This is a genomic window from Anaerophaga thermohalophila str. Valhall, assembly GCF_000250735.1.
In the GTDB taxonomy this organism is placed as follows: domain Bacteria; phylum Bacteroidota; class Bacteroidia; order Bacteroidales; family Marinilabiliaceae; genus Anaerophaga; species Anaerophaga thermohalophila_A.
On the sequence record NZ_AHZV01000364.1, the window covers coordinates 1 to 57,275 of the forward strand.

Annotated in this window: 61 protein-coding genes (1 of these 61 running past the window's edge); 12 read left to right on the top strand and 49 right to left on the bottom strand. The window is 41.3% G+C overall.

Features of this window, described 5'->3' with window-relative positions; all coding sequences use genetic code 11:
- Window positions 1-502 precede the first annotated feature (502 nt).
- Window positions 503-1,639: an AI-2E family transporter gene (locus OQ5_RS0119050; RefSeq protein ID WP_016779015.1), complete on the bottom strand. Its 1,137-nt coding sequence runs from the start codon at window positions 1,637-1,639 to the stop codon at window positions 503-505.
- 1,095 nt (window positions 1,640-2,734) lie between these two features.
- On the opposite strand from OQ5_RS0119050, the gene miaB reads away from it, so the two are divergent.
- Together miaB and mtaB are read left to right on the top strand one after the other, a co-directional pair.
- The gene (gene miaB / locus OQ5_RS0119055; RefSeq protein WP_016779016.1) at window positions 2,735-4,114 is read left to right on the top strand and encodes a tRNA (N6-isopentenyl adenosine(37)-C2)-methylthiotransferase MiaB; all 1,380 of its coding nucleotides are present in this window, start codon (window positions 2,735-2,737) and stop codon (window positions 4,112-4,114) included.
- A gap of 18 nt (window positions 4,115-4,132) precedes the next feature.
- Entirely contained in the window at window positions 4,133-5,518 is a 1,386-nt protein-coding gene (gene mtaB, locus OQ5_RS0119060) for a tRNA (N(6)-L-threonylcarbamoyladenosine(37)-C(2))-methylthiotransferase MtaB (protein ID WP_016779017.1), read from the top strand.
- Here mtaB and OQ5_RS25080 read toward each other — a convergent pair.
- Both OQ5_RS25080 and OQ5_RS21725 read right to left on the bottom strand, forming a co-directional pair.
- Window positions 5,510-5,734: a glycosyl hydrolase family 65 protein gene (locus OQ5_RS25080; RefSeq protein ID WP_369688203.1), complete on the bottom strand. Its 225-nt coding sequence runs from the start codon at window positions 5,732-5,734 to the stop codon at window positions 5,510-5,512. The genes mtaB and OQ5_RS25080 overlap by 9 nt on opposite strands.
- 15 nt (window positions 5,735-5,749) lie before the next feature.
- Window positions 5,750-7,909 (bottom strand): glycoside hydrolase family 65 protein, encoded by a 2,160-nt coding sequence (locus tag OQ5_RS21725; protein WP_016779019.1) that lies wholly within the window; start codon window positions 7,907-7,909, stop codon window positions 5,750-5,752.
- Window positions 7,910-8,154: 245 nt separating this feature from the next.
- On the opposite strand from OQ5_RS21725, the gene OQ5_RS0119070 reads away from it, so the two are divergent.
- The 5 genes from OQ5_RS0119070 (at window position 8,155) to OQ5_RS0119085 (ending at window position 11,837) form a co-directional block, all read left to right on the top strand.
- Window positions 8,155-8,421 (top strand): hypothetical protein, encoded by a 267-nt coding sequence (locus tag OQ5_RS0119070; protein ID WP_255297650.1) that lies wholly within the window; start codon window positions 8,155-8,157, stop codon window positions 8,419-8,421.
- A gap of 128 nt (window positions 8,422-8,549) precedes the next feature.
- Complete coding sequence (locus OQ5_RS25085; RefSeq protein ID WP_016779021.1) at window positions 8,550-8,828, top strand: hypothetical protein; 279 nt, start codon at window positions 8,550-8,552, stop codon at window positions 8,826-8,828.
- A gap of 547 nt (window positions 8,829-9,375) precedes the next feature.
- Window positions 9,376-9,684: a helix-turn-helix domain-containing protein gene (locus tag OQ5_RS25090; protein ID WP_255297651.1), complete on the top strand. Its 309-nt coding sequence runs from the start codon at window positions 9,376-9,378 to the stop codon at window positions 9,682-9,684.
- Between the two features lie 161 nt (window positions 9,685-9,845).
- Entirely contained in the window at window positions 9,846-10,451 is a 606-nt protein-coding gene (locus tag OQ5_RS0119080; protein ID WP_016779023.1) for a DUF6448 family protein, read from the top strand.
- A gap of 81 nt (window positions 10,452-10,532) precedes the next feature.
- Window positions 10,533-11,837 carry an NAD(P)/FAD-dependent oxidoreductase gene (locus OQ5_RS0119085; protein WP_016779024.1) on the top strand — a complete coding sequence of 435 codons (1,305 nt, stop codon included), beginning with the start codon at window positions 10,533-10,535 and terminating at the stop codon, window positions 11,835-11,837.
- On the opposite strand, the gene OQ5_RS21735 is transcribed toward OQ5_RS0119085, so the two are convergent.
- The 3 genes from OQ5_RS21735 to OQ5_RS0119095 are packed head-to-tail and all read right to left on the bottom strand — an operon-like array spanning window position 11,834 to window position 13,031.
- Complete coding sequence (locus OQ5_RS21735) at window positions 11,834-12,304, bottom strand: aspartate/glutamate racemase family protein (protein ID WP_052308321.1); 471 nt, start codon at window positions 12,302-12,304, stop codon at window positions 11,834-11,836. The two genes, OQ5_RS0119085 and OQ5_RS21735, sit on opposite strands and share 4 nt — an antisense overlap.
- A 25-nt stretch (window positions 12,305-12,329) precedes the next feature.
- Window positions 12,330-12,545 (bottom strand): aspartate/glutamate racemase family protein, encoded by a 216-nt coding sequence (locus tag OQ5_RS22140; RefSeq protein ID WP_052308322.1) that lies wholly within the window; start codon window positions 12,543-12,545, stop codon window positions 12,330-12,332.
- A 45-nt stretch (window positions 12,546-12,590) separates the two neighbouring features.
- Window positions 12,591-13,031, bottom strand: coding sequence for a hypothetical protein (locus OQ5_RS0119095; protein WP_100221967.1), 441 nt, complete (start codon window positions 13,029-13,031; stop codon window positions 12,591-12,593).
- A gap of 664 nt (window positions 13,032-13,695) precedes the next feature.
- On the opposite strand from OQ5_RS0119095, the gene ilvD reads away from it, so the two are divergent.
- Window positions 13,696-15,216 carry a dihydroxy-acid dehydratase gene (gene ilvD / locus OQ5_RS21740; RefSeq protein ID WP_255297652.1) on the top strand — a complete coding sequence of 507 codons (1,521 nt, stop codon included), beginning with the start codon at window positions 13,696-13,698 and terminating at the stop codon, window positions 15,214-15,216.
- 48 nt (window positions 15,217-15,264) lie between these two features.
- Here the strand turns inward: ilvD and OQ5_RS0119105 are convergent, their stop codons facing one another.
- On the bottom strand, window positions 15,265-15,627 hold the full coding sequence (locus OQ5_RS0119105; protein WP_016779028.1) for a DUF4870 domain-containing protein: 363 nt from the start codon (window positions 15,625-15,627) through the stop codon (window positions 15,265-15,267).
- 830 nt (window positions 15,628-16,457) lie between these two features.
- Between OQ5_RS0119105 and OQ5_RS0119110 the strand changes: the two genes are divergently transcribed.
- The gene (locus tag OQ5_RS0119110; RefSeq protein WP_016779029.1) at window positions 16,458-17,576 is read left to right on the top strand and encodes an adenylate/guanylate cyclase domain-containing protein; all 1,119 of its coding nucleotides are present in this window, start codon (window positions 16,458-16,460) and stop codon (window positions 17,574-17,576) included.
- 64 nt (window positions 17,577-17,640) lie between these two features.
- Here the strand turns inward: OQ5_RS0119110 and ettA are convergent, their stop codons facing one another.
- Together ettA and OQ5_RS0119120 are read right to left on the bottom strand one after the other, a co-directional pair.
- Window positions 17,641-19,251 carry an energy-dependent translational throttle protein EttA gene (gene ettA, locus OQ5_RS21745; protein WP_044108127.1) on the bottom strand — a complete coding sequence of 537 codons (1,611 nt, stop codon included), beginning with the start codon at window positions 19,249-19,251 and terminating at the stop codon, window positions 17,641-17,643.
- A 139-nt stretch (window positions 19,252-19,390) separates the two neighbouring features.
- Window positions 19,391-20,239: a hypothetical protein gene (locus tag OQ5_RS0119120; protein WP_016779031.1), complete on the bottom strand. Its 849-nt coding sequence runs from the start codon at window positions 20,237-20,239 to the stop codon at window positions 19,391-19,393.
- A gap of 958 nt (window positions 20,240-21,197) precedes the next feature.
- On the opposite strand from OQ5_RS0119120, the gene OQ5_RS0119125 reads away from it, so the two are divergent.
- Window positions 21,198-22,949, top strand: a complete 1,752-nt coding sequence (locus tag OQ5_RS0119125) for a response regulator (RefSeq protein WP_016779032.1) — start codon at window positions 21,198-21,200, stop codon at window positions 22,947-22,949.
- A gap of 31 nt (window positions 22,950-22,980) precedes the next feature.
- On the opposite strand, the gene OQ5_RS21750 is transcribed toward OQ5_RS0119125, so the two are convergent.
- The 36 genes from OQ5_RS21750 to rpsL form a co-directional block, all read right to left on the bottom strand.
- Window positions 22,981-26,328 (bottom strand): ligand-binding sensor domain-containing protein, encoded by a 3,348-nt coding sequence (locus OQ5_RS21750; RefSeq protein ID WP_255297653.1) that lies wholly within the window; start codon window positions 26,326-26,328, stop codon window positions 22,981-22,983.
- 499 nt (window positions 26,329-26,827) lie between these two features.
- A complete protein-coding gene (locus tag OQ5_RS0119145; protein ID WP_016779036.1) occupies window positions 26,828-28,159 on the bottom strand; it encodes a citrate (Si)-synthase in 1,332 nt (443 codons plus the stop codon).
- Between the two features lie 211 nt (window positions 28,160-28,370).
- Entirely contained in the window at window positions 28,371-29,675 is a 1,305-nt protein-coding gene (eno, locus tag OQ5_RS0119150) for a phosphopyruvate hydratase (RefSeq protein ID WP_016779037.1), read from the bottom strand.
- A 176-nt stretch (window positions 29,676-29,851) separates the two neighbouring features.
- Window positions 29,852-30,496, bottom strand: coding sequence for a 50S ribosomal protein L17 (gene rplQ, locus OQ5_RS25440; RefSeq protein ID WP_026055411.1), 645 nt, complete (start codon window positions 30,494-30,496; stop codon window positions 29,852-29,854).
- Between the two features lie 5 nt (window positions 30,497-30,501).
- Window positions 30,502-31,494, bottom strand: a complete 993-nt coding sequence (locus OQ5_RS0119160; RefSeq protein WP_026055412.1) for a DNA-directed RNA polymerase subunit alpha — start codon at window positions 31,492-31,494, stop codon at window positions 30,502-30,504.
- 9 nt (window positions 31,495-31,503) lie between these two features.
- The gene (rpsD, locus tag OQ5_RS0119165; RefSeq protein WP_016779040.1) at window positions 31,504-32,109 is read right to left on the bottom strand and encodes a 30S ribosomal protein S4; all 606 of its coding nucleotides are present in this window, start codon (window positions 32,107-32,109) and stop codon (window positions 31,504-31,506) included.
- 143 nt (window positions 32,110-32,252) lie between these two features.
- Window positions 32,253-32,642 (bottom strand): 30S ribosomal protein S11, encoded by a 390-nt coding sequence (gene rpsK, locus OQ5_RS0119170; protein WP_016779041.1) that lies wholly within the window; start codon window positions 32,640-32,642, stop codon window positions 32,253-32,255.
- A 10-nt stretch (window positions 32,643-32,652) separates the two neighbouring features.
- Window positions 32,653-33,021, bottom strand: a complete 369-nt coding sequence (rpsM, locus tag OQ5_RS0119175; RefSeq protein WP_016779042.1) for a 30S ribosomal protein S13 — start codon at window positions 33,019-33,021, stop codon at window positions 32,653-32,655.
- An 11-nt stretch (window positions 33,022-33,032) separates the two neighbouring features.
- Entirely contained in the window at window positions 33,033-33,149 is a 117-nt protein-coding gene (gene ykgO / locus OQ5_RS22825) for a type B 50S ribosomal protein L36 (RefSeq protein ID WP_010416616.1), read from the bottom strand.
- 16 nt (window positions 33,150-33,165) lie between these two features.
- Window positions 33,166-33,384 carry a translation initiation factor IF-1 gene (gene infA, locus OQ5_RS0119180; protein WP_010416614.1) on the bottom strand — a complete coding sequence of 73 codons (219 nt, stop codon included), beginning with the start codon at window positions 33,382-33,384 and terminating at the stop codon, window positions 33,166-33,168.
- 15 nt (window positions 33,385-33,399) lie between these two features.
- Complete coding sequence (gene map, locus OQ5_RS0119185; RefSeq protein WP_016779043.1) at window positions 33,400-34,185, bottom strand: type I methionyl aminopeptidase; 786 nt, start codon at window positions 34,183-34,185, stop codon at window positions 33,400-33,402.
- Between the two features lie 21 nt (window positions 34,186-34,206).
- Window positions 34,207-35,544 carry a preprotein translocase subunit SecY gene (gene secY, locus OQ5_RS0119190; RefSeq protein ID WP_016779044.1) on the bottom strand — a complete coding sequence of 446 codons (1,338 nt, stop codon included), beginning with the start codon at window positions 35,542-35,544 and terminating at the stop codon, window positions 34,207-34,209.
- A gap of 73 nt (window positions 35,545-35,617) precedes the next feature.
- Window positions 35,618-36,064, bottom strand: coding sequence for a 50S ribosomal protein L15 (rplO, locus tag OQ5_RS0119195; protein WP_016779045.1), 447 nt, complete (start codon window positions 36,062-36,064; stop codon window positions 35,618-35,620).
- A 30-nt stretch (window positions 36,065-36,094) separates the two neighbouring features.
- Window positions 36,095-36,271, bottom strand: coding sequence for a 50S ribosomal protein L30 (rpmD, locus tag OQ5_RS0119200; RefSeq protein WP_016779046.1), 177 nt, complete (start codon window positions 36,269-36,271; stop codon window positions 36,095-36,097).
- Between the two features lie 11 nt (window positions 36,272-36,282).
- Complete coding sequence (gene rpsE / locus OQ5_RS0119205; RefSeq protein WP_010416599.1) at window positions 36,283-36,801, bottom strand: 30S ribosomal protein S5; 519 nt, start codon at window positions 36,799-36,801, stop codon at window positions 36,283-36,285.
- Between the two features lie 5 nt (window positions 36,802-36,806).
- Window positions 36,807-37,163 carry a 50S ribosomal protein L18 gene (gene rplR, locus OQ5_RS0119210; protein WP_016779047.1) on the bottom strand — a complete coding sequence of 119 codons (357 nt, stop codon included), beginning with the start codon at window positions 37,161-37,163 and terminating at the stop codon, window positions 36,807-36,809.
- A 23-nt stretch (window positions 37,164-37,186) separates the two neighbouring features.
- Window positions 37,187-37,738, bottom strand: coding sequence for a 50S ribosomal protein L6 (gene rplF / locus OQ5_RS0119215; protein WP_016779048.1), 552 nt, complete (start codon window positions 37,736-37,738; stop codon window positions 37,187-37,189).
- A gap of 16 nt (window positions 37,739-37,754) precedes the next feature.
- Window positions 37,755-38,150, bottom strand: coding sequence for a 30S ribosomal protein S8 (gene rpsH, locus OQ5_RS0119220; RefSeq protein ID WP_016779049.1), 396 nt, complete (start codon window positions 38,148-38,150; stop codon window positions 37,755-37,757).
- A gap of 55 nt (window positions 38,151-38,205) precedes the next feature.
- The gene (gene rpsN, locus OQ5_RS0119225; protein ID WP_016779050.1) at window positions 38,206-38,475 is read right to left on the bottom strand and encodes a 30S ribosomal protein S14; all 270 of its coding nucleotides are present in this window, start codon (window positions 38,473-38,475) and stop codon (window positions 38,206-38,208) included.
- A gap of 5 nt (window positions 38,476-38,480) precedes the next feature.
- Window positions 38,481-39,038 (bottom strand): 50S ribosomal protein L5, encoded by a 558-nt coding sequence (gene rplE / locus OQ5_RS0119230; RefSeq protein ID WP_016779051.1) that lies wholly within the window; start codon window positions 39,036-39,038, stop codon window positions 38,481-38,483.
- On the bottom strand, window positions 39,038-39,358 hold the full coding sequence (rplX, locus tag OQ5_RS0119235) for a 50S ribosomal protein L24 (RefSeq protein ID WP_016779052.1): 321 nt from the start codon (window positions 39,356-39,358) through the stop codon (window positions 39,038-39,040). The genes rplE and rplX overlap by 1 nt, the downstream gene beginning before the upstream one ends.
- Window positions 39,359-39,379: 21 nt before the next feature.
- Entirely contained in the window at window positions 39,380-39,745 is a 366-nt protein-coding gene (gene rplN / locus OQ5_RS0119240) for a 50S ribosomal protein L14 (protein WP_016779053.1), read from the bottom strand.
- A gap of 2 nt (window positions 39,746-39,747) precedes the next feature.
- Window positions 39,748-40,005 (bottom strand): 30S ribosomal protein S17, encoded by a 258-nt coding sequence (rpsQ, locus tag OQ5_RS0119245; RefSeq protein WP_010416579.1) that lies wholly within the window; start codon window positions 40,003-40,005, stop codon window positions 39,748-39,750.
- A gap of 4 nt (window positions 40,006-40,009) precedes the next feature.
- Complete coding sequence (gene rpmC, locus OQ5_RS0119250) at window positions 40,010-40,210, bottom strand: 50S ribosomal protein L29 (protein ID WP_026055413.1); 201 nt, start codon at window positions 40,208-40,210, stop codon at window positions 40,010-40,012.
- A 5-nt stretch (window positions 40,211-40,215) separates the two neighbouring features.
- Complete coding sequence (rplP, locus tag OQ5_RS0119255) at window positions 40,216-40,647, bottom strand: 50S ribosomal protein L16 (protein WP_026055414.1); 432 nt, start codon at window positions 40,645-40,647, stop codon at window positions 40,216-40,218.
- Window positions 40,648-40,678: 31 nt separating this feature from the next.
- Window positions 40,679-41,386, bottom strand: a complete 708-nt coding sequence (gene rpsC, locus OQ5_RS0119260; protein WP_016779056.1) for a 30S ribosomal protein S3 — start codon at window positions 41,384-41,386, stop codon at window positions 40,679-40,681.
- Window positions 41,387-41,396: 10 nt separating this feature from the next.
- Window positions 41,397-41,807 (bottom strand): 50S ribosomal protein L22, encoded by a 411-nt coding sequence (gene rplV / locus OQ5_RS0119265; protein ID WP_016779057.1) that lies wholly within the window; start codon window positions 41,805-41,807, stop codon window positions 41,397-41,399.
- A gap of 35 nt (window positions 41,808-41,842) precedes the next feature.
- Window positions 41,843-42,112: a 30S ribosomal protein S19 gene (gene rpsS, locus OQ5_RS0119270; RefSeq protein WP_016779058.1), complete on the bottom strand. Its 270-nt coding sequence runs from the start codon at window positions 42,110-42,112 to the stop codon at window positions 41,843-41,845.
- A 21-nt stretch (window positions 42,113-42,133) separates the two neighbouring features.
- The gene (rplB, locus tag OQ5_RS0119275) at window positions 42,134-42,958 is read right to left on the bottom strand and encodes a 50S ribosomal protein L2 (protein ID WP_016779059.1); all 825 of its coding nucleotides are present in this window, start codon (window positions 42,956-42,958) and stop codon (window positions 42,134-42,136) included.
- 5 nt (window positions 42,959-42,963) lie between these two features.
- A complete protein-coding gene (gene rplW, locus OQ5_RS0119280; RefSeq protein WP_016779060.1) occupies window positions 42,964-43,254 on the bottom strand; it encodes a 50S ribosomal protein L23 in 291 nt (96 codons plus the stop codon).
- Window positions 43,255-43,265: 11 nt separating this feature from the next.
- Window positions 43,266-43,895 carry a 50S ribosomal protein L4 gene (gene rplD, locus OQ5_RS0119285; RefSeq protein WP_016779061.1) on the bottom strand — a complete coding sequence of 210 codons (630 nt, stop codon included), beginning with the start codon at window positions 43,893-43,895 and terminating at the stop codon, window positions 43,266-43,268.
- Entirely contained in the window at window positions 43,895-44,512 is a 618-nt protein-coding gene (gene rplC, locus OQ5_RS0119290) for a 50S ribosomal protein L3 (protein ID WP_016779062.1), read from the bottom strand. The genes rplD and rplC overlap by 1 nt, the downstream gene beginning before the upstream one ends.
- 24 nt (window positions 44,513-44,536) lie before the next feature.
- The gene (gene rpsJ / locus OQ5_RS0119295; RefSeq protein WP_010416554.1) at window positions 44,537-44,842 is read right to left on the bottom strand and encodes a 30S ribosomal protein S10; all 306 of its coding nucleotides are present in this window, start codon (window positions 44,840-44,842) and stop codon (window positions 44,537-44,539) included.
- Window positions 44,843-44,863: 21 nt separating this feature from the next.
- Window positions 44,864-46,981, bottom strand: coding sequence for an elongation factor G (gene fusA, locus OQ5_RS0119300; protein WP_016779063.1), 2,118 nt, complete (start codon window positions 46,979-46,981; stop codon window positions 44,864-44,866).
- A 33-nt stretch (window positions 46,982-47,014) separates the two neighbouring features.
- Window positions 47,015-47,491, bottom strand: coding sequence for a 30S ribosomal protein S7 (gene rpsG, locus OQ5_RS0119305; protein ID WP_016779064.1), 477 nt, complete (start codon window positions 47,489-47,491; stop codon window positions 47,015-47,017).
- A 118-nt stretch (window positions 47,492-47,609) separates the two neighbouring features.
- Window positions 47,610-47,984, bottom strand: a complete 375-nt coding sequence (gene rpsL / locus OQ5_RS0119310; protein ID WP_010663223.1) for a 30S ribosomal protein S12 — start codon at window positions 47,982-47,984, stop codon at window positions 47,610-47,612.
- 304 nt (window positions 47,985-48,288) lie between these two features.
- Between rpsL and OQ5_RS0119315 the strand changes: the two genes are divergently transcribed.
- Together OQ5_RS0119315 and fabD are read left to right on the top strand one after the other, a co-directional pair.
- Window positions 48,289-49,869 carry a M28 family metallopeptidase gene (locus OQ5_RS0119315; RefSeq protein WP_016779065.1) on the top strand — a complete coding sequence of 527 codons (1,581 nt, stop codon included), beginning with the start codon at window positions 48,289-48,291 and terminating at the stop codon, window positions 49,867-49,869.
- Window positions 49,870-50,310: 441 nt separating this feature from the next.
- On the top strand, window positions 50,311-51,198 hold the full coding sequence (gene fabD / locus OQ5_RS0119320; protein ID WP_016779066.1) for an ACP S-malonyltransferase: 888 nt from the start codon (window positions 50,311-50,313) through the stop codon (window positions 51,196-51,198).
- Window positions 51,199-51,232: 34 nt separating this feature from the next.
- Here the strand turns inward: fabD and OQ5_RS0119325 are convergent, their stop codons facing one another.
- The 4 genes from OQ5_RS0119325 to OQ5_RS0119340 form a co-directional block, all read right to left on the bottom strand.
- The gene (locus OQ5_RS0119325; protein WP_016779067.1) at window positions 51,233-54,214 is read right to left on the bottom strand and encodes a DUF5752 family protein; all 2,982 of its coding nucleotides are present in this window, start codon (window positions 54,212-54,214) and stop codon (window positions 51,233-51,235) included.
- A 478-nt stretch (window positions 54,215-54,692) separates the two neighbouring features.
- Complete coding sequence (locus OQ5_RS0119330; protein WP_016779068.1) at window positions 54,693-55,538, bottom strand: DUF6599 family protein; 846 nt, start codon at window positions 55,536-55,538, stop codon at window positions 54,693-54,695.
- Window positions 55,539-55,786: 248 nt separating this feature from the next.
- The gene (locus OQ5_RS0119335) at window positions 55,787-56,962 is read right to left on the bottom strand and encodes an aldo/keto reductase (protein ID WP_016779069.1); all 1,176 of its coding nucleotides are present in this window, start codon (window positions 56,960-56,962) and stop codon (window positions 55,787-55,789) included.
- Window positions 56,963-57,136: 174 nt separating this feature from the next.
- On the bottom strand, window positions 57,137-57,275 hold the final stretch of the coding sequence (locus OQ5_RS0119340; RefSeq protein ID WP_016779070.1) for an Rne/Rng family ribonuclease. 1,421 nt of this gene lie beyond the right edge of the window; 139 of the gene's 1,560 nt are visible here — the last part of the coding sequence; the start codon falls outside the window, past its right edge — the gene reads right to left on this strand; the stop codon is at window positions 57,137-57,139.

Below are 57,275 nucleotides of genomic sequence, written 5' to 3' on the forward strand. Positions count from 1 at the left end.
TCGTAATAGATAATTTATGAATAATGCAGGTTATAATCTTTAGGGCTTTTGCGTGGAAAATTTTATCAGCCGGAACAAAGTAGCATAATCCTCTTTATCCCTTTACTCAAACCTCCTTTAAACTTTTACAAATAACTGGTAATTAATTGTTTGTAAAACTAAAGAGCAAACAGCAACTCTCTAATATTAAAAACTTTGTGTCATTGCGTCTCTGCGTTTAGGCTTTTTAACTTCCTATTATTTACAATACTCCTTTAATTTTTTGCAATACACTGTAAACCAATTGTTTGTGTACAAGAATGTTCGTTTATTAAAATGCAGTATATCAATGTTATATGAATCATCTTATATCTAACAAAACCATAAATCGCTTAAAATATGTCATTTATGCACTTTTGTCAGCTTCTGGAATATGTCAGTACCTCTAAAACATTGCTATTGACTATTGACTAAAAACTACTGACTAAATTACTTATATCTATAAATCTAACGATCTATTGAATTACTTTTTCGAATTTAATTTCAGGCGTTTTTTAATATTCTTTATAGAAATGGCGTGCTTAGCCGTTCCCTGATCCCCCAGCAAAAAAGCATAAGGCTTCATAGAATCAATATGTGACAAAACAATCCTTGTAATGGCCAGAAAAGGCACAATAAGCAACATTCCGGGAATACCCCAGACAATACTTGCTGCCACCAGTCCGGTGATGATAAAAAAAGGATTGACCCGAACATTACCCCCTACAATGTTGGGCGTTAAGATATTGTTTTCGATAAACTGAATAATAATAAAAAGAATGACCACTCTGAAAGCCAGCGCCGGATCATTCTCTCCTATCAGTGCAAATAACAAGGGTACAGCACCACCAAGAAGAGTTCCGAAATAAGGAATAAAATTAAACAGAGCCGAAATAATTCCCAATGCGATTGGGTAACGTAGCCCGATTATCATTAGCCCGGATGAATTAATGATACACAAGATAAAAACAACAGCAAGTACACCTGCCATATACCGTGCAAAAACCCTGGATATCTCTCTAAGTATGGTAATTACTTCCTGACGATGCTCCCGCCCAAAAATCATCATCAAAAAATAAGCAAACTTAGTTCGGTAATACAAAAACAGAAAAATATAGACCGGAAGCAGACCGAAATTAACAATCGTACTGGTTGTAGCATTAAAAATGTCCTGAACATACTGACCACCTGATGCCAGCAAATTACCCGCCTGCTCTTTAATCAGGTTTCTTGTCTCCTCCTTGTCGAATCCGAAATGTTCGCTGATTCCGGACACCGAATCGGCAAGATTCCTCAAACCTGCCTCGGCAAGCCTTGGAAAATCTCCGGCAATCGGTGTAATTTTACTGTAAGCCAAAAGAGCTAAACTAATCAGGATACCAAGCCCGGTAATAATGGCAATAAAATTGGCCAGTATTCTTGGAATTTTGTGTTTCTCAAGCCAATTAACAACCGGATAAAACAAATATGACAATAAAAAACCGAAAGCTATAGGCCATAAGAAATCACGTACAGCAATAAGACCATAAACAAAAAGAATAATCGCCAGTAATGAATAACTGACACGCTGTACCATCAAGTATCTTCGTTCCGATCGGTTATATTCTACTCCTGATTTCATCAGTATAAAAGTTAGTCTAAGATATTGGTCTGATGGAACTCGCATGATTGGGTTTATACATGTTCACTTGTAACAAACCTTTGTCATACTTGTTTCATCAACCTGATTGATCTATTTCCGGACAACGAAGTTAGTGAAAGTCTTGAAGGATGTAACTAAAGGTTACATTGTTTTTTTTCAACAAATAATCTCTATCATTTCTTGATCCATAATAGAATCAATAAATCAGCAGGTCTTTAGATATAAGATGTTAGATGATTTTTACAACCTTGATATACTGTATTTTAAGAAACAAGCCTGTTTAGATACAAACAATTGGTTTGCAGGTTATTGCAAAAGTTTAATGAAGTATTGAGAATAGTTGGTTAATTTTTAGGATAAAGGTGACAGACAGAAGTTTAACAGACAGAAGGCAGAAGTAATAAATTTTGCAGAAAAGAATTTTTCAGTTTGTTCCGGAAATTTGCGTGATAAGCAAGCATAGATGAGTGCGGTATAAAAAGCATATTTTTGTCAAAATCAAGGCGTTTTAAATTTTTGTACCGGAGTTAACTCGTTGTTAATGAGGATGCAAAAATTTAAAACAACACAGAGTTTGGCAACAAAGATGCTTTTTAGACCGGGCTCATAGATGTTTTAAGATTACTTTATCTGTTTATCCTTTTTAATTATCTTTGCAGAAACTAACGTAGCTGGTTTTCCACATTAAGAATATGAATAAATGCCTGCATGCGAGTTTTATTCGATCTTAATAAATAAATTTTATACTAATGAAACAAGCATGACAAGGTTTGCCTTAATAGATCATTAGATTTTTAGAGATGTAAGATGAAATGAACATAAATAGTACGTGTCTATAAACTCGCAAAAAAATTTTTACAGTATGTGTGTCTGCTCAGAAAGTGCCGGTTGCAAGGCTTGCGAAGCCGCCAAAACCGCAGTTTACTAATCGTAAATAAGTGTTTTGGCGGCAAGCGTAACACAGCAAATGGGACCTTATGGACAAACACTAAATAGGTTTACCACGATAAGAATACGAATAAATGCTTACATGCGAGTTCCATCAGACCAATAACTTAGACTAATTTTATACTGATGAAATACCATCTGATAACACTGGGATGCCAGATGAATATTGCCGACAGTGAAAGGGTAAGTGCTGTGCTGGAAAAAATGGGCTATGAATGGACCGAAAAAGAAGAAGAGGCCAACCTCCTGGGAATGCTGGCCTGCTCAGTACGTCAGAAACCGATAGATAAGGTCTATAATAAAATAGCCGAATGGAACCGTTGGAAGAACCGGCGCAATCTCATAACATTTATCTCAGGCTGTATATTGCCTGCGGACAAAGAAAAACTACTGAAACAATTCGACATCATATTTGCCATGAGCGAATTGTCACAGTTGCCCGACATGATCCGAAACTACGGTGTGGTCAACGAAGCTTCGGTGCATATTCCCGAACTTCGAACACCAGAAAACAAAAATATTGTAGGTCTTTGGGGAATTAAGCCTAAATATCAGTCTACATTCGAAGCATTTGTTCCAATCCAGAATGGTTGCGACAAATTCTGCACTTTCTGTGCTGTTCCTTATACCCGGGGACGGGAAGTTTCGCGCCCATCGGGCGAAATTATTGATGAAGTGCGCCACCTGGTGAATCAAGGCTATAAATCAATTACTTTGCTGGGACAAAATGTTAACTCCTACGGCCTGGATAAAAAAGGAAAAGAAATAGGGTTTGCCGAATTGCTGCGCAGAATTGGAGAATTTGGCAATAATTCGGGAAAAAAATTCTGGACATACTTCACCTCTCCGCATCCACAAGATATGAACAGGGAAGTAATTGAAGTAATTGCTCAATATCCTTGCCTGGCCAAACAAATTCATCTTCCAATGCAAACCGGAGACGATAAAGTATTGATTAAGATGAACCGCAAACACTCCATGGCAAAATACCGGAAAATAATCAATGACATCCGTGAACTTATTCCACAGGCCACCTTGTTTACTGATATTATCGTCGGTTTTACAGGGGAAGATGAGAAAGCATTTCAAAACACTGTAGCTGCAGTCAATGAATTCAAATTCAATATGGCTTTTATTGCCATGTATTCACCAAGACCGGGAGCTGCCAGCTACAGGTGGGACGACGATGTGCCACAGGAGGTAAAAAAGGAACGTCACCACAAATTGTCAGAAGTCATGAAACATCACACCAGAGCTTACAATGAAAGCCTGATTGGAAAAACACTGAAAGTCCTGGTCAACGGGCAGGATCGCAAAACCGGCTTCAGCAAAGGACTTACCGAAGGCAAAATTACTGTGCGGCTCGATCGTTATGTCCCGGATATTACAGGTAGTATTATAGATGTGAGAATTACTTCAGCTGCTGACATGTCGCTCAGTGGAGAAATTATTAAAAACGTCAGGATTAATCACGAACAACCCGTTGCAAACCCAATGACAGACTAAAACAACAGAAAAGAATCAATGGAAATCATTACAAACAATAAACTTCATCAGAAAATATCCATGCTCCCCGGAACAGGCCGCAGAGTAGCATTCAAGACGCTGGGTTGCAGGCTCAATCAATACGAAACGGATGCACTGGCCACCCAGTTCGATCAGGCCGGTTACCAAATTGTTGATTTCAATGACCAGGCCGATGTAGTGGTTGTCAACACCTGCACTGTAACTAACAAAAGTGATCAGAAATCGCGCAACCTCATCAATCAGGCAGCCCGAAACAACAAAGGTGCAGTGGTGGTTGTTACCGGTTGCATGGCAAACAACCATAAGGAACAACTTGAAAGTGAAAAGAAAATAACCTACGTAGTCGAAAATAACCGAAAAGGCAATATCAGGGAACTGGTAGATGCCCACCTGCGTGGAGAAATCGTTCATCCATCCGGAATAGCGGGCGACGTATTTCATTACAGCAGTGTGGATAAAAGTCTGCATACCCGCAGTGCCATTAAAATACAGGACGGCTGCGATAATTACTGTACCTTTTGTATTATTCCCACTGTTAGAGGCCGTGCCGTCAGCCGGCCATTGCCCCAAATTGTTGAGTATGTTCGTCAAACACTTGACAACGGTTTTAAAGAATTGGTAATAACAGGTGTTAACATAGGCCGGTACCATTGGAAGGACAAAAGATTTGAAGACGTAGTTGAAGCCATCCTGGAAATTCCCGGTGATTTCAGAGTACGTATTTCATCTTTGGAACCCGACGGTTTTGGAGACCGTTTTTACGATCTCTTTAAACACCCTAAACTTGCTCCTCATCTACACCTTTGCCTGCAAAGCGGATCGGACAAAGTGCTGCTTCGTATGCGCCGGATGTATAGTCTGAAACAATTTGCAGACATCCTGGAACGGTTCAGAAGCATTCGCCCCAACTTTAACTTCACTACGGACATGATCGTTGGCTTTCCGGGTGAGACCGATGCCGATTTCAGGGCCAGCCTGGAAGCTGTACAACGCTTTCAATTCAGCCACGTTCATACTTTCAAATATTCGGTACGCCAGGGAACCCGTGCTGAACGTATGGAAAACCAGGTCCCTGAAAAATTGAAGGCCGAACGTTCTGCAATACTCAGAGAATTATCAGAAAAAAATCAAATGAAAATCTATTCGTCGTTCATCGGAAAAACTCAGCGGGTTCTTATTGAAAAAATCGACAGAAACGGTTTTGCAACCGGATATGGTGAACATTACATTCCATTTCGCTTTTATGCCAGGCAACTCGAAAAAAACACCTTTCATAATGTTAGAGCCGTCCGAACAGAAGTTTTCGATGAAAAAGTGAGATTGTTCGGGCAAATTGTTCAGACAAGAAGCAGCAAAGAATTCAAATTAGACCGATTACAATAAAAACTCCTTACAATCGCCTTCACCCAGTTCATAAACTTTATCCACAAAACCAATTTGAATCTGAGGCGAACGCCCCGACTCAAAGGAGACTTCAACACGTCGCTGAGTAAAGTGCAGCCATATCCAATGACCACGATACCTGATACGCATATTGAATCCTTTAATCTCCCTCGGGAGCCTGGGGTTCAGCCAAAGTATGCCGCCCCGGATTTCCAGTCCGGTATAGCAACGCTAAATCATATCTACCGTTCCGGCCATGGCTCCAAGGTGAATGCCCTCAGCCGTTGTTCCGCCCTGAATATCTTCGAAATCGCTTTTGAGCGACTCCTGGAAAATATGATAAGATTCTTCGCGATCGGTACGTGAAAAGACCCAGGAATAAACCAGACGGCTTAAAGTAGAGCCATGTGAGCTTCTTTTAATATAATAGTCCACCATATCAGGAATAGTTTCCCTGTTAAACTGATATCCTATGCGGCGGAACAAAGATTCAAGCTCGTCGGCCGAAAGCAGATAGAACAACATCAACACATCGGCCTGTTTACTGACTTTGTAACGGTTAGGACTATCCCCTTCGGCTTTCAATATTCTGTCGAGACGCTGTATATCGCCATATTTCTTACGATACTTTTCAAAATCCAGTTCTTTAAGCTTTTCATATCCTTCGAACTGGCTGATAATTCCGTTATCCATGAATGGGACAAACATATTTCGACTGATCTCCTCCCAACGTTCAATTTCTTCGTCATCAATCTTAAGGTCGGTAAATAATTCACGTTTGCGGGTATCCGAAAGCAGATCAATGAAGTCCAGAGCAGTACGCAAGACCCAAACCGCCATCACATTGGTGTAGGCATTATTGCTGAGTCCCGGTTTATCAGAATCAGGGTATTGAGTGTGAAATTCATCGGGCCCGACCACTCCATTAATTTCAAATTTTTCCCGTTTTTCGTTGTAGGTTGCCAGGCTCGACCAAAAACGGGCAATCTCGAACATCATTTCAGAACCATAAGCTGTCAGAAATTCAATATCCCGGGTTGCTTCGTAATACTGATAAATATTAAAAGCAATGGCAACACCCACGTGACGCTGAAGGTAGGTGTTATCCGGATCCCACTTCCCGGATTTGGGATTGAGGTGAACCACCTGACTCTCTTCTCTTCCATTGCTCCCGCTCTGCCAGGGATACATAGCCCCTCTGCACCCTGCTTTCCGGGCTGCTCTCCGGGCTGCCGGAAGACGGTGATAACGATACATCAGTAATGAGCGTGCCAACTCTGGCAACTGTAGGTTCAAAAAAGGAAAAACAAACAATTCATCCCAGAAAATATGTCCCCGGTATGCTTCTCCATGCCAGCCACGAGCAGGAATCCCCACATCTAGCCCTATGGTATTATTGGAAGCTGTTTGAAGAATATGAAAAATATGAAGGCGCAAAATCATCTGGGTAGTATCCCCGTCCTTGATATCAATATCGCACCTGTGCCACAATTCGGCCCAGGCATGAGCATGAGATTCCAGTAGTTCTTCGAACATACCCGCATCCGATAATACATTTCGAGCCTCAAGAACCGGCTCCGTGATTGCCCTGTCACGTGAAGAAAAGAAAGAAACAATTTTTTCTATTCTCACTGCTTGCTTTTCATAGCATTGCAAGTCAAAGAGATGAGCTACATAGCCTACTTTTTTGAAATATTGCCGCTCAACAAAAATTTCCTTTTCACCGTGATAAGCTCTTGTTCTTGCAGCCTGAACCACCCTGGTTTTAGACTGATTGGCCTGAACCCTCAAATAAATGCTTTCATCATCAAATTGTCCTATTTCGAGAGGCTGAAGATGCGCTGAACTCAGATCTCTGTATCGCGGTACACCGCTGTTTATGACTGTTCCATCCAATGCAGAACGAATCTGAATCTTTCCTGACCAGTTTTCAGGCGTAATTGTCCACTCAATCCCTGCAAAATGTGGATTATTCATATCAACAAACCTGCGACTAATCAACGATGTTTCCTTCCCATCTTCTTCCCTGAATTTTAATGTACGTTTGATTACGCCACGATATAAATCAAGCTCTTGCCTGAAATGCAATAATTCAACATCATCAATTCTAAACCAGTTGCCATTCTCATGTCTGAAAGTAAGACTCAACCAATTGGGCCAATTCACCAAATCTTCATTCTCAACAATACGGCCCGAAACTTCGGAACGTGCCCTGTTGTATCCGCCGGCCAGATAAGTTCCGGGATAATGACAACCACCTGCATCACATTCTTCGGCTGCCCCGCGTGTAGCGAAATAGCCATTCCCCAAGGTAAACAATGCTTCCCGAAGGGGCTCATGATCGGGAATATAATCCTCGTATATTACTTTCCAAAGGTCGTTTTGATTCATATCATTATATTTTTAAGCAGAAAGAAAATTTCTTAGCCTGATGGTAAAAAAAATGTACCAAACCCCATGAAATTATAACCTTTTTGTCCGATAACGGTTAGTTTTATGTTGTCAAATAAAAAAGGTCATATTTGAAGATTCTTAATTGAGAATATCGAAAAAACGAATCCGATTTTCTTAAAATTAGTAAAAATTGTTAGGATTCCAATAATATCTTTGCACCAAAAGAGTAAATAAAAATGGCAATGAAAGACTACAGAAACCTTAGACGCATACTGGGAGAACAGGAAAAATGGCCACAATTGTATATGTTCAAATTTATTGTTCCCAACCAGCATGGGAAAGTGGACAGAGTAGTGTCAATGCTGCCGAAGAAAGGAGAATTTTCTTTTAACCACACGAAAAGCATGCGTCATGTGGCCGTGACTTGCAAAGCGGTAATGAAACACCCTGATGAAGTAATTAAAATAACAGAGGAAATAACAACAATAGAAGGCGTGATTGACCTGTAGACTCAGGTAGTTTAAAGGAAATTGGCCTTCAACTATGAAACGAGCATGGAAAAGATTGCCATAGCAAGAATATGTATAAGTTCTTGCATGCGAGTTCCATTCGATCATATTAAACAAATTTTATACGAATGAAATACATCTTCATAATAGCTGCTTTTCATGCATTTTTTTTTGCGGCATTGTTATTTCTGAAAAAACCAAAACATCTACACGACAAAACACTGACTTACTGGCTAATATATCTTGGGTTATTTGCAGCTGCTTATGCATGGACTTCAAATACTCTGTTTCTTCAGAACCACTTTTTCTCCGGATTGCTGGTATCATTATTCATGCTTCACGGACCATTTTTGTATATGTATTTATCCGCTTTAGCTTCTAAAAAACACAATCTTAAAAAAACGTGATTATCTGCATTTTCTTCCGTTTGTTCTTTTCGTGATGTATTTGCTCATCTCTTTCAAATTCCCGGAGTATTCCGAGAGAATTAGAATGGATCATGTTTCACATAGCATCAGTCCACCAACATTATTCAGCATTTTTCTTATTCTCACAGCTCTGTCTGGCCCCTTTTATTTTGTATTGTCTGCCAAATTGTTTAAAAAGTTCGACATCAATATTTTCAATAACTTTTCGTTTTCCGAAAATATAGATCTTGACTGGTTAAGAAAGCTCGTATTAATTTTTGGAATAATCTGGTCAGCCTTGATTTTCATTGCTGTCATTCATCATGTGTTTCATCTGTTTTCCATGATTTTTTGCACTGACGGGTTGTTTCTTTCTTTGTCTCTCTTCATAATTCTTGTAGGATTTTTTGGTCTTAGACAGAAAGCCATCTTCATTAATTACTCCGCCGAAAATCAGGATTTTGTAACAAAACCCAAAAAAAGTGTTTCTGGATTGCACCTGAATGAATCGGATATTTCACGGTATACAAAACAAATAAAGAACTATATGAATTCTGAGAAGCCTTACCTTAACCCAAACCTTACACTCCCACAACTATCCAACGAATTAAATATTCCAACACACCATCTTTCTAAAGTAATCAATGAAAACTTTGAAATGAACTTCTTTGAATTCGTAAACCATTATAGAATTGATGAAGTGAAGAAAAAAATGAGCGAACCTGAAACAAACAGCCTTTCATTACTGGGCATCGCTTATGAAAGTGGTTTTAACTCTAAATCTGCTTTCAACAGGGTATTTAAAAATATCACCAACATGACACCGAGTGAATTCAAAAAAACAATAGACGCCTAACACTCAACTCATCAACTACATTCCAAACAACCTTTTTTACAAACAGGCACTAATTATTTCTCACAAAGAGGTCTTACTTTATGAAGTAGGTCGCACAAACTTAAACTCACCTATACTTTTGCTTCACAAGAATTATTAAAACCACTTAAAATTTAATGATTATGAATGCAAAAGTAAGAGTTACTAAAAGCCTAAAAATTAAGAGTTTTCTCCCCTTCTTTGTAATGATTGTTCTGTTAACAGCAGGAACAATACCAGGTTATGCTCATTGCGACTCATTGGATGGACCTGTTATCAAAGATGCAGAAGCAGCACTGAAAACAAACAACGTCAGTCTGGTGTTTAAATGGATTAATGAAGAACAGGAACAGGAGATTACATCACTATTCAAGAAAACATACGATCTACAGGATGGCGATCCTGAAATCTATGAACTGGTGAAAAACCATTTTTTTGAAACACTGGTTAGATGGCACCGGGAAACAGAGAATGCCCCTTATACAGGGCTAAAAGCAGCCGGAACAACAGAAAAAATAATACAGTTGAGTGATAAAGCTATAAAAGATAAAGACATTAACGATCTTATCAACAAGCTTAACAACCACACTGAACAGGTGATAAAAGACAGATTCGAAAAAGTACTGTTGTTGAATGAAATCAAAAATGAATCTGAACAAAAAGGCAGAAAATTTGTCGAAGCCTATGTGGATTACACACATACCATTGAAGCCCTGCATGATGTTTTGGAGCATGGCACATCACATTGAACAACATGTTTATTTACCTGGATGACAGGCTCTTTGCCTTTTATTCGGTGAAGTACCTGTCATCTATACTACAAATAAATTATGCATACAAAAGAAACAATTACAAACTCAGACATCAATCATAACAAAAAGCAAGTCATTGTAGTCGGGGGCGGGTTTGCAGGACTACAGTTGGCAAGAAACCTGGACAAACGATATTTTAATGTGTTGCTGATCGACAAGATCAATCATCATCAGTTTCAGCCCCTTTTTTACCAGGTGGCTACCTCACAAATAGAACCAGCCAGCATTTCTTTTCCTTTCAGGAATATCTTTAAAGGTCAAAAACACATCCAAATCAGAATGGCAGAGCTGTTACGGGTGAAGCCCGACCAACAAACCATAACCACAACAACAGGAGATTTTGAATACGATTACCTGATTATTGCCACTGGATGCAAAACCAACTATTTTGGAAATCCCAACATCCAAAATAATTCATTTTCATTAAAAACAACTTTTGATTCCATTACCATTCGGAATCATATCCTGCTTACCTTCGAAAAAGTGATTGCGGCAAAAAAAGAAGATCGTGAAAGCTTGCTCAATCTCGCCATTGTTGGTGGAGGGCCTACCGGGGTTGAACTTGCAGGCGCTTTCTCGGAAATAAAAAATGAGATTCTCCCAAAAGATTATCATGATGTGGACTTCTCAACATTCACCATACGTCTGATTGAAGGTAGCGACCGCATTCTGGGAAATATGAGTCCGCAATCGGGAAAAGCGGCTGCCCGGTACCTAAAAAAAATGGGAGTAATTCTTCAGACCAACACATTTGTGAAAAATTACGATGGAGAAACCATTACTCTTAGCACGGGAGAAACCATTAAAACAAAAAATGTTATCTGGGCTGCAGGTGTAACAGGAAATCCAATTGAAGGATTGTCAGAAAATGTTTTAGTTCCGGGCAACAGAATAAAAGTTGACCGCCAAAACAAAGTTAATAGATTCAGTAACATTTTCGCGGTTGGAGACATTGCCTACATGGAAACCCCAAAATATCCGAAAGGGCATCCGCAAGTAGCCAATGTAGCCATTAATCAGGCCAGACTATTGGCAAAAAATCTGAAACGAGCATTACTCAACAAACCGTTGAAAGATTATGAATATGTAGACCTGGGTTCCATGGCCACTATTGGGAGAAATAAAGCGGTTGTAGACCTCCCATTTATTAAATTCAAAGGATACCCGGCATGGCTGGTTTGGATGTTCCTGCACCTGATGCTCATTTTGAGCGTCAGAAACCGGCTCATCATTTTTATTAACTGGGCATGGCTTTATATCACCAAGAACACATCGCTTCGGCTGATACTGACCCCCGGCAGAAATACCCGAAACAACCACTAAACTATATCAGACTCTTCCCGACAACACCTTACAATTTCATTTATATGAATTTTTGTAGTATTAAGAACCGGTATGCCGTAATATTCATCATCGGGCAGAATCAATGGCAATTCGGTACAACCCATAATGACACCATCTATTCCATTGGTCTGCTTCATCTCATCTATAATCTGAAGGATTCCGTCCCGTGTTTCGTTTTTGAAGATCCCCAGCTCTATTTCTGAGAAAAGTTTTGTATTTAGATACTTTTTTTGAGTTTCACCGGGAACCGTAATTTCCATCCCCGACTTTTTAAATACATCACTAAAAAATGAGTTATTCATGGTTATACCTGTACCCAACAAGCCGCAATTCTTCAACTTCAAACGTCTGGCTTCGGAAGCAGTGGCATCAACAATACTAAGCATAGGCACATCAACCCTGCTTTGCAACTCGTCAAAAAACAAATGAGGCGTATTGGCTGTCAATGCAATAAAGTCGGGACCAGCTTTTTCAACTTTTTTTGAGTTTTTCCGACAGATAATCTACTGCGCCGCGCTCATCACCGGAATTTACCAATCCTATGAATCTGGAGAGATTGACGCTGTAAATAATGATATCCGGATAGTTTAAATCGTCACTTTCAGCTTTAAACTTATCAATAATCCCCTGATAATATTCCACTGTTGATTCAGGCCCCATTCCACCGATTAATCCAATTTTATTCATAATATTCTATTTTTCAGAAGTGTTATAAAACACAACCACGATAATTCATCTTTGTAACAGCAGACGCCATTTAAAGGCAAGCATTATCAAAGAAAAAACCTTCAACAATTCAAGCAATATGTAGTACAAATGTACTGGTGATTTGGAAACAGAATTGCCATCAATAATAGCCATTGCTCTTTCCGAGAGCACCGGCAATAAAACAAAGGTCTGCAAAATCAGCACAAGAATCACTACCCCTGAGAATAATTTCACTTCTCTGTTCAAATCGCCAAATTGCTGAATAACTATAAGCAAATAACCGAAAACCAGAACCCATTCAAGCAAATTGAGCGCCCGAAAAACTTTCATTCCGATACCAAGCCCTATTGACAGAGTAACCCCAGGAGCCTGGAACTTGAGCCATGCTTCCATAAAACTTATGGAACTAACAGCCCCGGCCCAAAACACCAATATTATTACAGCAAAAAAAGCAGATAATCTCATCAGTATAAAATTCATCTAAGTTATTGGTCTGATGGAACTCGCATGATTGAAGGTTATACATGTTCTTTAGTGACAAACCTTGCCATGCTCGTTTCATTTAGAAATACTTTTTATTTCAGCACAAAAATAAAAAGACCATTAATAAAGGACAATTTTATCCTTTATTTTTTACTATTTGTTTTTCATATTTGTTTTTCACACCCTCCTCTAAATCAATACACCGTTAACCTTTTACAGATGTATGGTGATTAATTGTTTACGCAATTAATGACACAAGCCGCAACTCTCTCATAATAAAAATTTTGCGTCATTATATCTCTGTGTTTAGGCTTTTTTTAACTGACTATTGCTAAATTTAAAGAAATCGAAAAAGCAGGGGTCATTTCAAGAAGTGTTATCCAACAATTTACAAAACCAAGTTGTTATGATGGAATAAAAGATGGTTCTATATTCAGAAGATAGATGCCAGACTATTGATGCCAATTTCACCAAATAAAAAATAAACTATGAGCAACCAACTGAACAAATACAGCCGTCTAATAACGCAGGACGAAAGTCTGCCGGCAGCTCAGGCGATGCTTTATGCCATCGGAATGAATGAAGATGACCGAAAAAAGCCCAGGTAGGCATCGTGAGTACCGGCTTCCAGGGAAACCCCTGTAACATGCATTTGAACGATATTGCCGCATTAGTAAAGAAAGAAGTCGACCGGCAGAAAAATCTTTACGGTCTCATTTTTCACACCATAGGGGTAAGCGATGGCATTACCAACGGAACTGAAGGCATGAAGTATTCACTTCCGTCGAGAGAGCTTATTGCAGACTCCATCGAAACCGTAGTCAGTGCCCAATTCTATGATGCTGTCATCCCCATTGTGGGTTGCGACAAAAACATGCCCGGGGCCATGATTGCGCTGGGCAGGCTCAATCGTCCAGCCATTCTAATGTATGGCGGAACAGTAAAGAAAGGACACTGGAAAAATAAAGACCTGAACATTGTATCGGCCTTTGAAGCCTATGGAGAAAAGCTGCGTGGAAACATTTCCGAATTCGACTATAAAGGTATTATTAAACACAGCATCCCCGGTGCCGGCGCTTGCGGAGGAATGTACACCGCCAACTCAATGGCCGCTGCAATAGAATGCATGGGAATGAGCCTGCCATTTACATCATCCAACCCGGCCGTTAGTCAACAAAAAAGAGATGAAGCCCACACCATCGCTTCAGCTATAAAAACAGTGCTTGAGAAAGACATCAAACCACGGGACATAATGACGAGCAAAGCTTTCGAAAACGCTATCACCCTCATTATGGCACTCGGTGGTTCTACCAATGCAGTGATGCATCTTATCGCCATGGCTAAATCGGTAGATGTCCCCCTTACTATAGACGATTTCCAGAAAATCAGCAATAAAACACCATACCTTGCTGATCTTAAACCAAGCGGCACCTTTCTCATGGAAGACTTGCATAACATTGGCGGTATTCCTTCGGTTATGAAATTTTTGCTCAAAGAAGGTTTTTTAGACGGCAACCCTATGACAGTTACCGGCAAAACAGTCGGAGAAAATCTTGAAGGTGTTCCAGATTTGAAAAAGGGACAGAAAATTATTTTTCCGGTCAGCAAACCCATCAAAACAAGCGGACATATTCAAATTCTTTATGGCAATCTGGCCACCGAAGGAGCCGTTGCCAAGATCACCGGTAAAGAAGGCGATTACTTCAATGGTCCTGCCCGTGTATTTGAGGATGAAAAATCGGCCATTGAAGGGATTCGCTCCGAGGTAAAGCCTGGCGAAGTCATCGTTATCCGCAACAGTGGCCCCAAAGGTGCACCGGGAATGCCCGAGATGCTCAAGCCGACAGGAGCCGTCATGGGAGCAGGTCTGGGAAAAGATGTGGCACTCATCACCGATGGTCGCTTTTCTGGTGGCTCGCATGGATTTGTGGTCGGACACATCACCCCCGAAGCCTATAGCGGCGGACTAATAGGCTTGCTTAAAAACGGAGACATCATTACCATTGACATCAATAAAAATTTGATTGAAGCCAAGCTGAGTAAAGAAGAAATTGAGATGCGTAAAAAATCATGGAACGGCCCAGTCCAAAACCCTGCAACAGGTATTCTCAAAAAATTCAGAGAACAGGTATCATCTGCTTCCGAAGGTTGCGTAACCGATGGTTAAAAATATAATCAAACACCAACATTATCATTAATTAGTGTCTGTCCATAATTACTTGATTAGCCTGAGGTTGAACGGGTACCGGTAGGAACGCCCTTCATTGGTTTCCATAATAGCCTTTATCACAAAAATGATGGTCAGAATTACAATTGCAATTAAAAGCGGAATACCAATTAAAACGACGCTCAGTAGTCCGGCAATCATGGCAGCAATCGCCACAGTGATCTGGAAATTCAGAGATTCTTTTCCTTCCTGATCAACAAAAGGATACTCATCTTTCTTTATTGCCCAGATGATCAGTGGTCCAATTACATTCCCAAACGGGATTATTAACCCGGCAAATGCTGCCAGATGGCAATACATCCCCCAGTTTTTTTCATCTGGAGTCATGGTTGGATAAATTTCATTTTGCATAATCGATTCACTTTATCATCTTATTAAATCTGTTTTAGACGGCAGCTCATTTTATGGGATATTCCAAATCCCCCTGTAAAATTATTATCTTTTTCTGACAAGTAAATAATAATTACGTCAGATTATTAGATTTTTAAATATAAGTAGTGTTTGTCCATATAGTACCATCTGCTGTGTTACGCTTGCCGCCAAAATACTCATTTACGAAAAGTAAACTGCGTTTTTGGCGACTTCGCAAGCCTTGCAACCGGCACTTTCTGAACAGACACAAATATTGTGAAAATTTTTGCGAGTTTATAGACGAGCACTAAGTAGTGCCTGTCTGTAAAGTAGGAAAGGTTTCCTGCTTATCATGTGTAAGGAAAATATTGTAAGCCCCCCTTTCTGTCCCATAAAAAATTAATTACCAGTAACGTGCAAAAGTTTAACGAACTATTATAATAATCAATAAATTTTAAAGAAAAACACTAACTTTGTTTTAACCTGCATTATTCATAAATTATCTATTACGATGCTCAACTATCGGTAAAACACAAGCGTCCTCATCAAATTTGATTTGAAAATAGTTCACTATTTCCTGCATCAAATTTGTCTGCGGTTGCTTGCGGTTTTTGATATTTGAACATCTCATGACGAAAACTTATGAATAAAGCAGGTTAAAGAAACGAGAATATCAAAAATTACCATAAAGATTATCAGATTTTTAGATACAAGATTTAAGATGTAGTGAAACGAACCCCGATTACTCCCCTATAAATCGGGGCAGGCAGGGACAAATTTCATTTTACCAATAAATTAGACATATTTCATACTGCTGAAAACCCAAATTAATGCATCCAACCAAACTAACCATACTGATTGCCGATGACATGGACAGTATTGCCGAATTTATTAAGGCGCAGCTGACCACGTTGAACGATAATATCGAGTTTTTGCGTGCTAAAGACGGCTATGAGACCTATCGTATTGCTCTTGAGTCGGCCCCCGACCTGATCTTACTTGATTGGGAAATGCCGGAAATTTCAGGGATGGATGCATTGAAAAACCTAAAGCTCAATTGTGAAACACAAGATATCCCGGTTATTATTATATCAAGCTTTTCGAGTTCAGACAAAGTTAAAGAAGCACTTGAGACCGGGGCCATAGATTATGTTCGCAAACCCATAGAAACCGATGAACTCATTGCGCGTGCCCGTTCGGCAATGACGCTTGCCAATACGCTTAAAGAACTCAAATATCAGAAACAGCAATTGGAAGCAGAACAGAAAAAAACCCACCGGATTCTGAAGAATATTCTTCCAGCCGAAGTAGTAAAATCGTTGAAAAGCGGTGAGGTCATTCAACCCAGACCCTACAGAAATGTCACCATACTCATAGCCGATCTGGTCAACTTCACAGAAAAGGCAACACGTATGTCTCCCAGAAAGCTACTGGACGAATTGCGTATTATATTCACCAAATTCGACGAAATATCTCAAAAGCATAATTGCGTGAGAATAAAAACAATAGGGGATGCCTATATGGCTGTGAGCGGAATGTTTAGCAACTCAAAAGAGCATGCACTGCGGGCAGCTAAAGCCGCCAATGAGATGCGCGATTTCATAGTGGAACGTAACCGGAAAAACGGCGTGCAATGGGAAGTCAGAATCGGCCTTAATTCAGGGGAAATTATTGCCGGTTTCATCAGCGAACACAATCTTTCTTACGACATTTTTGGCGATAATGTTAACATTGCTGCCAGAATGCAAACATATAGCGGTCCCATGCAGATCAATATTTCCGAAACGACCAAAAAACTGCTGGAACCTCATTATACATTTGTACGCCGGGTTCCACAAAAAGTAAAGGGTAAAGGCATGATAGAAATGTATTATCTTCACAAACCCAAAATGCCTGAGGGGACGAATGGTAAAAAGCAAAACCCTGAATCAACGCCTAAAGTTATTTAATCAGATTTTCAGGATGTAAGATTCATCTTAGTTCTTATATCTAAATATCTTTGATAAAATAACATCATCCTTTCTTCTGAAGCGGCCTGTATTTTATCCGATGTGGCGTATCATCTCCAATACGACGTTTCTTGTTTTCCTCGTAATCGGAATAACCTCCCTCGAAAAAGTATACGTTTGAATTTCCTTCGAATGCCAGAATATGAGTTGCTACCCGGTCGAGGAACCAGCGATCGTGAGACACAATAACGGCACATCCTGCAAAATCATCAAGCCCTTCTTCAAGTGCCCGTAAAGTATTCACATCAATATCGTTGGTGGGCTCATCGAGCAAAAGGACATTGGCCTCTTCCTTCAGAGTCATAGCCAGATGCAGCCGATTGCGCTCACCGCCAGAAAGCATTCCGCACTTCTTTTGCTGATCCACTCCCGAAAAATTGAATCTTGCAATATAGGCTCTGGCATTGATTTCGCGTCCCCCCATTCTCAGTGTTTCATGGCCTTCCGATATTACTTCATAGACCGTTTTCTCCGGGTCAATATCCGTATGCGATTGATCAACATACCCTGTTTTCACAGTGTCGCCTATTTCGAAAACACCGCTGTCAACAGTCTCCTGTCCCATAATCATGCGGAAAAGCGTAGTTTTTCCTGCTCCATTGGGACCAATAACCCCGACAATTCCGTTGCGTGGCAATTTAAAATTAAGATTATCAAACAACAACCGGTCACCATAAGCTTTGGCAACATTATGTGCTTCGATGACCTTTTCGCCCAGTCGGGGTCCGTTGGGTATAAAAATCTCCAGTTTTTCCTCCTTTTGCTTAACATCTTCCTGCATCAAACTTTCATACGCAGAGAGGCGGGCTTTAGACTTGGCCTGACGGGCTTTGGGGGCCATGCGCACCCATTCAAGCTCTCTTTCGAGCGTTTTTCTCCTTTTCGAGGCATGCTTCTCTTCCATTTCAAGCCTTTTGGCTTTCTGTTCAAGCCATCCTGAATAATTACCTTTCCATGGAATACCTTCTCCGCGGTCGAGTTCCAGTATCCAGCCGGCAACGTTATCCAGAAAATAACGGTCGTGAGTAATGGCAATAACAGTTCCTTTATATTGCTGCAAATAGTATTCGAGCCATTGCACCGATTCAGCATCCAGATGGTTGGTAGGCTCATCAAGCAATAGAATATCGGGTTCCTGAAGTAACAACCGGCACAAAGCAACACGACGGCGTTCCCCACCCGACAACTCGCTAACCGGCTGATCTTCGGGTGGACAGCGCAATGCATCCATCGCTCTCTCGAGGCGGGTATCAAGATTCCAGGCGTCGTACTGATCGATTTTCTCCTGCAGTTTAGCCTGCTCATCCATAAGGGACTGCATTTTATCGGGATTTTCCAGCACCTCAGGATCACCAAATTTCAGGTTTACTTCCTCGTAGGCATTAAGGATGTCAACAATATCCCTGACCCCTTCCTCTACAACCTGTTTTACAGTCTTTGAATCATCAAGAACCGGTTCCTGCTCAAGAAATCCAACCGAATAGCCGGGAGAAAAAACCACCTCTCCCTGATATTCTTTCTCCACTCCGGCAATTATCCTGAGCAACGTGGATTTTCCTGACCCGTTAAGCCCGATAATACCGATTTTGGCCCCATAAAAAAAGGAGAGGTATATATTATTTAATACTTTTTTTGCGGGGGGAAAATTTTGCTCACCCCCACCATGCTGAAAATTACTTTCTTATCTTCTGACATAAAAATTCAAGAGTTTATCAAACAGTCACGAAACATCAAAAAATTCCTGCAAATGACCATTACCGTATCTTTTTCAGATCTTTTTCCTGAAAAGCGTCATCTGCTGCTTTTTTGGCCATTTCGTAATCGAAGTAGTAAATAGTGGGCTCTCCGGCTCCCACAAGCATTTTGTAGACTCTTGCTCTGATGCGGGTATGCTCAGGTCCTACTTTATGTAAAAATACAACATCTTCACGTCTGTCCTTTATCGCTTGTGCCACTTCCTCACGCGTAACAATTTCGAATTCATGAGGATAAATATCTTTGATCTCGGCTTCTGTATCGATCTCTTTTGCCAGTTCATCTTTCACCAGATAAAGCGTTTTGCTCTGCAACTCATCTTTTTTCTTCCGGTTGTAAAAATTAAACGGATCGCTTCCAATCAAAGAAGGATCCTCAAGCATCAATTTAACATGGTTTTGCATAAACCTGAGAAATGCTTCGAGCTTATAACTGTAAGTGTCGTCTTCTACATCGACATATCCCAGCGGAAGTGAACACAAATCGGGCATGTTGCCGACACTTTTGGCCCTTTCGGCCATGAGCAGGCTAAGAAACTTATAGCGTGCTTTTGTCCTGTCTTTTTCAAACGAGGCTATGGTAATCATCAAAAAAGAATAATCGGAATTGTTGCGATAAGCTTCAAATTCGGCATCATCAATAAATTCATAAGGCGTAATGGTCCATGTATTCTCCATTATGTTCCTGATGACCAGATTGAAGTCACTCATCGGATTTTTCTCAAGTAAAACGAGCGTTTTACTTTTCATAAAATTCTGATAATCTTCCAGTTCAGGAACATGCTCCTGAGCAGGAGAGTATGCCTGAAAAGCTATCAGCATCAATAAAAGTAAGGACAGCTGCTTCATGTTATTTCTTTTTTATCAGTTTAAAATTAATCGAATTCAATGCTCTGTTAAACTTTCACGAATGTCTGAAATTAATTATTTGCACAATCAATGACACAAATCACAACTCTCTCATAATAAAAACTTTGTGCCTTTGCGTCTTTGCGTTTAGGCTTTTTTTAACTGACTATTGAATTCAATCAGTCGCCAAAATAAACAAAAAAATTGCGATATTTAAGTTCTGATTGCAACATTTGATCATTTAGACAGGAATGCATCTGATTATATAGTGTCTGTCCATAAAGTGCCATTTACGGTGTTACGCTCGTCCGAAAATTACTCATTTACGATGAGTAAACTCCGTATTTTCGGACTTCGCAAGCCTTGTAAATAACACTTTCTGAACAGACACATGATAAGTAGGAAATTTTTCCTACTTTATAGACATGCACTATATATAGTGTCTGTCCATAAAGAACATTTGCTGTGTTACGCTTGCCGCCAAAATACTCATTTACGAGTAGTAAATTCCGTTTTTGGAGGCTTCGTAAGCCCTGCAACCGGCACTTTCTGAACAGACACACATATTGAAAAAATTTATGCGAATTTATACAACAGTCCGTTAAACTTTTACAATACGTTGCAAACCAATTGTTTGTGATTAATAGGTTATATTAATTAAAATGCAGTATATCAAGATTATATGAATCGTCTTATATCTTATATCTAAAAATCTAACGATCTATTGTTATAGATACGCAGTATATAAAGAGGTATTTTTGTCAAAGCTATGTTGTTAAGGGTATGTAATAAACTTGTATGGATTTTTTCGCTTTCGAATCGCCACGTATTACACACCCGGATTTTTGAACACAGATTGCCACATTATTAATGAGCGGTAATAATTCTCGTTAACACTGAGATTGAAAAAGAATTTTTTAGGTGAAAATCAGGAGTAATTTAATTAATAACCAGGACCATGCTCACAAATTTTTTAAACAGAATTGTCAGCTTGTTTATACCGGAAAGAGAAGACAATGCCGACATGGATTCCAAGACCAAGACCTTACTTATTAATATCACCAACTTTCTTTTCTTCTTCATCGTACTGGTTGAGGGTATTATTTCTCTCATTGATGAAAACCTTGTATTAGCAGCGCCGCTGTTGTTTATTGTTTTAACATTTGCCCTTAATTATTATTTCAGCTCACGCGACGAACAGGACGTAAATTTCCAGAACTTTTATCTGCTTCTTCTTTTCCTGACTTTTCTGATTTTCACCCTCACCGGCGGAAATTCAGGTTTCGATGGTTACTGGTCTGTTTTTTTCCCTTTACTTTCGATTACTATTGCCGGCAGAAAAAGAGGCGGAGTTTGGGCGCTCTCACTGCTTGCCGCCATGCTGCTGTTTTTTGTGATCCCGATTAAAACTATTTCATGGATAACGGAGTACTCAACCGGACAAAAAATTTTTCTAACCGGCTCTTACATTATCGCCTTTGTTATAGGCTATACTTTTCAGTTTATTCGCTCTGAAGTATCTCTTGAAAAAGACCGGCAAATTCTCGAATCGGAAAACCAAAACCGTGCACAGGAAAGTTTAATCAATAAATTATCGTATCAAATCAGAACCCCGTTGAACAACATTACCGGCATCCTTGAGTTGCTCGATAACTCGGTAATGAACGATAAGCAACGCGACTACATTAATACCATTCAGGCTTCAACCAATAATCTGGTAGATGTTGTCAATAATCTTGTTTTTTCATCAAAGACCGTCTCTCATGAGCCGGAGAATATTACCAGTTTTAATCTGTATACGGTACTAAACAATACCATCAGACTTTTTTCTGGCAAACCCGGTATGGACAGAACAAGATTTAATCTTTCTCTCTCTGCGGGTATCCCGACATCTATTACCGGAAACAGCGTGAAGATCAAACAAATTTTTCTGAATATTATAAACAGTATTCTAAAAAATAATGACATGCCAAACCGGTTTGTCACTATAGAAGTCAACCGAATGGACGGGATGCCCGGAAAAGTGGAGTTGTTGTTTCGCATTATTACCAATATGACGATTCGGGCAGAGAACTCAGGACTTTCAGATGAAGGATTTTATAATTCAAAAGACATTGACAGGATCAATAACAGCCGTCTTATTGATTATCTGGATCTGGGTATAACTATGAAAATTATTGAATCGGAAGGCAAGTCGTTTTCCATCTTCACCGAAGAAAACAAAACCATTTTCGAATTTAGCTCCACCCTCTCGGAAAAAATCGACACTGAAGACACCATTAGCGACAAACACAAAAATTACCTGAACGAAGAAACACAAAAGCCTGGTATTGATTTAAAAGATGCAAATATTCTTCTTGCTGAAGATAACCTTAGTAACCAGCAAATAATCATTCTGTACATCAAAAATGCTGTAAAAAAGGTTGATGTTGCCCTTAACGGTAAAGAAGCCCTGGAAAAGTTCGGGCGAACTAAATACGACCTGGTGCTCATGGACATTCAAATGCCTGTGATGGACGGCATTAAGGCCACTCAGAAAATAAGGGAAATTGAACAAAGTACCAGCTCACATACACCAATCATCACCGTAACAGCCAACGCTTTTCCCGAGGACAAAGAACGATGTCTTGCTGCGGGAATGGATGATTACATCAGCAAACCTTTCCAGCCCGATGAATTATTGCAGATGATAAAAAAACATCTGCAGTAGAGACGCATGATTGTGCGTCTCTACTGCAGACTCACGACTCATGCGTCTCTACATATTTTTTTATTTTCAATGGCTTAAAACCAATAACCAGCATGTCATCGACCTGTTCATTTTCTCCATTCATCCATTCTTCAATTTTTTGATGCAGAATAGACTTCTGATCTGAAAAAGAAAGACGATGAATATTCAGCAGCAGTAATCGGAATCTCCTGTATTTGAATTTTTTATGATCGGGACCTCCAAACTGATCAGGCAAACCGTCGGAAAAGAGATAAATAACATCGTCTTCTTTCAGCATTATTTCTTTCTCTGTAAAAACGGGTGATTCGCCGTCTTTTAAATATCCGACGGGGAATCGGTCACCTTTGTAACTGTGAATTTCATTATCTCTGATTAAATAGAACCCGTTATATGCACCTGAGAACTCTAATTTTTTATTTTTCCGGTCAATCACGATCAGAGCCATATCCATGCCGTCGCTGATATTAACTTCAAAAGATTCGGAAGGTTGTTCCCGGTGAAGCGTACGAATGAGTTCACTATTCATGGTTTTCAGAATCCCGGAAGGTGACTCAACGCCCTGAATTTCTACAATATTTTTCAGCAGGTCTATACCTATAATCGACATAAAAGCCCCGGATACACCATGTCCTGTACAATCGACAGCGGTTACAAAAATTTTCTCATCTTTCTCAAGAAACCAGAAGAAATCGCCGCTTACAATATCTCTTGCTCTTAAATAAACAAATGACTCGGGGAAAACATACTGAAAAGATGTCTCGAAAGGAAGCATTGCCCTCTGGATTCGACGTGCATAATTAATACTGTCTGTCAAACTGCGATTTATCCTGGTAAGTACCTCCCGCTGAGCTTCAATTTGCTTTTTATTTAACTGTTTTTTCCTGAAGTTCCTTGTTTGCCTTCCGATAATGCCGAATACGGTAATTAATGAAAAGATGGATGCAAAAATGAGAGCAAAGACATAGAATGCAATAGCATAATTTGACATCCAAAGAGGAGGATTCACGATAATCTCCATTTCGAGAGGATCGTTATTCCAGGTAAAATCATTGTTCGAAGCAATAATTTTCAGGGTATAATCCCCCGGCAGTAAGTTGGAAAAAGAAACTTTATTTTCGGAAGTGACGGGTCTCCAGTCAGGATCATATCCCTCCAAAAATACTTTATATCTGTTTTTTGAAGGCTGAGTGAATTCAAGGCCTGAGTACTCAATTTCAACACTTGTAAAAGGTCTGTATTTGATTTCCAATTGTTTGCAATTGGGCCAATAAACATCTGTATCATCCCCTCGTTGGGTAACCATTATATTCGTCAGAGCAATTAATGGTTTGGTGAGATTGTAGTCAATCGAGTCGGGATGAAATCTGCATAAACCATCGGTGCTTCCAAAGAACAAAGTTCCCGCGCGATTCTTAAAAACACTGTTATTATTGAAGACGTACCCTGGTAAGCCGTCAACAATATCAAAATTATAAACCGTTCCATCCGGATTTAGACAGGATATTCCTTTATTTGTTGATACCCACGTACGATTGGTATTGTCTGATATTACAGCTTTTATCATGTCGTTATCCAGTGCCGAATTGCCTTGTATGAGTTGTGGATAAAACTCAGGAGATACAACCTCCCAAACACCCGATCTGGTGCCCACCAATATCTTTCCATGATAGGACAAACTGATTGACAAAACCGAGGTTCTTAACCTGATGTCATTTCCTCCGATAAACGGCAAACTTCTTATTCTTTTGCTGTCACGCTCCAGATAGTTTAATCCATCTGAAGTACCAATCCATAAATTTCCTTCCTCGTCAAGGCAAAGAGCATTAATATGGTCACTTAATAAACCTGTTGAATCTCTTCTGTCAGAAAAATAGCTGAACACATTTCTGCCATCAAACCGGTATAGACCAAAACGGGTTCCAATCCACAAATTACCATCAAAATCGTTTTGAAGCGCATAGATGTGATTTTTTTGAAGAAGGTTTTCAACGCCAAAGTCAAGTCCGTTCTCAAACTCTACAAACTTGTCGCCAACAGCTTTGTAATAATACAATCCGCAATTGGTACCCGCCCACAGTCTTCCCGAATTGTCTTTATACAATTCGTATACAGCAAAAGGCCCGGCATGGGCGTCATTTTCACACTGGATAAAATAGTTCTTCACCCTTTTGCTTTTAGGATAATACCTTAAAATGCCGGAATCGATGGTCCCGAGCCAAAGACTTCCATCCTCCTCCTGATAGACACTTTGAAAATTGCAGGAGTTTAAATCATTCTGAACAAGCGTACTGTTGCATGGAATGGAGTGAAACTTTGGTGGCGACAGATTAATTTTAAACACTCCGTTAAAACGACTCCCGGCCCATATAATACCCGACCTGTCTTTAATAACGGTTGTGATGTGGTTATTTATTTTCCTTCCCCGCGGATCAGGAAAGTCCATTCTGCGTCCTGTTTTTGGATTTATTACTTCTATACCCCGATTGGATGCAGCAAAAACAGAACCATCCTCAATATGAAGCAATTCATTTATTGTTAATTCCTCGCTACCGGGTGAAAAAGAAAAATTCTGGTCAAACAAAACACTATCCCCAATTTGCAGCAATTTCAACCCTGTTGACGAGGCCACCAAATACTTGTCTGAATCTGACGGGCAACGCAATATATCGTATATAGCCGCCTGACACGAAAACCCGTCATCGGAACGGTCCGAAAAGCGTGTAAAATGCCTGTTCAGGATGTTAAATCTGTTCAGGCCATCCTTGGTTCCAACCAGTAAGGAAGTATCGGATTCCTGAATCAGTGGTGACCTCGATATTTCAGTTACATTAAATACATTGCTGAAATGTCCGTAATTCTCAAAACCAGCTGCTTTTCCCTTATATAAAGAAAGATAAGTTTGTGTCTTTACCCATATCCGTCCTTGATTATCAACCAGTAATCCAAAAACTGTATTTTCGGGGAGAGAATTTATCGAATCGGGATCTGCAAGAAAACAGGAAAATTCTCCGGTCGAATAGTCAAGCTTGTTGAGACCACTGTTTCTGGTACCTATCCATAAGTCATTATTCTTATCCTGAGTGATGGCAAGAATGTGATTTCCGGAAATTGAATTCTCGTCCGAAGGATCATGCCTGAATGTTTTAAATTCATATCCGTCATAACGGTTCAGGCCATCTTCCGTTCCGATCCACAGAAAACCGAAACTATCCTGAAATACCACAGTTACAGAATTATTTGAAAGGCCTTCCCTGATTGTAAAATTAGGGATATCTCCTTTACTCGTGGCAAAAGCAGTGATAAAGTGAAATGTCACCAACAACAATAACAGAATGGAGTATGTAGACACTTTTCTCACAGAATAATGGTTTGGTATTAACAACTATGCAATATAGCCAATATATCACTACTACAGATTAATTCGTGTATCTTATTCATGAGTCCACTCCTAAAAGCCTCTTTTTGCCAATCTCATTGTTGCAGAAATATTTTACACCCTCATTAACAACCAGTAAACTCCGATTCAAAAATTTCCTACGCCTCAACCTCAATAAAAACATCTTTTTGGGAAGCAGAATCATTCATGAGCCCGGTCTAAAAAGCATCTTTGTTGCCAAACTCTGTGTTGTTTTAAGTTTTTGCATCCTCATTAACAATAAGTTAACTCCGGAACAAAAATTTAAAACGCCTTAATTTTGACAAAAATATGCTTTTTATACCGCACTCATTCATACAGAAGGCATCACGAAAATATAAAAAAACTAAATTAAAAAATCCGGTAATGCTCATTAAAAAAGCACCACCGGATTTTGACCAATTTAACCTGCTTCATTCTTAAAGCAGGTTTAGATGTCTGGTTATTTCGCTTCAGCGGCCGGGCTATTAAAACCAACCTTATCCATAAACCATTCAAGGTTCTGCGATTTGGGCCGTTCAATAGGCAGACCGTACAACCTGTCCCATATAAGCTGGGTGAGTACTCCCAATGCCCTGGAAACTCCAAAAAGCATTGTATACACAGGATACTCTGTAATACCATAGCTCGATAACAAACTTCCGGATATAGCATCGACATTAGGCCATGGATTTTTTACTTTCCCTGTCCGCCCCAAAATATCCGGAACAACCTCATAAACCTGCTTGACCAGCTTAATCAAAGGTGCTTCGGGAATATACTTATTGGCAAAATCGAGCTGAACAGCAAAACGGGGATCGGTTTTACGCAAAACAGCGTGGCCATACCCGGGTATTACCCTGCCCGAATCAAGAGTTTTTTGGGCATACTCCCGAACCTGATCCGTTGTGGGGGCGTCAGTGCCCAACTCATCAATCATCCGCTGGAGCCAGTGCATAACATTCTGGTTGGCCATACCGTGAAGCGGGCCTGCAAGACCGTTCATACCGGCAGAAAAGCTGTAATAAGGATTGGATAGTGCCGAGCCCACCAGATGTGTGGTATGTGCCGAAACATTACCGCCTTCATGATCCGCATGGATTACCATATACAACCGCATCAGACGCTTTACCTCCTCGCTGTCGAACCCCATCATATGGGCAAGATTCCCTGCCCAGTCAATCGAAGGATCGATATCTATATACTGCTCATCGTGAAAAACCCGCCTGTAAATATAGGCTGCAATCACCGGCAGGCGGCTGATCAAATCCATTACACCTTCATACATAGGGTCCCAGTAATCCTTTTTATCCATTCCTGCAAGATAGGCGCGCCTAAAGTGAGATTCGGTGCTCATAGCCAAAATAGCAGCATTAAACTGAATCATTGGATGAGCACTTTTGGGCAATGCATTAATGACATCAAATGCATGCGGCGGTATGTTTTGAGCTCTTTGGGCCCAGGATTCACTAAGAAACTTCACATCATCATCTGTGGGAAGCTCTCCAAGCAACATCAGATAAAATAATCCTTCGGGTAATGGTTCTCCACCTTCATTGATTTTGGGAAGTTTTTCACGTAATTCGGGAATTGAATACCCTCTGAAACGGATTCCTTCGTCAGGATCGAGTTTTGAGGTACAGGTAAGTAATGAAACCACACCTTTCATCCCGGAAAACACTTGATCGAGGGTAACTTCCTGAATAACCTTGTCGCCATGTTCCTTCTGGATTTTTTTTACCAATTCGGCCTGAGGCCGTCCAATGGTGATGAGTTTTTCTTTAATATAATCCATATTCTAAAAAATTATAATTAGTTAAATTGGTTGATTCGGCAATAAAGAAATAAGAAGTCAAAACCTGCTAATCAAACAAAAAAAAATTAAAATTGTTCTGCCTCCCCCGGGTGAGACAAAAAAGCCGGACAGGGAAATTCCGCTGTCCGGCCTCTTTGTGTTAGATGTGGGATAGTTATTAAAACTACCTTACAGATGTCAAACAAAAAAATTATTTTCTTACAATTTTCTTGTATCCATAAACGGCTGCATCGCCAAGTTCTTCTTCAATGCGAAGCAGTTGATTGTATTTAGCCATACGATCCGAACGGCTCAGAGAACCGGTCTTAATCTGTCCGCTGTTAGTAGCAACAGCAATGTCGGCAATGGTTGCATCTTCTGTTTCACCAGAGCGATGGGAAGTCACAGAAGTATATCCGGCACGGTGAGCCATTTCAATAGCATTAAGGGTTTCTGTAAGCGTACCAATCTGGTTAACTTTAATAAGTATTGAATTGGCTGCTCCCATCTCGATGCCTTTTTGAAGGTATTCAACATTCGTTACAAAAAGGTCGTCACCAACAAGCTGGCACTTATCGCCAATTTTCTTATTTAAATTGACCCAACCATCCCAGTCGCCTTCATCGCAACCATCTTCAATAGAATCAATAGGATATTTTCCGATCAGTTCAGCAAGATAATCGGCCTGTTCTGTAGAATTACGCTTGGCTCCGTTCGGCCCTTCAAACTTGGTATAATCGTAAACCCCGTTCTCAAAGAACTCTGAAGCAGCGCAGTCAAGAGCAATCGAAACCTGACCGCCTTCCTCGAGGCGTCCGGGCTTATACCCGGCATTTTCGATAGCCTTAATAATGCAATTCAAAGCATCTTCGGTACCTTCCAGTTCAGGAGCAAAACCACCCTCATCACCAACGGCAGTACTAAGTCCGCGGTCTTTAAGGACTTTCTTCAACGCATGGAAAACTTCTGCTCCCATACGGAGACCTTCGCGGAAACTCTTAGCACCAACAGGACGGATCATGAACTCCTGGAAAGCGATAGGAGCATCGGAGTGTGAACCTCCGTTAATAATATTCATCATAGGAACAGGAAGCGTTACAGCATTGGTTCCGCCGATATAACGATAAAGAGGCAGATCAAGATATTCTGCAGCAGCTTTGGCTGTTGCAAGAGAGACCCCGAGGATTGCATTGGCACCAAGCTTGCTTTTTGTTTTGGTGCCGTCCATCTCCAGCATTTTATTATCAATTCCTACCTGGTCAAGCGAGTTCATTCCAACCAAAGCAGGTGCGATTACATTATTGACATTTTCAACAGCTTTCAGAACTCCTTTTCCAAGGTAACGGTTCTTATCACCGTCACGCAATTCAAGAGCTTCATTCTCGCCGGTCGACGCTCCGGAAGGAACGGCAGCCCGGCCGATAATACCGCAGTCGAGAGTTACTTCCACTTCAACGGTAGGGTTACCTCGTGAATCAAGAATCTCACGGGCGTGAACATTCGCAATTTGTCCCATAACTTTTTTGTTTTATATCAGTTAATTATCAATTTTCCGAATGAAATAGAATATCCGGTTTTTCCGGCATTCAAATATCATAACATCCTGGCAATTTGTCAAAAAAAAAGGATAAAGCTATAACCCTTTATCCCCTTTTTAAGAATTTTTAAATCAAAAAACCTTAAACCGGTTTATTATTCTTTCTTTTCTTCTTGTTCGCTATCGGAAGCCTGCTCTTTCGAGGTTTCTGCAGATTCATTTTTTACCTCCTCAGTATTTTCCTCTGATGCTTTGGAAGATGAATTTTCTGCAGCAACTCCGGCAGAAGCAGTTTCAGTCGAAGTTTCAGAAGGTGTATCGGCAGATGAATCAACCTTAGTTTCAGCTACTGGCTGAGCACCTGACTTTTTAGCCCCACCACGACGACCTCTTCTGGTGCGTTTTTTCTCGGCACCATCGGATTTGGCCGACAACATGTTTTCGTTATAGTCAACAAGTTCTATATAACAAATTTCTGCAGCATCACCCTGGCGATTCCCAAGCTTCAGAATCCTTGTGTATCCACCGGGACGATTGGCCACCTTCTCTGATACATCACGAAACAATTCGGATACAGCTTCTTTGTTCTGCAAATGGCTGAATACAACCCTGCGTGAATGGGTGTTGTCGGTTTTGGACTTATTGATCAGAGGCTCCACATACATGCGCAAGGCTTTTGCTTTGGCAACCGTAGTTTTTATTCTCTTATGAATGATAAGAGAACTCGCCATATTGGAGAGCATGGCCTTACGATGAGCACTCGTGCGGCTTAAGTGATTAAATTTCTTTCTATGTCTCATTTCAATTATTCCTTGTCTAATTTATACTTCGAAATATCCATACCGAAATTCAGACCCATGTTATCCAGAAGGTCATCCAGTTCGGTAAGCGACTTTTTCCCGAAATTGCGGAATTTCAGCAAGTCGTTCCGGTTATATTGAACCAACTCACCAAGTGTTTCAACATCTGCAGCCTTAAGACAGTTAAGGGCACGTACAGAAAGATCCAGATCCACAAGTTTGGTCTTCAGCATCTGACGCATATGAAGTACTTCCTCGTCGAACTCATCACCACTGGTCTTTTCTTCAGAATCCAAGGTAATTTTTTCGTCCGAGAACAACATAAAGTGCTGAATCAATATTTTGGAAGCTTCTTTCAGTGCATCCTTCGGATGGATAGATCCATCGGTCTGGATTTCCAGAATTAGTTTTTCGTAGTCGGTTTTCTGCTCTACCCTGAAGTTCTCGACATCGTATTTCACATTACGTATTGGCGTATAGATAGAGTCAATGGCAATAGTACCAAGCTCCTGGTCGGCGTTCGCATTTTCGCTGGCCGGAACATACCCTCTTCCTTTGCCGATGGTAAGTGTCATTTGAATCTTAACATCAGGGTCCATGTGAGCAATCTCGAGTTCGGGATTAAGCACTTTAAACCCGTTAAGAAATTGCTCGAAATCACCAGCTTTCAGAACTTCCTTACCGGTTATATTAACGGTAATTTTTTCCTGATCGTGGTCTTCTACAGATTGCTTAAACCTGACCTGCTTAAGATTCAGAATAATTTCGGTAACATCATCCACAACCCCCGGAATGCTGGAGAACTCATGGTCAACACCCTCAATCTTCACAGTTGTTATCGCATATCCCTCGAGTGAGGACAACAAGATTCTTCTTAAGGCATTTCCAATAGTAATACCATATCCCGGCTCAAGAGGACGAAATTCGAATCGCCCGAATTTATCGTCAGCCTCGAGCATAATGACTTTGTCAGGTTTTTGGAACGCTAATATTGCCATAAGAATATATTATTTAGAGTACAATTCAACGATCAACTGTTCTTTAATATTTTCGGGTATTTCAGACCTTTCAGGCACATTAAGAAATTTACCCTGCATGGAACTTTCGTCCCACTCCAGCCAGGAATATTTCTGAACACTTGAATTACTTAACGAAGTATTAATCACTTCGAGCGATTTTGATTTTTCACGAACTCCGACAATCTGGTCGGGTTTAAGTGTATAAGAAGGAATATTAACAACATTCCCGTCTACTGTGATATGGCGATGCAAGACCAACTGCCGTGCAGCAGCACGTGTAGGTGCTAACCCCATACGATAAACCACATTATCGAGTCGTGATTCAAGCAATCCGAGTAAAACTTCACCGGTAATTCCCTTTTTACTGGTAGCCTTTTTAAATAAATTGCGGAACTGCTTTTCCAGCAAACCATAAGTATACTTAGCCTTTTGTTTTTCCTTCAGCTGTACACCATATTCGCTGGTTTTCCGGCGACGTGAATTTCCATGTTGTCCGGGAGGATAATTTTTCCTTTCGAAATACTTATCAGGTCCGTAAATGGACTCCCCAAATTTACGGGCGATTTTGGTTTTTGGACCAATATATCTAGCCATTCTACTAAATTTTTGATTTTAAATTTTTGATTTCAAATGATGAATATGACAGCCGCAAGATTATAGAGAGGAGGTTAATAATATAACCCACCATAATTCAAAACTCAAAATCAAAAACTTATGGTTAACAACTAGTTAAACAATTAAACTCTTCTTCTTTTGGGAGGACGGCATCCGTTATGTGGAAGCGGAGTTACATCAACAATTTCTGTAACATCGATGCCACTGGAATGAATCGCACGAATAGCTGATTCACGACCATTACCGGGGCCTTTAACAAATACTTTAACTTTTCTCAGTCCAAGGTCGTGTGCCACTTTTGCACAATCGCTGGCGGCAATCTGTGCAGCATACGGTGTGTTCTTTTTAGAACCACGGAAACCCATTTTACCGGCACTGGACCACGAAATCACCTGACCGTTGTTATTGGTCAGTGAGACAATGATATTGTTAAAGGAAGAATGAATGTGGGCCTGTCCCACGGCTTCCACTTTAACAACTTTTTTTCTTTGACTTCCCGTCTTTTTTGCCATAACTCACTAATTATTTCTTCTTGTTAGCAACAGTTTTCTTCTTGCCTTTACGTGTACGGGCATTGTTTTTTGTCGACTGACCATTTACCGGAAGGCCGATACGGTGGCGAATACCACGGTAACATCCAATATCCATCAATCGTTTGATGTTAAGCTGAACCTGAGACCTCAGTTCTCCTTCGGTAGTAACACTTGAACTAATAATCTCACGAATCTTTGTCAACTGTTCATCGGACCAGTCCTTGACTTTGGTATCACGGCTAACACCGGCCTTATCAAGCACCTTTCCGGCAGTGCTCCGTCCGATACCATAAATGTAGGTCAGAGCAACTTCTCCTCTTTTATGGGTAGGAATATCTACACCTGCAATTCTTGCCATATTCGAAAATTTTATCCTTGACGTTGTTTAAACTTCGGGTTTTTCTTATTAATCACATATAAGCGTCCCTTGCGCCGAACTATTTTGCAGTCGGAGCTACGCTTCTTAACGGATGCTTTAACTTTCATGTCAATATTTCTTTGATTATTTGTACCTGTAACTAATTCTCCCTTTGGTCAGGTCGTAAGGCGACATTTCCACCTTAACCCTGTCGCCCGGCAAAATTTTAATATAATGCATTCTCATTTTGCCGGATATATGGGCTGTAATGATATGCCCGTTTTCCAATTCCACGCGGAACATGGCATTGGACAGTGCTTCGATAATTGTACCGTCTTGTTCTATAGAAGCTTGTTTGGCCATAAGCTGTGTATCTTTTTATTTTTCAGACTGCAAATGTAATACTTCTTCTACAAATTTAAAACTGGATAATATATCAGCTTCATTTTTCCCTACTGCAACAGTATGCTCAAAATGAGCAGAAACCTTACGGTCTTTTGTACGAATAGTCCAACCATCGGCTTCCTGTACAATGTGTCTCTTGCCAAAATTGATCATTGGTTCAATGGCAATTACCATTCCTTCTTTAAGTTTCACGCCATTGCCTCTTCGGCCGTAATTTGGAACCTCGGGCGATTCATGAAGGTTTTTACCGACACCGTGACCAACCATTTCTCTGACAACAGAGAAACCGTATTTTTCGGCATACGACTGAACAGCATATCCAATATCACCTACTCTTTTCCCTTCTACTGCCTGTTCAATCCCTTTGTACAAAGATGTTTTTGTTACATCAAGGAGCGTCCGGATTTCTTCATCAACATTGCCAACGCAAAAGGTATAGGCAGAATCTCCATAGAAACCGTTAAGTAAAACACCACAATCAACAGAAACAATATCTCCATCCTTTAACGGTGTATCGTTCGGAATGCCATGAACAACCTGATCATTGACCGACGTACACAGAGAATTGGGAAACCCCTGATAATTCAGAAAAGCAGGAACACCTCCATGATCTCTGATAAACTCTTCTGCAACTTTATCCAGCTTTAACGTGGTAACACCTGGTTCTATCATTCTGGCAATTTCGCCATGTGTTTTAGCTACCAGCATGTTACTTTCACGAAGCAACTCTATCTCTTCTTTCGTCTTCAAATAGATCATTCCAAATAACCAACCCTTCTGTTAATACATTGCAGCACCTCCGCCGGTACGTCCTTTAATTCTTCCCGATTTCATTAATCCATCATAATGTCTCATCAGCAAATGGCTTTCAATTTGCTGAAGTGTATCTAAAACCACACCAACGAGAATCAGGAGTGATGTACCTCCATAAAACTGCGCAAATGTCTGATCTACACCTGCCAACATAGCAAAAGCAGGAAGAATAGCTACAATGGCCAGAAAAATTGACCCTGGCAGTGTAATTTTTGACATCACCGAATCAAGAAATTCCATTGTTTTTTTCCCCGGTTTCACTCCCGGTATAAATCCGCCGTTACGTTTCATATCCTCAGCCATTTGCTGCGGATTAATTGTTATAGCGGTATAGAAATAAGTAAAAAGGATAATCAATAAAGCAAACGTGAAATTGTACCAAAACCCGGTGAAATCGGCAAAGGTAGCAGCAAAGCCGGTTGCAGCCTCACTTTCGGCAAAACCGGCTATGGTAATAGGGATAAACATAATAGCCTGAGCAAAGATAATAGGCATTACTCCCGCTGCATTAACCTTGAGTGGAATATATTGTCTCACACCACCATATTGTTTATTGCCAACAATCCGTTTAGCATACTGAACCGGCACACGCCGGGTTCCCTGTACCAAAAGTATAGTGCCTGCAAAAACAAAGAACAAAACGACCAACTCAATAAGCAACATTACAAGACCTCCGCCTTCTTCAAGACGTGAAACGAATTCGGCAATTACAGCAAAAGGCAAACGGGCTATAATACCAATCATAATAATCAGTGAAATACCGTTACCAATACCCTTATCTGTAATTCGCTCTCCCAGCCACATAACAAACATTGAACCGGCTGTGAGAATAATAGTAGAAGTTACTGTAAAGCCCCATCCTGAGGTGGCAAAAGCTGTATCGGGCAATTGTGCATGCAGGTTGGCAATATAACCGGGCGCCTGGAACAATAGTATAATAACCGTCAGATAGCGGGTTATCTGATTGATCCTGCGACGTCCGCTCTCACCTTCCCGCTGCAAGCGTTGAAAATATGGTATAGCAATTCCCAGCAACTGAACAACAATAGAGGCAGAGATATAAGGCATAATCCCCAACGCAAAAATCGAAGCATTGGAAAATGCACCTCCGGAAAACATGTTCAATAGTCCGAGAACACCACTGCTGGTTTGGGCCTCCAGATTGGCCAATTGATTTGGATCAATACCCGGAATAACAACAAACGACCCCAAACGGTAGATAAGAATAAAACCAAGTGTGGTCAAAATACGGGACTTTAAGTCCTCTATCTTCCAGATATTTCGGATGGTTTCTAAAAACTTCATGAGTATAATTTTCTATATTAACAGACAAACAAGGGCCCTCACGCATAAAAAACGAGTAAGGGCCTGGCTCTGTCTATAATTCTTCGGCAGTTCCCTGAGCAGCTTCAATGGCTTCCTTAGCTTTCTTTGAAAAGGCATGTGCTTTAACATTCACCTTTGCTTTGAGTTCGCCATCACCTAAAACTTTTACCAGATCATGTTTACCAACAAGACCTGCGTTGTAAAGTACTTCAGGTGTAAAATCCGTTACATTCAGTTTATCAACAAGATATTGAATCGTACGTACATTAATAGATTTATACTCTTTACGGTTAATATTTTTAAACCCGTATTTCGGTACTCTTCTCTGCAAAGGCATTTGGCCACCTTCGAAACCAAGTTTCTTGGAATATCCCGAACGTGATTTGGCCCCTTTATGACCACGGGTAGAGGTACCTCCCAGTCCGGAACCCGGCCCGCGTCCAAGGCGTCTCCTGTAGTGGGTGGAGCCTTTTGCTGGTTTAAGATTATGTAATTCCATGATTTATAGCGATAAAACGTTCAACCAAAATTATCTTTCAACACTCACCAGGTGTTTTACTTTTTCTATCATCCCGAGGATATTAGGAGTGTCCTCATGTTCCACGGTACCGTTCAGTTTCTTCAGGCCAAGTGCATCGAGTGTGCGTTTTTGCTGTTTGTTGCACCTGATGCGACTTTTAACCTGGGTCACTTTTATTTTAGCCATTTTAAAGTATTTTATCCGTTAAAAACTTTATCCAGGGTCACTCCGCGTTGTTGTGCAACAGTGCGGGCATCACGCATTTCACATAATGCGTTAATAGTAGCCTTCACGAGGTTGTGAGGGTTGGCCGAACCTTGAGATTTAGCCAATACATCAGTAACACCTGCACTTTCAAGAACTGCACGCATAGCACCTCCGGCCACAAGACCGGTACCATGCGATGCAGGTTTCATAAAAATTTGTGCACCACCATATTTTGTGACCTGCTCATGGGGAATGGTTCCGTTAAGAACCGGAACGCGCACTAGATTTTTCTTAGCCGCTTCCACGCCTTTGGCAATAGCGGTAGTAACCTCATTGGCTTTCCCGAGGCCCCAGCCTACGATACCATCTTCGTTACCAACCACGACAATAGCAGAAAAGCTGAATGTGCGTCCACCTTTCGTCACTTTGGTAACACGATTAATAGCTACCAGGCGGTCTTTAAGTTCGATATCGTTATTATTCCTAACTTTTTTAGTATTTCCAGCCATAATGTTTAGAATTTAAGACCGGCCTCTCTTGCAGCATCGGCCAATTGTTTAACTCTACCATGATACAAATACCCGTTCCGGTCGAAAACAACATTTTCGATTCCGGCTTTAAGGGCTCTTTCGGCAATCAATTTACCAACCATGGCAGCCTTTTCACTTTTATTTCCACTTTGTGAAGCAATATCCTTAACAAGGGAAGATGCTGCCACCAGTGTATTCCCCGATTTGTCGTCAATCAGTTGAACAGAAATTTGTTTGTTGCTGCGGTAAACCGACATCCGGGGTTTTTCGGCGGTACCGGAAATATTTTTCCGAACACGCTTTTTGATTTTCAGTCTTCTATTTAGTTTTGAAAAAGCCATATCAAATAACTTATTTACTCAGATTAAACCTTAGCACTCTTACCAGCCTTGCGACGAATTTGTTCACCAAGATAGCGAACACCTTTTCCTTTGTAAGGTTCCGGTTTACGCAACGAACGTAATTTGGCACAAACCTGACCCAGAAGCTGCTTATCAGCCGATTCAAGCGTAATCAGGGGATTACTTTTTCTGTCGGTTTTAGCTTCCACTTTAACTTCTTTGGGCAACTCAATATGAATGGCGTGAGAATATCCCAACGAGAGTTCCAGAATTTGCCCGTTATTTTGTGCACGATAACCAACCCCCACAAGCTCAAGCTGTTTCTTGTATCCTTCAGATACGCCAATAACCATGTTATTGATGAGGGAGCGGTACAATCCGTGCATGGCCTTGTGCTTTTTCTCGTCTGAGGGCCTTTTCACTTCTATATTTCCGTCATTAACTTCAACGATCATATCGGGATTAATTTCCTGGTGAAGTTCTCCTTTCGGACCTTTAACGGTAACCACATTATCCTTGACCGTTACGTTAACACCGGAAGGTATGCTGATTGGTAAAATTCCTATCCTTGACATAACTAAAACCTCCTTTTTAATATACGTAACACAAAACTTCACCACCCACCTTTTCATTGCGGGCTTCTTTATCTGTCATAACCCCTTTACTGGTGGATATGATCGCAATACCCAGGCCATTGAGAACACGCGGTACCGAGCGATATCCGGTATATTTTCTCAAACCGGGTGTGGACACACGCATCAACTTTTTAATGGCCGGTTCTTTGGAAGCGGGATCGTACTTCAGGGCAATTTTAATGATACCCTGCTTACCGTCTTCCATGATCTTGTAGTTAAGGATATAACCTTTATCATACAATATTTTGGTCATTTCCTTTTTCAGGTTGGAGGCAGGTACCTCCACAACCCTGTGCCGTGCCATGACGGCGTTCCTGATTCGTGTCAGGTAATCTGCAATTGGATCTGTCATCTTCTTAAGTTTAAATTGATCCCGGAAGCGGGACAATATTTAACACTTACTCTCCTTACCAACTGGCTTTTTTTACACCGGGGATTAATCCGGCAGAAGCCAGTTCACGAAAAGTAATCCTGCTAACACCAAACTGACGCATATATCCTTTAGGACGTCCGGTAATTTTGCACCGGTTATGTTGTCTGACCGGAGAACCATTACGAGGTAATTTTTGCAATGCCTCGTAATCGCCTTCTGCTTTCAGACGCGCCCTTTTCTCTGCGTATTTGGCAATAAGTTTTTCCCGCTTTCTGTCACGGGCTTTCATGGATTCTTTTGCCATATTAACTAATTCTTTTTAAGATTTTTAAACGGTAAGCCGAATTCCCGGAGTAAAGCATAAGCTTCTTCATCGGTTTTTCCTGAGGTGACAAAGGTAATATTCATACCCATAATTTTATTCACCGCGTCAATATTAATTTCAGGAAAAATGATTTGCTCCTCAACGCCGAGGGTATAATTTCCACGCCCGTCGAGTTTGCTGTTCACACCTTTGAAGTCGCGAATACGTGGTAATGCAACACGAATTAAACGTTCCAGAAATTCGTACATATTATCGCGGCGCAGCGTAACGCTTGCACCGATGGGCATTCCTTTACGCAACTTAAAATTGGAGATATCTTTCTTTGAGTATCTGGGTACAGCTTTCTGGCCTGTGATTGTTGTTAATTCATTAACAGCTACATCAACTAATTTCTTATCGGCCACAGCATCACCTACCCCCTGATTAAGAACAATTTTCTCCAATCTGGGTACCTGCATCACCGTTTTGTAGCCAAACTCTTTCATAAGAGCCGGTACAATTTGTTCTTTATACTGTTTTTCTAATGTCGGTGTATAGCTCATTACTTGATCTCCTCTCCTGATTTTTTAGAATAACGAACCAATTTTCCCTGGTCGTTTCGTCTGCGACCAATACGGGTGGCTTCTCCTGAAGAAGGGTCCTTCAGGTTTAGATTGGAAATATGAATCGGGGCCTCCTTCTTGATGATTCCGCCCTGTGGGTTTTCAGAATTGGGTTTGGTATGCTTACTTACCATATTAACCCCTTCCACGATGGCGCGCTTCTTTTCGGGAAAGACCTCCAGGACTCTTCCTTCCTGTCCTTTGTTGACACCGGCATTGACAATAACGATGTCGCCTTTTTTGACATGTAATTTTCCCATAATTTCTTAACTCTTTAAAATTTAAAGCACTTCAGGCGCCAATGAAACAATTTTCATGTATCCGTCGCGTAATTCACGCGGTATGGGGCCGAAGATACGTGTCCCACGCATCTCGCCCAGGTTATTGATAAGCACACAGGCGTTATCGTCGAAACGGATATAAGAGCCGTCGGCGCGCCTAACTTCTTTTTTGGTACGAACGACCACCGCTTTACTAACGGTGCCTTTCTTCATATCGCTTGAAGGCAGGGCACTCTTAACAGTTACCACAATACGGTCGCCTACCGAAGCATATCTGCGTCCGGTACCACCGAGGACCCGGATACAGAGCACTTCTCTGGCGCCACTATTGTCGGCAACATTCAATCTGGATTCTTGCTGTATCATGATTACTTAGCTCTTTCAAGGATTTCAACTAATCTCCAACGTTTGGTTTTGCTCAGGGGCCGGGTTTCCATAATCCGGACGGTATCCCCTATATTGCAGGCATCTTCGGCATCGTGCACGTGAAACTTCTTTGTCTTTTTCACAAATTTCCCGTACATGGGGTGTTTCTCACGAACCACGACAGCAACAACGATGGACTTGTTCATCTTGTCGCTCACGACAACACCTGTTCTTTCTTTTCTAAGATTTCTGGTTTCCATCTACTTACTGTTTTTCATTTAATTGCTTCTGACGCAGAATTGTTTTCATGCGTGCAATGTCACGGCGGGTCTGCTTAATCTTCATAGGATTCTCCAAAGGAGAAATGGTATGATTAAGTTTCATGCGAACCAGCTCCTGACTTAAGGTGTCGATGCGCTCCTCAATTTCCTGAGGTGTCATTTCTCTAATTTCAGAACTTTTCATACCTCTTATTCATTTGAAGATTCAACAAAATCCCGACGCACTACAAACTTGGTAGTAACGGGTAGCTTTTGAGCAGCCAGACGCAGGGCTTCTTTGGCTACATCGTAAGGTACTCCGTCGCATTCAATAAGCATGCGTCCGGGTGTTACCGGGGCAACAAATCCTTCGGGGCTACCTTTCCCTTTTCCCATCCTAACTTCCGCAGGCTTTTTGGTAATTGGTTTATCAGGAAAGATACGTATCCAGATTTGTCCCTGGCGTTGCATATAACGTGTCACTGCAATACGGGCGGCCTCAATCTGACGACCGGTAATCCATTTCGTTTGCAGCGATTTGATTCCAAAAGAGCCGAATGCCAGTTCATGCCCTCTCTGGGCGTTCCCCTTCATTCTTCCCTTTTGTTGCCTTCTGTATTTTACTTTTTTTGGTTGTAACATCGTTAATGTTCAATTAAAGGTTAACGAATGACTACTTTCTTCTCTTTTTGAATCCGCCTTTGCCACGGCCACCACCGGTCTCTTTCACATTGAAGTTGGGTGAAAGATCGGGTTTTCCGTAAATTTCTCCCTTACAAATCCAGACTTTGATTCCAATCAAACCGGTTTTTGTGAGGGCCTCGGCCTTAGCGAAGTCAATATCGGCGCGGAAAGTATGAAGGGGGGTACGACCTTCTTTATACATTTCGGAACGGGCCATTTCGGCACCGTTCAGACGGCCTGAAACCTGAATTTTTATCCCTTCTGCCCCCATTCTCATGGTGGAAGCAATGGCCATTTTTACAGCACGGCGGTAGGCAATACGCCCCTCGAGCTGTCGTGCAATGTTATTGGCCACAATAAGGGCATCCATTTCAGGACGTTTCACTTCGAAAATATTGATCTGTACTTCCTTATCGGTAATTTTTTTCAACTCCTCTTTCAGCTTGTCCACCTCTTGTCCGCCTTTACCAATAATAATACCCGGGCGGGCAGTATATACGGTAATGGTAACAAGCTTGAGTGTACGCTCAATTACAATCCGTGAAACACTGGCCTTGGCCAGACGAGCATTGAGGTAGTTACGTAGCCTGGAGTCCTCCAACAGCTTATCGCCGTAATCTTTCCCACCGAACCAGTTGGAATCCCATCCGCGGATAATTCCTAATCTGTTACTTATTGGATTTACTTTTTGTCCCATCTAGCTCAATTTAATTTTCTTGATTTTCTAACTTACTGTCAACCTTAATGGTAACGTGGTTCGACCGCTTACGTATGCGGTGTGCACGTCCTTGTGGGGCTGGTCTTAATCTCTTTAATATCCGACCTGAGTCCACATAAATCTCTTTAATATAGAGATTGGCATCTTCCAGCCGGACGTCCTCGTTTTTTTCTTTCCAATTGGCGATGGCTGACAACAAAAGTTTCTCAACACGACGGGAGGCCTCCTTGGTGGAAAACTTCAGGACGTCGAGTGCCTGGTTTACTTCCATTCCCCGAACCATATCGGCTACAAGCCTCATCTTACGGGGGGAAGTAGGCACATTGCGAAGCCTGGCCACATATTCCTGTTTCCTGGCTTCCTTTAATTTTTCTGCTCTTATTCTTTTTCTTGCACCCATTTTTTTGTCATTAAAAAATTAGAACTCCCGGGCGATTATTTCTTTTTGCTCCCTGCGTGACCACGGAAGGTACGCGTAGGAGCAAATTCGCCCAACTTATGTCCTACCATATTTTCGGTAATATAAACGGGAATGAATTTATTTCCGTTATGTACCGCAATGGTATGCCCCACAAACTCAGGGGCAATCATCGATGCACGGGCCCATGTTTTAATGACCGACTTCTTGCCGGATTCATTCATTTCTGAAATCTTACGTTCCAGCTTGTAATGAATATAGGGTCCTTTCTTTAACGATCTGCTCATAATTCAAAAACAATTAACCGGTTACTTTTTCCTTCTTTCGAGAATGTACTTGGATGAAGCCTTCTTGCGGTTTCTGGTTTGATAACCTTTGGCAAGAACGCCTTTCCTTGATCTTGGGTGTCCGCCGGAAGCGCGGCCTTCACCACCACCCATCGGGTGATCGACCGGGTTCATAACCACACCACGAACACGCGGACGACGGCCGAGCCAGCGTGAGCGACCGGCTTTACCCGATTGCTCAAGAGCATGGTCGGAATTACCAACTGCACCAACAGTGGCGCGACAAGTGGTAAGTACCATCCTCGATTCTCCGGAAGGTAATTTCACAACGGCATATTTTCCTTCGCGAGCAGAAAGCTGAGCAAAGGTTCCGGCGCTACGGGCCAGTGCACCTCCCTGACCGGGATGCAGTTCTACATTATGGACAATGGTACCCAGTGGAATATCTCCCAATGGAAGTGCATTTCCTATTTCGGGAGGAATTCCTGTTCCTGACTGCACCTTGTGTCCAACCTGCAACCCGTTAGGTGCAAGAATGTACCGTTTTTCACCATCTTCATATACCAGCAAAGCGATTCGTGCACTACGATTGGGATCGTACTGAATGGAATCAACTGTTGCAGGAACACCGTCTTTATTTCGCTTGAAATCGATTACCCGGTACTTCCTCTTGTGGCCGCCGCCGATGTAACGCATGGTCATTTTTCCAGTGTTGTTACGTCCGCCGGACTTTTTCAGTGGCCGCAATAAGGACTTCTCTGGTACATCTGAGGTAATCGTGTCAAATGCACCAATAATTTTGTTTCTCTGCCCCGGTGTTGTGGGCTTTAATTTTCTTACTGCCATGTCAATTAAATATTGCTAAAGAAATCAATCTTATCTCCTTCGGCTAATGTTACAATTGCTTTTTTGAAAGAATTGGTACGCCCGCTGATGATACCGCTTTTGGTATAGCGTGTTTTCTCTTTACCAGAATAATTCATTGTATTTACACTGGTAACTGAAACGCTATACATTTCCTCCACGGCTTTTTTAATCTCAATTTTATTGGCGCTTTTGTCCACTATAAAGCCGTATCGGTTCAGGGTATCGCCAAGCCACGTCATTCTTTCCGTTACTATAGGCTTAATAATTACATCCATGACTCAGTATGTTAAGCGTTAAAATGTTGCGCGATTTCTTCAACCGAACTTTCGGCGAAAACAAGCGACTGGGCATTCATTATATTGTAGGTATTAAGACCTGAAAGCGTAGAAACCTGAGACTTCGGGACATTTCGCGATGAAAGATAGACGTTACGATCCATTTCCTTAAAAACAATCAGTGTCTTTTTACCGTCCAGATTAAGATTCTTGCGAATACTTACAAACTCTTTGGTTTTTGGTGCTTCCAGCTTAAAATCTTCTACTACAACAATGGCGTTGTTTCTGGCCTTATAGGCAAGAGCCGATTTGCGTGCCAGTTGCTTCAACTTTTTATTCAACTTAAACCGGTAGTCCCGGGGTTTCGGGCCGAAAGCACGGCCTCCGCCACGAAAGACGGGAGATTTAATGCTTCCGGCACGGGCAGTACCCGTACCCTTTTGTCTTTTGATCTTTTTGGTACTCCCGGCTATTTCTGCTCGCTCTTTTGTCTTATGAGTGCCCTGACGGTTATTGGCCAGATACTGTTTTACATCAAGATAGATGGCATGATCATTGGGCTCAATACCGAAAACAGAGTCGGGCAATTGCACTTTCCTGCCGGTTTCCTGTCCTTGTATGTTAACTACGTTCAGTTCCATTACTTTTCGATAATTAGATATGAACCCTTAGGTCCAGGAACAGACCCTTTAACCATCAACAGGTTATTTTCGGGAATTACTTTAATTACTCTCAGGTTTTCAACTTTAACTCGGTCACCGCCTGTACGGCCGGCCATTCTCATGCCTTTGAACACCCTCGACGGGAAAGAAGACCCTCCCAATGACCCGGGAGCCCTTAGTCGGTTGTGCTGACCATGAGTCTGATCGCCAACGCCACCAAAACCGTGACGTTTTACAACACCCTGAAACCCTTTTCCTTTGGAGATCCCTGTGATATCGACAAAAGTATCTTCATCAAAGATATCCACGGTTAAAACATCACCCAGTTTCAGTTCCTGTTCAAAATCTTTCAATTCAACCAGCTTGGCCTTGGGAGTGGTACCAGCCTTCTTAAAATGCCCTTTCATGGGATTGGTGGTACTTTTCTCTCTCTTTTCGTCAAAAGCCAACTGAACGGCTTCATACCCGTCGGTCTCATTGCTTTTGACCTGGGTGACGATGCAAGGACCAGCTTCGATAACAGTGCATGGAATATTTTTTCCCTCGGCACTGAAAACGGAAGTCATTCCGATTTTTTTTCCAATTAATCCTGGCATTGCTTAAAGATTTAAAAATTCAGATCACACTTTAATTTCAACCTCCACGCCGCTGGGAAGTTCCAGTTTCATGAGGGCATCAATGGTTTTGGCTGTCGAACTGTAAATGTCAATCAACCGTTTGTATGATGCCAGCTCAAACTGCTCGCGGGCCTTCTTGTTAACGAAGGTGGAGCGCAAAACTGTAAAAATCCGCTTATGCGTGGGAAGCGGAATGGGACCGCTGACGACAGCCCCGGTAGTCTTTACCGTCTTCACGATCTTCTCGGCAGATTTATCCACCAAATTGTGATCGTACGACTTTAGTTTGATTCTTATTTTTTGATTCATAATCGTTGATGAGAACTGTTTCTATAATAATTCAACTTTACCTTTTGCCTCTTTTACGACTTCTATGGCGATATTTCTGGACACTTCTTCAAAATGGCTGAATTCCATCGAAGATGTCGCCCTGCCGGATGAAATGGTTCGCAAAGCAGTAACATAACCAAACATTTCTGCAAGCGGTACTTTAGCTTTGACAACCCTGGCTCCGGCCTTGGATTCCATTCCTTCCACCTGACCACGTCGTTTGTTGAAATCAGAAATAATGTCGCCCATATATTCTTCGGGGGTAACCACTTCAACCTTCATAATAGGCTCCAGTAATACCGGCTTAGCTTTCATGCAGGCTGCCTTAAATGCCTGACGAGCAGCAATCTCAAACGAAAGCTGGTCAGAATCAACGGGGTGAAATGAACCATCAAGCAGTTCAACTTTAAGACTGTCGACATTAAAACCGGCCAAAACTCCGTTTTTCATGGCTTCTTTGAAGCCTTTCTCTACTGAAGGAATAAATTCTTTGGGGATATTACCCCCTTTTACAAGATCGATGAACTGAAGGCCATCTTTCCCAGCGGCTTCGTCGGCAGGACCGATGCGAACAATTATATCGGCAAACTTACCACGACCACCGGTCTGTTTCTTAAATACTTCTCGATGTTCGACGGTTTTCGTAATGGCTTCTTTATAGTTAACCTGCGGGCGTCCCTGATTACATTCAACCTTAAACTCTCGCCGCAACCGGTCAATAATGATTTCAAGATGCAATTCACCCATTCCGCTAATTACAGTTTGTCCGCTTTCTTCATCTGTTTCGACACGGAATGTCGGGTCTTCTTCGGCCAGCTTTGAGAGTCCGTTACCCAGCTTGTCCATATCTTTCTGACTTTTGGGCTCAACGGCAATACCAATCACAGGCTCAGGGAATTCCATAGATTCGAGCGCAATGGGGTGTTTTTCATCGCAAAGCGTATCACCGGTTCTGATGTCTTTAAATCCCACACCGGCGCAAATATCTCCGGCAGATATGGTATCTTTGGGTAACTGTTTATTAGACTTCATTTGGTAAAGCCGGGAAATTCTCTCCTTTTTTTGAGTTCGTGAATTCCAGACCTGCGAACCAGCATTTATTACCCCGGAATAAACACGCATAAAAGCCAGCCGTCCTACAAAAGGATCGGTAGCAATCTTAAAGGCAAGAGCGGTAAAGGGAGCGTTCTCATCATGCGGACGGGCTTCTACTTTACCGGTATTGGGGTTGGTACCTTCAATCTCGGCCACATCAATAGGAGAGGGAAGGAAACCGATAATGGCATCAATCAATCGTTGAACACCCTTATTTTTGAAAGCCGAACCACAAAGCATGGGCACAACCTTCATGTCAATAGTTGCCTTTCGAAGGACTTCAATCAGCTGTTCTTTTGTGATGGAATCAGGGTCTTCAAAGTAACGCTCCATCAGTTCGTCATCGTACTCAGCCACTGACTCAATGAGTTTTCCACGCCACTCTTCAACCTCATCAGCCATATCGGCAGGTATATCCTGAAGCGCATAATTTGTTCCCAAAACATCATCGTCGAACCAGACAACAGCCTTATTTTCAATTAAGTCTACAACGCCCCGGAAGTCATCTTCAGCTCCAATAGGTATCTGAACCGGCACCGGATTGGCACCCAGAACCTCTTTCACCTGACGAACTACTTCAAAATAGTTAGCGCCGGAACGGTCCATTTTGTTGACAAATCCCAGGCGGGGTACACCATATTTATTAGCCTGACGCCACACTGTTTCAGATTGCGGCTCAACACCTCCTACAGCACAAAAAACTGCAACCGCACCATCGAGTACCCTGAGTGAACGTTCTACTTCAACAGTAAAGTCAACGTGGCCGGGGGTATCGATGATATTAATTTTATATTCTTCGTTATTATATTTCCATTGAGTGGTAATGGCAGCGGAAGTAATGGTAATACCTCTCTCCTGCTCCTGCTCCATCCAGTCCATCGTAGCAGAACCATCGTGGGTCTCACCAATTTTATGAGTCATACCGGTGTAAAACAAAATCCGCTCGGTAGCGGTTGTTTTTCCGGCATCAATGTGAGCCATGATTCCGATGTTTCTGGTATATTTCAAGTCTGCCTTTGCCATAATATTAAGGTATCCTCTTCTTTTAAGTTAAGTTTAAAATCTAAAATGAGCGAAAGCACGGTTGGCTTCAGCCATCTTGTGCATATCTTCTTTCCTTTTGAAGGCTCCGCCTTCCTGGTTATATGCCGCAACAATTTCAGCAGCCAGTTTTTCAGCCATCGACTTACCGCTGCGCTTACGGGCAAATGCAATCAGGTTTTTCATACTAACCGACACCTTTCTGTCGGGGCGGATTTCCGTTGGAACCTGAAATGTAGCCCCACCAACGCGGCGGCTTTTGACCTCTACTGCCGGGGTAATATTTTCCAATGCCTTTTTGAACATCTCGAGTGGTGACTTACCTTCTTTCTCTGCTTTGTCGGCAATACGGTCTATAGCATCATAGAAAATACCGTAAGCAACAGACTTTTTACCATCGAGCATCAGATTATTCACAAACTGGGTCACCAAAATATCATTGAATCTTGGATCGGGAAGAATAATTCTTCTTTTTGGTTTACTTTTTCTCATCTCTTCTTTTTGTTTATTAGCATTTTTATTGGCTGCATCCGTGTCTTCAACGACCGATGGTCATTTACTCAACCTTTGTTTACAAACCAATAAACAAAACCAAACAGTGAAACATTAATTACTTCTTAGGACGTTTAGTTCCATACTTTGAGCGACGCTGTGTGCGACCTTCAACACCCGAAGCATCCAAGGCACCGCGTACAAGATGGTAACGAACACCCGGTAAATCTTTCACCCTGCCTCCGCGTACAAGCACAATTGAGTGCTCCTGAAGGTTATGACCTTCGCCCGGGATGTAGGCGTTTACCTCTTTACCGTTGGTCAACCTAACACGTGCAACTTTACGCATGGCCGAGTTTGGTTTTTTGGGTGTAGTAGTGTAAACCCTCACACAAACACCACGACGTTGCGGACAAGCATTCAATGCAGGCGACTTACTTTTCTCCACCTGTTTCTTCCGTCCTTTCTTTACTAACTGATGAATTGTTGGCATATATTCAACTATTTTAAACTTAAAATACTCTTTTAAAATGGGTTGCAAAGGTAGTATTTTTCAATTAAAATCTCATTGATTCTCAATATTTTTCACCTCTTTGCACAAAAAAGCGGTGCAAAAGTACTAATTTTCAATTGAAAAATCATAACAACATCTGACTTTTTATTGTAAAGAATTGGTTAAAAATGGTTTTATCCGAAGATTAATGTTCTGGAATTTTTTCCCTGCCCGTATCTTCTGCTTTTTGACGAAGTATTGTATATCTTTTTTACCTTGCAACAAAATTTAAACTTTTCGAATTATGTACCGATATAAAATTTTTCTTGCACTTCTGGTAGTGCCGGCCGGCATCGTTTTCAGCCAAACAGAACAACAGGCAAAAAACAAAGGCTTGCAAAATATAAAGGCAGAAGAAATGGCTGCCGATCTGGAATTTCTTTCAACCGATATTCTTGAAGGAAGAGAAGCCGGCAAAAAAGGCGCTGAACTGGCTGCTTATTACATAGCATCACAGTTCAAAAAATGCGGTTTAATTCCTTTAAATGAAGATCATAGAATACCTTCTTCTCTGACAAACTATTTCCAACCCGTTGATTTGGTCTGGGAAACAGTTGATGAAACAGGTATTACAATTTCTGCTAAAAATAAAAGCATCATTCTTAATGAGGGAGTTGATTTTGCTCATAAACGCGTTGACCATTCTTTTGTCATCTCCGGAAAACTTTTTTTCGGTGGCTTTGGGTTAAATGAGGCCCCGGATGTTACTTTCCCGAAAAACACGGAAAATAAAATTTTGATCAGGGCGGCAGGATATCCGGCTGCAAAAGATTCGCTCTCCGAAGGATTCAAAAAATATAATGAACTATCAACGAGCGAACTTGAGAGACTAAAAGAAGAGAAAGCAAAAGAGGCAGGAGTAATTGCCATCCTGGAATTTGACCCAGAAAATCCTTTCCCTTTCAAAGAAAAAAGAGAGTCGGCTGCTTATGCCGAAAAAGAACTTACCAAATATTCATCGGGAATATACAAGCGAGTTGTAAGAAGGGCGAATACGGTTTCTTCTGAAAAAATTCCGGTATTCACCATTTCACACAGAACACTTTTTTATTTTTTCCCGGAATTAGAAAACAAACAGAAAGATATTATTTCAGGCTCCACCCCAAACATAACGGGAAAGGGGACACAACCCACAATTCAAATGTCGGCTACCATTCATTCCGAACCTTTTGAAAGCTCAAATATTGTGGGAAAAATAGAAGGCAAAAACAAAGATGAATTTATTGTCATCGGTGCCCATTATGATCACCTGGGATTCTATGACGGCTATATATGGAATGGTGCTGACGACAATACCTCAGGTATCGCAGGTGTTTTAGCCCTGGCGAAAGCGTTTTCCGAATCGGGGATCACCCCTGAACACACAATGATTTTTGCTGCATGGACTGCCGAAGAGAGAGGTTTGCACGGCTCCACGCATTTTGTAAAGACTTTCAAGAATCCATCACGGATTAAGCTTTATCACAATTACGATATGATTGGGAGAAGTCCGGACCCGGAAATATCCGATTCTTCAGTCTCTTTAATCTACACATCAAAATTGGATGCGGCTGAAGCACTGAGCAAGCAGCACAATAAGAGCTACCGGTTAGGTTTAAACATTCGATATGCCCCGGTGGAAAATCCGACGGGAGGAAGTGATAATGCCCCTTTTGCGCAAGAGGATATTCCCATTATCTGGTTTCATACCGGAGGGCATCCCGATTATCACGGGCCATTCGACCATTTTGATAAAATAGACTGGTCAAAGCTTGAGAAAATAGTCAGGTTAAGTTATCTGAATTTGTGGGAAATTTCGGCTCCAGCCACTCAAACAGGTCATTAGATTATTGGATTTAAGATATTGACAAAAAGAGTCTTTAAGAGTAATACTCCGTTAAACTTTTACAGATGTCTGGTAATTAGTGCTCGTCTATAAAGTAGGAAAAGTTTCCTACTTATCATGTGTCTGTTCAGAAAGTGTCATTTACAAGGCTTGCGAAGTCCGAAAATACGGACTTTACTCATAGTAAATGAGTAATTTTCGGACGAGCGTAACACAGTAAATGGCACTTTATGGACAGACCTAATTAATTGTTTACACAAATAACAACAAAAGCCACAACTATATCATAATAAAAACATTGCATCATTGCGTCTCTGCGTTTAGGCTTTTTTTTAACTGACTATTGTAAGAGTGAACCCGGTATTTAACCACAAAAGACGGGAACAAATTGTATATTTGCAACCCCGAAAATCAATGTAAATTCATTAAAACCAATAAACAATGAAGGCATACGTATTTCCCGGGCAAGGCGCCCAATACGTTGGAATGGGAAAAGATGTTTATGAGAACGATCCCATAGCCAAAAAACTTTTTGAAGAGGCCAACGAGATTTTAGGCTTTCGCATCACCGATCTTATGTTTGAAGGAACGGAGGAAGACCTGAAACAAACAAAAGTAACACAACCTGCGATTTTCTTACATTCAGTTATTCTGGCCAAAACACTTGGAAACTCGTTTCAACCCGAAATGACAGCCGGCCATTCTTTAGGAGAATTTTCGGCACTGGTGGCTGCCGGGGCATTGTCCTTTGAAGATGGTTTAAAGCTGGTTTACCAGAGAGCCTTAGCCATGCAAAAAGCCTGTGAGATAAAACCGTCAACAATGGCAGCAATTGTGGGGTTGGATGACAACATTGTTGAAGAAGTCTGTGATTCGATTGATGATATTGTCGTTGCAGCCAACTATAATTGCCCGGGGCAGCTGGTGATCTCCGGCACCTTCGAAGGCATTGATAAGGCATGCGAGCTATTGAAAGAAAAGGGGGCCAAAAGAGCACTTAAATTACCCGTTGGCGGAGCCTTTCACTCTCCCCTGATGGAACCTGCTCGTGCCGAGCTTGCCGACGCCATTAACAATACACAATTCAACATCCCGATTTGCCCGGTTTATCAAAACGCAGATGCCAAACCGCAGACCGATCCTGCTAACATTAAACAGAACCTGATTGCGCAGCTCACAGCACCTGTCAGGTGGACACAGACGGTTCAGAATATGCTTGCCGACGGCGCCGATCATTTCACGGAAATCGGTCCTGGAAAAGTGCTGCAGGGATTGATTAAAAAAATTGAAAGAAGTGTGACAACCGAGGGTATTAGTCAACTTCAATAAATTTCTGAAAACGGGTGCGCATCAGCCACCCGTTTTATTTATTCCACATCACCACAGCTTTTTGTTGTTTACCATCCATCAGAATTGTCAAGGGTTTATCAAATCTTACATGAATAAAATAACCTGTGTTATCAATCACCTGCTGATTACTTAAAAATTCAAGGTCGACAAACTCATTTTTGTTTTTGGTGTGTACTGAAAAATAACCGACATTCATTGAAGTCACGTTATGAAAAAAATGTGAACCTAAAGATGCATCCAGCGGAAAATCCGGGAGCCCCATCTCAACAATTACCCGTGCGTGAGAAATTTGCGACCAATATACAGGGATACCTGTAAAGGGATCGCGTGTTCCCCATCTTCCGGGACCTATTAAAACATATTCGCGCTCTTCTTTTTCCATCTTTTTGTTGATTCCGGCCATCTCAGCCGCCATTTCACGGGTCTTTGTCCTGTCGAATTTATCCACATTCATAAAAATAACATCCCGGATATGATTGTACCGGCCATTTCCCATCCCTTTCTCCGATTTCAGGATGACACGTTCGTCTTCGACCTCAGAAAAATCCACATCCAAATGTTTTTCAAGACGAATCAGAGGTTTTATCTGCAACAACCACAGTGTCGGATTGCCTTTATCTCCCTCATCCAGGTCTAAAGCAAACTCAATCTCAACAGGTGCCCCCATTGCCTCTCTGAAGTAACGTAACAACATGTCGAGTGTGCGTGGCAAAGGAACCAAATCATATTTTAAGATATCGGCGAAATTCAATACTCTCGGGCCACGAATGGAAAAATCGTTGACCAGCCGATCGTTATTAATATCATAAACAGTGGCACAATGTTTCAGATTTCCGTCTTCTTCGGCCTCACTAATATCTAATTTTCTGATAAAGGCATCTTCCCCGTCATTCAATAAATCGGCATTGTCTTCTTCCAGGTCTACTGCATAAAAATATTCCTGCGAGTCTTTTATCTGGTCGCTCAGTGAGCTTAGTTCAAGACCCGGATAACGCGGACAAAAACGCCATGCTTTTTCACCGCCAACAACATATTTGCCAAGTCCGACACAAATTACAGCGAAACCGTCGCCGGGTTTCATATATGAAAACGGATAGTAATTGAAAGACTGTGCCACGCCGCTAACGTGAGGATAAAACCTGTTGTGTGCTTTTTGTCCCACCAGTTTCTGAATAATTACCGCCATTTTTTCTTCATCAATTTTATAATGAACCGCATCGAAATAAGCACGGGCAGTAGGACTGAAAATAGAGGCATAAACCAATTTTACAGCCGTTGCAAGCTGGTTAAATCTCACTTCGGGGTTGGGATCATTATTCGGAAGGACATAAGTAGAAAAAACACCGGCAAAAGGTTGTAAAAGGCTGTCCTCAAAAAGTCCTGATGACCTTACAGCAATCGGTGCATCCATGTACTCGATATACTGACGCAGCTTTCTTTCAACTTCATTACTGAGTTTGGCATTTATTATTTTCTGTTTTATCTGATCAAAATCCTTTTCTTCATAGATAGACTTTAAAAGATTATTTTTCTCAAGAAATGTGGTAAACTCAGCGGCCCCGACAATGGTTGTAGGCGGAATTTTTATATTCAGATCAGGAACAATGGAAGCAAAATCAATATTCTCGATAAAATTACTGAGAAATGCCAGGCCCCTTCCTTTCCCTCCGAAAGAACCGTCGCCGATACGCATAACGAACCGATCCATATTTACCATGGCCGGATCGAACTGAACGACACGCCCCCTCATGCGCTCAATCCTGGCCTCCTCAAATACATCAAGAATTTTCTGACGTAATTTTGTTGTGCTTTCAAAATCTTCAATTCTGTATGGTCGCAGTCGTTTGGCTATAGATATCTCTCCACGTGCCATGAGCCAGGTAGAAATTCCGTTTCGACGGGCATGATACAAAAGCGACTCCGGAGGAACTTCCTTCAGGCACCGAATAAACTCCTTCAGGTTTCTTGCGGTAGCCAGGGTTACTCCGCGTGAATTGGTAAACACAAAATTTCCGAAGCCAAGTTTCTGATGGATGAAATTGTAAATATCCATGCTCAGGGTATCGGAATTTTTGTCAATAAAATCGGCACCCACTTCCTCTGCCTTCTTCGCATTGCCGGGATCAGAAGACTGAAGCAGGGTAGGAAGATTAACCTTGCTTTTTACATAGCGAATCAGATCAACACCTGCATTTTCATCCGGTTGCCCGTTGCGTGAATATTTAACATCAGAAATAACACAGATAAGATTATCGAGATATTTGTCCACTATCTCCACTGCTTCTTCGTAGGTACTCACTAAAAGAACTTTGGGACGAACTCTCATTTTGAGTATCTTATGTGTCTGATCCGAGGTTTCTTCGGTAAGAATATTCTGTGTTTGCGTCATTATAATGGAATAGAGCATCGGAAGATACCGGGTGTAATACCTTTGAGAGTCCTCAACCAAAAGAATAATGCGAACATCGCCCACCTTTACATCGTTTTCGGCGTTGAGCTTATCCTCTACATATTTTATCATTGCAAGAAATACCCGTGAATCGCCGTTCCACACAAATACCTTATCAATACTTCCCCCGGGCGAAGAAGGTTCATCGAAATACTTAAGATCTTCGTTATTATTCACCATCAGAAGAATGGGTAAATCGGGATAAGACCTCCGGATTTCCCGGCTTAATGATACGGGCATCTTTTTATCGAGACCGGCCATCAGGATAACCATGTCGAATTTGCGCTCGGCCATAAGCGACAAAGCCTCATCATAAGTGGCAACGCTGGTAATTCGTGGTGCTGAAAAAAGATTGAGTTGAAGATATTCCCCGAAAATTTTGTCGAAAAAACGTCCTTCCCTGACAATCGAATAAGAATCATAATAGGTAGCAACCAAAAGAACCTCGGTTACTTTGAAAGACATCAGTTCCTGAAAAATATCCTGGTCGGTCTTTTTGCGTTTATATATTTTGGAAAGCTCAACATAGTGATTTCCACTGCTCATAATACTTACAAATTAATAGTGAAACTCAAAAACAAGGTAGGCCATTTTGTTGAAAAAACAAAAGTGATCTTGCAGTTATGACTGTCTTCAGATTACAATAGATACGAGATTTTTAAATATAAGATTTAACCTGCTTTATTCATAAATCATCTATTACAAAGTTTACCACTACTTTTCACTGTCTGCCCCGATAATTAGTGTCTGTCCATAAAGAGCCATTTACTGTGTTATGCTCGTCCGAAAATTACTCATTTACGAGGAGTAAACTCCGTATTTTCGGACTTCGCAAGCCTTGTAAATGACACTTTCCGGACAGACACACATACTGTAAAAATTTTTTTGCGAGTTTATTGGGGACTATTCGGGTACAGAAATCACGTATAAATTCTTTCATGCGAATTCTAATTGTTATAAAATACAATACCCGGAACATAACCGGGCATTGCAATCTGTGTGATAAGTTCCTTTAAAAGGCAGGCTAAATTCCCAGATTTTCTTTCATTTCGCGGAGCAGTTTCTGGCGCAGTGGTTTAAGATTGTCACCGGAGAAACCAATAATGAATTTTCCGGTCCAATAAAGATAAATTGTTCCGTTAAAAGGGTCTTTAATAACAAAATCCCCTTCCGCCGGTTCTTCAATTTCCTGCCCGGCAAATTCGTGATACTTATTAATCAGCTCTTTCACCTCGTCATGAGTTTGCCGTTCAATAACAAACATAGTCAGTTTTCCTTTGTCAGTCTTATAATTTGCACGATAAGCACTACCGAGAAATTCAAGCCCCATAAAAGTATTTGAAACAAACTGTCGTGAATTAACAATCAAATTTTCCCGTGGCATGGCTTCGATGATCCCGGGCAGCTGATGGTCCTCATTTAAAGTATCGGCCAGATTACGAGCGGAGGACAAAAGCACACCGCTTCCGGCATCCTTCTCCCTGTAAGAATTCATTTTAACGTAATAGCGTCCTGTTACAAAATTAAGAATCGCCTCCTCGTAATATCCCTGGGCTCCAATACGCTTCACCTTTGCTTCGGGCGGACGTTCCATGCTGTAAATGCCATAAGCATGAACCGGATCTCCATGGTCGTAAACTTCCAGAGTAATTTCGGCATCCCCTTTTGAGTAACGCACAACCCACAACTTCTGAAAGTTGTAGCTAAAGTAAAACTCTGAAGCCCCGTTGATATGATCAAACAGATTGGAAGAATCAAATACTTCTATTTCTCCATCCTGCTCCCAACCGGAAATATGCGGAGCCTGAAACGAATCGGCAAATACTGCAAAAGAGACCAATAATGCCGGTAAAAGAAAGAAAGTTCTCATATAAATAAAGAATTGTTTATACAATCAATGGCACAAGACACAATGCGGATTCGATAAAGTAAATCATCTCATTTGGTCTCATGCTTCACCCAAATGAGTGATTTCCGAAATCGGGGTTAACCTGGCTTTCGTAAAAGTTTTTATCAATAAATATATACCCTCAGCGAAAATTAGGTCTTATATATAAAAATTTTGCGTCATTGCTTTTCTGCGTTTAAGCTTTTCTTAACTGACTATTGGAAATTACCTCAAACCAAAAATTCTGAGGGCACATTCTGAATCCTTGCTATGTCGGAGATCTTTTTTCGCACATCAAATCCCGCACGGCAATGAACAGAACATTCCATACATCCGCTGCAAGGATTATCAGAAACACCCGCGGCCAGCACCGTTTCTCTGGCTTTAGCAGGGTAAGAATAGGCATAATTATACATATAGGAACGCATCAGATCGGAAACCGGCAAATGATGTGAACACTGACCTTCGCACTCATTGCAACCTTTGCAGAACATTCCTGTTTCGTGCAGTGCAAGTTCAAGGTCGTTCTTTTCCTTATTATCCAGTTGAACATCGGAGGCCACCGACCAGTTTTCCATCAACATCTCGTAAGAAACAATGCCTGGAATACAGGTATGCACATGTGGATTGGAGAGTGCCCATTTCAAAGCAGCCTTACAGTTAACAGGCTTTGTTTTCTGCTCATCAAGCCAGCCACCAGCCATGTTTTTCATCCCTATAATGCCGATCCCGGCATCGTGTGCCCGCTTAAGTGCATTATTGAGATGTTCGTCATCAGCATATCGAAAATTGTAGGTGGTAAGAATCACTTCATAAAAACCGTTATCCACGGCAGCATTGATTAAATCGGCCATATTTCGATGCGTAGAAAACCCAACATGTTTTACCTTGCCTTCTGATTTAGCCAGTTTCAGGGCTTCTATAAAATTCTCATTGTAAAGGTGCTTGGTATCACTAACTGCATGCAGGTACAAAATATCAACATACTCCATCTGTAAACGACGAAGACTCACATCAAGCATATCCAGAAAATCACGGGTCGAAGCGTCACGTCCGGGATTGATTTTAGTAGCAATAATAAATGAATCACGAGGTTTGTCTTTAAAAAAGTTACCCACCATTTCTTCATTTCTACCTTCCTGATAACCATGAGCGGTATCAAAATGAGTAATTCCAATATTATAGGCAGCCTTAAGAATATTGGGATTATCTGCACGCATAACGCCCATGCTTACAATTGGCAACCTGATACCCGTGTTGCCAAGGGTACGGTAAATTACATCATTTTTTTTCAGCTGGTTGAAAGAATTAGCAGATGCGTGATTCCGGCCACCGGCCACAAAGCCTGCTGTAGCAGCAGTTCCCAACTTCAGAAAATTGCGGCGATTTAAAGAGGAATTGGTCATAGCGTTTTGATTTAGTTGTTTTCCGGGTTGTTTTATCACTTAAATTTACAGAAGAAATCTGCCAAAAACAAAAAAAGCCATCCTCTCGAAACGAAAGAATGGCTTTCTGTATGTTTATCAATGTTTTATGAATTAAAACTTCACACGTAATAAACAGATGCCGGAGTATAATAATTACACGCCGGGATGAATAATCTGTTTCTGAGTATTGTCGTCATAAAATTTATATTCAAGAAACGCAAGAGAATCGGAGGGTTTCACCTTTATACCAAATCCAAGATCGAACTTCCATTTTAAAATCTGAGATGGAAAT

What these genes read in the sequence shown, in the direction of transcription:
- rplE (WP_016779051.1), bottom strand. Translation starts at nt 39,038, where the DNA reads ATGAGCTATACACCGACATTAGAAAAACAGTATAAAGAACAAATTGTA.
- rpsM (WP_016779042.1), bottom strand. Translation starts at nt 33,021, where the DNA reads ATGGCAAGAATTGCAGGTGTAGATATTCCTACCCATAAAAGAGGAGAA.
- rplO (WP_016779045.1), bottom strand. Translation starts at nt 36,064, where the DNA reads ATGGAATTACATAATCTTAAACCAGCAAAAGGCTCCACCCACTACAGG.
- ykgO (WP_010416616.1), bottom strand. Translation starts at nt 33,149, where the DNA reads ATGAAAGTTAAAGCATCCGTTAAGAAGCGTAGCTCCGACTGCAAAATA.
- secY (WP_016779044.1), bottom strand. Translation starts at nt 35,544, where the DNA reads ATGAAGTTTTTAGAAACCATCCGAAATATCTGGAAGATAGAGGACTTA.
- rplP (WP_026055414.1), bottom strand. Translation starts at nt 40,647, where the DNA reads ATGTTACAACCAAAAAAAGTAAAATACAGAAGGCAACAAAAGGGAAGA.
- OQ5_RS0119085 (WP_016779024.1), top strand. Translation starts at nt 10,533, where the DNA reads ATGCATACAAAAGAAACAATTACAAACTCAGACATCAATCATAACAAA.
- OQ5_RS0119330 (WP_016779068.1), bottom strand. Translation starts at nt 55,538, where the DNA reads ATGAGAACTTTCTTTCTTTTACCGGCATTATTGGTCTCTTTTGCAGTA.
- rplX (WP_016779052.1), bottom strand. Translation starts at nt 39,358, where the DNA reads ATGGGAAAATTACATGTCAAAAAAGGCGACATCGTTATTGTCAATGCC.
- rplV (WP_016779057.1), bottom strand. Translation starts at nt 41,807, where the DNA reads ATGGGTGCAAGAAAAAGAATAAGAGCAGAAAAATTAAAGGAAGCCAGG.
- infA (WP_010416614.1), bottom strand. Translation starts at nt 33,384, where the DNA reads ATGGCCAAACAAGCTTCTATAGAACAAGACGGTACAATTATCGAAGCA.
- rplN (WP_016779053.1), bottom strand. Translation starts at nt 39,745, where the DNA reads ATGATACAGCAAGAATCCAGATTGAATGTTGCCGACAATAGTGGCGCC.
- rpsK (WP_016779041.1), bottom strand. Translation starts at nt 32,642, where the DNA reads ATGGCAAAAAAGACGGGAAGTCAAAGAAAAAAAGTTGTTAAAGTGGAA.
- fabD (WP_016779066.1), top strand. Translation starts at nt 50,311, where the DNA reads ATGAAGGCATACGTATTTCCCGGGCAAGGCGCCCAATACGTTGGAATG.
- OQ5_RS22140 (WP_052308322.1), bottom strand. Translation starts at nt 12,545, where the DNA reads ATGAATAAAATTGGATTAATCGGTGGAATGGGGCCTGAATCAACAGTG.
- OQ5_RS25085 (WP_016779021.1), top strand. Translation starts at nt 8,550, where the DNA reads ATGAAATACATCTTCATAATAGCTGCTTTTCATGCATTTTTTTTTGCG.
- rplB (WP_016779059.1), bottom strand. Translation starts at nt 42,958, where the DNA reads ATGGCAGTAAGAAAATTAAAGCCCACAACACCGGGGCAGAGAAACAAA.
- OQ5_RS0119080 (WP_016779023.1), top strand. Translation starts at nt 9,846, where the DNA reads ATGAATGCAAAAGTAAGAGTTACTAAAAGCCTAAAAATTAAGAGTTTT.
- map (WP_016779043.1), bottom strand. Translation starts at nt 34,185, where the DNA reads ATGATCTATTTGAAGACGAAAGAAGAGATAGAGTTGCTTCGTGAAAGT.
- rpsQ (WP_010416579.1), bottom strand. Translation starts at nt 40,005, where the DNA reads ATGGAAACCAGAAATCTTAGAAAAGAAAGAACAGGTGTTGTCGTGAGC.
- rplW (WP_016779060.1), bottom strand. Translation starts at nt 43,254, where the DNA reads ATGGATGTAATTATTAAGCCTATAGTAACGGAAAGAATGACGTGGCTT.
- rpmC (WP_026055413.1), bottom strand. Translation starts at nt 40,210, where the DNA reads ATGAAAAGTTCTGAAATTAGAGAAATGACACCTCAGGAAATTGAGGAG.
- mtaB (WP_016779017.1), top strand. Translation starts at nt 4,133, where the DNA reads ATGGAAATCATTACAAACAATAAACTTCATCAGAAAATATCCATGCTC.
- rplQ (WP_026055411.1), bottom strand. Translation starts at nt 30,496, where the DNA reads ATGAGACATAGAAAGAAATTTAATCACTTAAGCCGCACGAGTGCTCAT.
- OQ5_RS0119070 (WP_255297650.1), top strand. Translation starts at nt 8,155, where the DNA reads ATGAAAGACTACAGAAACCTTAGACGCATACTGGGAGAACAGGAAAAA.
- ilvD (WP_255297652.1), top strand. Translation starts at nt 13,696, where the DNA reads ATGCATTTGAACGATATTGCCGCATTAGTAAAGAAAGAAGTCGACCGG.
- rpsE (WP_010416599.1), bottom strand. Translation starts at nt 36,801, where the DNA reads ATGGCTGGAAATACTAAAAAAGTTAGGAATAATAACGATATCGAACTT.
- rplD (WP_016779061.1), bottom strand. Translation starts at nt 43,895, where the DNA reads ATGGAACTGAACGTAGTTAACATACAAGGACAGGAAACCGGCAGGAAA.
- rpsH (WP_016779049.1), bottom strand. Translation starts at nt 38,150, where the DNA reads ATGACAGATCCAATTGCAGATTACCTGACACGAATCAGGAACGCCGTC.
- OQ5_RS0119315 (WP_016779065.1), top strand. Translation starts at nt 48,289, where the DNA reads ATGTACCGATATAAAATTTTTCTTGCACTTCTGGTAGTGCCGGCCGGC.
- eno (WP_016779037.1), bottom strand. Translation starts at nt 29,675, where the DNA reads ATGGGACAAATTGCGAATGTTCACGCCCGTGAGATTCTTGATTCACGA.
- OQ5_RS0119325 (WP_016779067.1), bottom strand. Translation starts at nt 54,214, where the DNA reads ATGAGCAGTGGAAATCACTATGTTGAGCTTTCCAAAATATATAAACGC.
- fusA (WP_016779063.1), bottom strand. Translation starts at nt 46,981, where the DNA reads ATGGCAAAGGCAGACTTGAAATATACCAGAAACATCGGAATCATGGCT.
- OQ5_RS0119050 (WP_016779015.1), bottom strand. Translation starts at nt 1,639, where the DNA reads ATGAAATCAGGAGTAGAATATAACCGATCGGAACGAAGATACTTGATG.
- rplC (WP_016779062.1), bottom strand. Translation starts at nt 44,512, where the DNA reads ATGCCAGGATTAATTGGAAAAAAAATCGGAATGACTTCCGTTTTCAGT.
- OQ5_RS21725 (WP_016779019.1), bottom strand. Translation starts at nt 7,909, where the DNA reads ATGAATCAAAACGACCTTTGGAAAGTAATATACGAGGATTATATTCCC.
- rpsL (WP_010663223.1), bottom strand. Translation starts at nt 47,984, where the DNA reads ATGCCAACAATTCATCAGTTAGTAAAGAAAGGACGGAAGAAACAGGTG.
- OQ5_RS0119120 (WP_016779031.1), bottom strand. Translation starts at nt 20,239, where the DNA reads ATGAAGCAGCTGTCCTTACTTTTATTGATGCTGATAGCTTTTCAGGCA.
- OQ5_RS0119160 (WP_026055412.1), bottom strand. Translation starts at nt 31,494, where the DNA reads ATGGCAATATTAGCGTTCCAAAAACCTGACAAAGTCATTATGCTCGAG.
- rpsC (WP_016779056.1), bottom strand. Translation starts at nt 41,386, where the DNA reads ATGGGACAAAAAGTAAATCCAATAAGTAACAGATTAGGAATTATCCGC.
- OQ5_RS0119125 (WP_016779032.1), top strand. Translation starts at nt 21,198, where the DNA reads ATGCTCACAAATTTTTTAAACAGAATTGTCAGCTTGTTTATACCGGAA.
- OQ5_RS0119095 (WP_100221967.1), bottom strand. Translation starts at nt 13,031, where the DNA reads ATGAGATTATCTGCTTTTTTTGCTGTAATAATATTGGTGTTTTGGGCC.
- rplF (WP_016779048.1), bottom strand. Translation starts at nt 37,738, where the DNA reads ATGTCAAGGATAGGAATTTTACCAATCAGCATACCTTCCGGTGTTAAC.
- rplR (WP_016779047.1), bottom strand. Translation starts at nt 37,163, where the DNA reads ATGGCTTTTTCAAAACTAAATAGAAGACTGAAAATCAAAAAGCGTGTT.
- rpsS (WP_016779058.1), bottom strand. Translation starts at nt 42,112, where the DNA reads ATGAGCAGATCGTTAAAGAAAGGACCCTATATTCATTACAAGCTGGAA.
- rpsJ (WP_010416554.1), bottom strand. Translation starts at nt 44,842, where the DNA reads ATGAATCAAAAAATAAGAATCAAACTAAAGTCGTACGATCACAATTTG.
- rpmD (WP_016779046.1), bottom strand. Translation starts at nt 36,271, where the DNA reads ATGGCTAAAATAAAAGTGACCCAGGTTAAAAGTCGCATCAGGTGCAAC.
- OQ5_RS0119145 (WP_016779036.1), bottom strand. Translation starts at nt 28,159, where the DNA reads ATGGATTATATTAAAGAAAAACTCATCACCATTGGACGGCCTCAGGCC.
- OQ5_RS25090 (WP_255297651.1), top strand. Translation starts at nt 9,376, where the DNA reads ATGAATTCTGAGAAGCCTTACCTTAACCCAAACCTTACACTCCCACAA.
- rpsG (WP_016779064.1), bottom strand. Translation starts at nt 47,491, where the DNA reads ATGAGAAAAAGTAAACCAAAAAGAAGAATTATTCTTCCCGATCCAAGA.
- OQ5_RS0119105 (WP_016779028.1), bottom strand. Translation starts at nt 15,627, where the DNA reads ATGCAAAATGAAATTTATCCAACCATGACTCCAGATGAAAAAAACTGG.
- rpsN (WP_016779050.1), bottom strand. Translation starts at nt 38,475, where the DNA reads ATGGCAAAAGAATCCATGAAAGCCCGTGACAGAAAGCGGGAAAAACTT.
- miaB (WP_016779016.1), top strand. Translation starts at nt 2,735, where the DNA reads ATGAAATACCATCTGATAACACTGGGATGCCAGATGAATATTGCCGAC.
- rpsD (WP_016779040.1), bottom strand. Translation starts at nt 32,109, where the DNA reads ATGGCTAGATATATTGGTCCAAAAACCAAAATCGCCCGTAAATTTGGG.
- OQ5_RS0119110 (WP_016779029.1), top strand. Translation starts at nt 16,458, where the DNA reads ATGCATCCAACCAAACTAACCATACTGATTGCCGATGACATGGACAGT.
- OQ5_RS0119335 (WP_016779069.1), bottom strand. Translation starts at nt 56,962, where the DNA reads ATGACCAATTCCTCTTTAAATCGCCGCAATTTTCTGAAGTTGGGAACT.